57 protein-coding genes, 2 pseudogenes and 1 other annotated feature (1 of these 60 cut by a window edge) are annotated in these 57,671 nt (G+C 38.2%); of the genes and pseudogenes, 39 read left to right on the top strand and 20 right to left on the bottom strand.

All coding sequences use genetic code 11. The features are described from left to right. The 8 genes from NSQ44_RS15220 to NSQ44_RS19075 form a co-directional block, all read left to right on the top strand. Positions 1-403: the 3' end of a DUF1835 domain-containing protein gene (locus NSQ44_RS15220; protein ID WP_066247358.1), read on the top strand. The gene continues 428 nt to the left of window position 1, outside the view; only the last 403 of its 831 coding nucleotides appear in the window; its start codon lies off the left edge, out of view; it ends in the stop codon at positions 401-403. A 14-nt stretch (positions 404-417) separates the two neighbouring features. Then, complete coding sequence (locus NSQ44_RS15215) at positions 418-744, top strand: YnfA family protein (protein ID WP_044895977.1); 327 nt, start codon at positions 418-420, stop codon at positions 742-744. Positions 745-1,278: 534 nt separating this feature from the next. Next, positions 1,279-2,415 carry a hypothetical protein gene (locus tag NSQ44_RS15210; RefSeq protein WP_340857483.1) on the top strand — a complete coding sequence of 379 codons (1,137 nt, stop codon included), beginning with the start codon at positions 1,279-1,281 and terminating at the stop codon, positions 2,413-2,415. 15 nt (positions 2,416-2,430) lie between these two features. Further along, on the top strand, positions 2,431-2,583 hold the full coding sequence (locus NSQ44_RS19080) for a M48 family metalloprotease (protein WP_445659509.1): 153 nt from the start codon (positions 2,431-2,433) through the stop codon (positions 2,581-2,583). A gap of 213 nt (positions 2,584-2,796) precedes the next feature. Beyond that, on the top strand, positions 2,797-4,110 hold the full coding sequence (locus NSQ44_RS15205) for a transposase family protein (protein ID WP_044897475.1): 1,314 nt from the start codon (positions 2,797-2,799) through the stop codon (positions 4,108-4,110). 235 nt (positions 4,111-4,345) lie between these two features. Next, the gene (locus tag NSQ44_RS15200; protein WP_340857480.1) at positions 4,346-4,630 is read left to right on the top strand and encodes a hypothetical protein; all 285 of its coding nucleotides are present in this window, start codon (positions 4,346-4,348) and stop codon (positions 4,628-4,630) included. Positions 4,631-5,090: 460 nt separating this feature from the next. Next, positions 5,091-6,446, top strand: a complete 1,356-nt coding sequence (locus NSQ44_RS15195) for an MFS transporter (protein ID WP_340857479.1) — start codon at positions 5,091-5,093, stop codon at positions 6,444-6,446. Positions 6,447-6,853: 407 nt separating this feature from the next. Beyond that, positions 6,854-6,928 (top strand): DinB family protein, encoded by a 75-nt coding sequence (locus tag NSQ44_RS19075; protein ID WP_232515711.1) that lies wholly within the window; start codon positions 6,854-6,856, stop codon positions 6,926-6,928. 41 nt (positions 6,929-6,969) lie between these two features. On the opposite strand, the gene NSQ44_RS15190 is transcribed toward NSQ44_RS19075, so the two are convergent. Beyond that, positions 6,970-7,554 carry a DUF1648 domain-containing protein gene (locus NSQ44_RS15190; RefSeq protein WP_340857478.1) on the bottom strand — a complete coding sequence of 195 codons (585 nt, stop codon included), beginning with the start codon at positions 7,552-7,554 and terminating at the stop codon, positions 6,970-6,972. After that, on the bottom strand, positions 7,547-8,173 hold the full coding sequence (locus NSQ44_RS15185; RefSeq protein WP_340857477.1) for a hypothetical protein: 627 nt from the start codon (positions 8,171-8,173) through the stop codon (positions 7,547-7,549). Before NSQ44_RS15185 ends, NSQ44_RS15190 begins: the two co-directional genes overlap by 8 nt. Before the next feature lie 254 nt (positions 8,174-8,427). Between NSQ44_RS15185 and NSQ44_RS15180 the strand changes: the two genes are divergently transcribed. Then, positions 8,428-9,180, top strand: coding sequence for a MerR family transcriptional regulator (locus NSQ44_RS15180; RefSeq protein ID WP_340857474.1), 753 nt, complete (start codon positions 8,428-8,430; stop codon positions 9,178-9,180). Between the two features lie 542 nt (positions 9,181-9,722). Here the strand turns inward: NSQ44_RS15180 and NSQ44_RS15175 are convergent. From NSQ44_RS15175 to NSQ44_RS15150, 6 genes are all read right to left on the bottom strand, one after another. Continuing rightward, positions 9,723-10,229, bottom strand: coding sequence for a helix-turn-helix domain-containing protein (locus tag NSQ44_RS15175; RefSeq protein WP_340857472.1), 507 nt, complete (start codon positions 10,227-10,229; stop codon positions 9,723-9,725). A 66-nt stretch (positions 10,230-10,295) separates the two neighbouring features. Beyond that, positions 10,296-10,586 (bottom strand): helix-turn-helix domain-containing protein, encoded by a 291-nt coding sequence (locus NSQ44_RS15170; protein WP_094244538.1) that lies wholly within the window; start codon positions 10,584-10,586, stop codon positions 10,296-10,298. A gap of 97 nt (positions 10,587-10,683) precedes the next feature. Further along, on the bottom strand, positions 10,684-11,319 hold the full coding sequence (locus NSQ44_RS15165; protein ID WP_063386284.1) for an FMN-dependent NADH-azoreductase: 636 nt from the start codon (positions 11,317-11,319) through the stop codon (positions 10,684-10,686). A 404-nt stretch (positions 11,320-11,723) separates the two neighbouring features. After that, complete coding sequence (locus tag NSQ44_RS15160; protein WP_063386282.1) at positions 11,724-11,927, bottom strand: hypothetical protein; 204 nt, start codon at positions 11,925-11,927, stop codon at positions 11,724-11,726. A 6-nt stretch (positions 11,928-11,933) separates the two neighbouring features. After that, positions 11,934-12,149, bottom strand: coding sequence for a hypothetical protein (locus NSQ44_RS15155; protein WP_063386281.1), 216 nt, complete (start codon positions 12,147-12,149; stop codon positions 11,934-11,936). A gap of 704 nt (positions 12,150-12,853) precedes the next feature. Continuing rightward, complete coding sequence (locus NSQ44_RS15150) at positions 12,854-14,056, bottom strand: trans-sulfuration enzyme family protein (protein WP_375338759.1); 1,203 nt, start codon at positions 14,054-14,056, stop codon at positions 12,854-12,856. 151 nt (positions 14,057-14,207) lie between these two features. Between NSQ44_RS15150 and NSQ44_RS15145 the strand changes: the two genes are divergently transcribed. The 6 genes and pseudogenes from NSQ44_RS15145 to NSQ44_RS15120 all read left to right on the top strand — a co-directional run bounded on the left by NSQ44_RS15145 (position 14,208) and on the right by NSQ44_RS15120 (position 20,043). After that, positions 14,208-14,531 (top strand): antibiotic biosynthesis monooxygenase family protein, encoded by a 324-nt coding sequence (locus tag NSQ44_RS15145; RefSeq protein ID WP_144598216.1) that lies wholly within the window; start codon positions 14,208-14,210, stop codon positions 14,529-14,531. Positions 14,532-14,746: 215 nt separating this feature from the next. Continuing rightward, complete coding sequence (locus NSQ44_RS15140) at positions 14,747-15,721, top strand: bile acid:sodium symporter family protein (protein WP_063386278.1); 975 nt, start codon at positions 14,747-14,749, stop codon at positions 15,719-15,721. Positions 15,722-16,060: 339 nt separating this feature from the next. Next, positions 16,061-17,014 (top strand): annotated as a pseudogene (gene serA / locus NSQ44_RS15135) (phosphoglycerate dehydrogenase); the annotation flags it as partial. Positions 17,015-17,117: 103 nt separating this feature from the next. Continuing rightward, positions 17,118-18,347 (top strand): 5-aminolevulinate synthase, encoded by a 1,230-nt coding sequence (gene hemA / locus NSQ44_RS15130; RefSeq protein ID WP_340857470.1) that lies wholly within the window; start codon positions 17,118-17,120, stop codon positions 18,345-18,347. A 98-nt stretch (positions 18,348-18,445) separates the two neighbouring features. Then, complete coding sequence (locus tag NSQ44_RS15125) at positions 18,446-18,943, top strand: GNAT family N-acetyltransferase (RefSeq protein ID WP_094244543.1); 498 nt, start codon at positions 18,446-18,448, stop codon at positions 18,941-18,943. A 20-nt stretch (positions 18,944-18,963) separates the two neighbouring features. Further along, a complete protein-coding gene (locus NSQ44_RS15120) occupies positions 18,964-20,043 on the top strand; it encodes a Gfo/Idh/MocA family protein (RefSeq protein WP_094244544.1) in 1,080 nt (359 codons plus the stop codon). Positions 20,044-20,342: 299 nt separating this feature from the next. On the opposite strand, the gene NSQ44_RS15115 is transcribed toward NSQ44_RS15120, so the two are convergent. Beyond that, positions 20,343-21,251, bottom strand: coding sequence for a LysR family transcriptional regulator (locus NSQ44_RS15115; RefSeq protein ID WP_144598212.1), 909 nt, complete (start codon positions 21,249-21,251; stop codon positions 20,343-20,345). A 142-nt stretch (positions 21,252-21,393) separates the two neighbouring features. Here NSQ44_RS15115 and NSQ44_RS15110 point away from each other — a divergent pair, with 142 nt between their 5' ends. From NSQ44_RS15110 to NSQ44_RS15095, 4 genes are all read left to right on the top strand, one after another. Then, the gene (locus tag NSQ44_RS15110; protein WP_063386276.1) at positions 21,394-22,566 is read left to right on the top strand and encodes an MFS transporter; all 1,173 of its coding nucleotides are present in this window, start codon (positions 21,394-21,396) and stop codon (positions 22,564-22,566) included. A gap of 105 nt (positions 22,567-22,671) precedes the next feature. Further along, positions 22,672-23,595, top strand: coding sequence for a glutaminase A (glsA, locus tag NSQ44_RS15105; RefSeq protein WP_340857468.1), 924 nt, complete (start codon positions 22,672-22,674; stop codon positions 23,593-23,595). A gap of 21 nt (positions 23,596-23,616) precedes the next feature. Continuing rightward, positions 23,617-24,021: a cytosolic protein gene (locus NSQ44_RS15100; RefSeq protein ID WP_339193287.1), complete on the top strand. Its 405-nt coding sequence runs from the start codon at positions 23,617-23,619 to the stop codon at positions 24,019-24,021. A 357-nt stretch (positions 24,022-24,378) separates the two neighbouring features. Further along, positions 24,379-25,620: a S1C family serine protease gene (locus tag NSQ44_RS15095; protein WP_340857467.1), complete on the top strand. Its 1,242-nt coding sequence runs from the start codon at positions 24,379-24,381 to the stop codon at positions 25,618-25,620. 188 nt (positions 25,621-25,808) lie between these two features. Here the strand turns inward: NSQ44_RS15095 and NSQ44_RS15090 are convergent, their stop codons facing one another. Together NSQ44_RS15090 and NSQ44_RS15085 are read right to left on the bottom strand one after the other, a co-directional pair. Continuing rightward, entirely contained in the window at positions 25,809-27,281 is a 1,473-nt protein-coding gene (locus tag NSQ44_RS15090) for an MFS transporter (RefSeq protein WP_232515608.1), read from the bottom strand. Positions 27,282-27,566: 285 nt separating this feature from the next. Continuing rightward, entirely contained in the window at positions 27,567-29,330 is a 1,764-nt protein-coding gene (locus NSQ44_RS15085) for a thiamine pyrophosphate-requiring protein (protein ID WP_063386272.1), read from the bottom strand. A gap of 146 nt (positions 29,331-29,476) precedes the next feature. On the opposite strand from NSQ44_RS15085, the gene NSQ44_RS15080 reads away from it, so the two are divergent. The 5 genes from NSQ44_RS15080 (at position 29,477) to NSQ44_RS15060 (ending at position 34,853) form a co-directional block, all read left to right on the top strand. Beyond that, the gene (locus tag NSQ44_RS15080) at positions 29,477-30,343 is read left to right on the top strand and encodes a LysR family transcriptional regulator (protein ID WP_340857466.1); all 867 of its coding nucleotides are present in this window, start codon (positions 29,477-29,479) and stop codon (positions 30,341-30,343) included. Positions 30,344-30,467: 124 nt separating this feature from the next. After that, positions 30,468-31,160, top strand: a complete 693-nt coding sequence (locus tag NSQ44_RS15075) for a TerC family protein (RefSeq protein ID WP_445659537.1) — start codon at positions 30,468-30,470, stop codon at positions 31,158-31,160. 498 nt (positions 31,161-31,658) lie between these two features. Then, positions 31,659-32,150 carry a DoxX family protein gene (locus tag NSQ44_RS15070; protein ID WP_066247308.1) on the top strand — a complete coding sequence of 164 codons (492 nt, stop codon included), beginning with the start codon at positions 31,659-31,661 and terminating at the stop codon, positions 32,148-32,150. Positions 32,151-32,208: 58 nt separating this feature from the next. Then, positions 32,209-32,424 (top strand) — a binding site (T-box leader). 57 nt (positions 32,425-32,481) lie between these two features. Beyond that, entirely contained in the window at positions 32,482-33,609 is a 1,128-nt protein-coding gene (gene proB / locus NSQ44_RS15065) for a glutamate 5-kinase (protein ID WP_340857464.1), read from the top strand. Next, positions 33,606-34,853 (top strand): glutamate-5-semialdehyde dehydrogenase, encoded by a 1,248-nt coding sequence (locus NSQ44_RS15060; protein ID WP_339230192.1) that lies wholly within the window; start codon positions 33,606-33,608, stop codon positions 34,851-34,853. The genes proB and NSQ44_RS15060 overlap by 4 nt, the downstream gene beginning before the upstream one ends. 60 nt (positions 34,854-34,913) lie before the next feature. Here the strand turns inward: NSQ44_RS15060 and NSQ44_RS15055 are convergent, their stop codons facing one another. Next, positions 34,914-35,465, bottom strand: coding sequence for a GNAT family N-acetyltransferase (locus tag NSQ44_RS15055; protein WP_063386267.1), 552 nt, complete (start codon positions 35,463-35,465; stop codon positions 34,914-34,916). A gap of 594 nt (positions 35,466-36,059) precedes the next feature. Between NSQ44_RS15055 and recX the strand changes: the two genes are divergently transcribed. Beyond that, positions 36,060-36,875 (top strand): recombination regulator RecX, encoded by an 816-nt coding sequence (gene recX / locus NSQ44_RS15050; RefSeq protein ID WP_340857463.1) that lies wholly within the window; start codon positions 36,060-36,062, stop codon positions 36,873-36,875. Between the two features lie 3 nt (positions 36,876-36,878). After that, entirely contained in the window at positions 36,879-37,211 is a 333-nt protein-coding gene (locus NSQ44_RS15045; protein WP_063386265.1) for a YfhH family protein, read from the top strand. Positions 37,212-38,239: 1,028 nt separating this feature from the next. On the opposite strand, the gene NSQ44_RS15040 is transcribed toward NSQ44_RS15045, so the two are convergent. From NSQ44_RS15040 to NSQ44_RS15030, 3 genes are all read right to left on the bottom strand, one after another. After that, positions 38,240-38,395, bottom strand: a complete 156-nt coding sequence (locus tag NSQ44_RS15040) for a YpzG family protein (RefSeq protein WP_340857461.1) — start codon at positions 38,393-38,395, stop codon at positions 38,240-38,242. Positions 38,396-38,423: 28 nt separating this feature from the next. Next, positions 38,424-38,582 carry a small, acid-soluble spore protein K gene (locus NSQ44_RS15035; RefSeq protein ID WP_063386264.1) on the bottom strand — a complete coding sequence of 53 codons (159 nt, stop codon included), beginning with the start codon at positions 38,580-38,582 and terminating at the stop codon, positions 38,424-38,426. Positions 38,583-38,684: 102 nt separating this feature from the next. Next, a complete protein-coding gene (locus NSQ44_RS15030; protein ID WP_340857459.1) occupies positions 38,685-39,665 on the bottom strand; it encodes a metal-dependent hydrolase in 981 nt (326 codons plus the stop codon). A gap of 179 nt (positions 39,666-39,844) precedes the next feature. On the opposite strand from NSQ44_RS15030, the gene mutY reads away from it, so the two are divergent. Further along, positions 39,845-40,951 carry an A/G-specific adenine glycosylase gene (gene mutY / locus NSQ44_RS15025; RefSeq protein WP_094244555.1) on the top strand — a complete coding sequence of 369 codons (1,107 nt, stop codon included), beginning with the start codon at positions 39,845-39,847 and terminating at the stop codon, positions 40,949-40,951. Positions 40,952-41,026: 75 nt separating this feature from the next. On the opposite strand, the gene NSQ44_RS15020 is transcribed toward mutY, so the two are convergent. Further along, entirely contained in the window at positions 41,027-41,194 is a 168-nt protein-coding gene (locus tag NSQ44_RS15020; RefSeq protein WP_339195822.1) for a cytosolic protein, read from the bottom strand. Between the two features lie 103 nt (positions 41,195-41,297). On the opposite strand from NSQ44_RS15020, the gene fabL reads away from it, so the two are divergent. Then, the gene (fabL, locus tag NSQ44_RS15015; RefSeq protein ID WP_340857457.1) at positions 41,298-42,047 is read left to right on the top strand and encodes an enoyl-[acyl-carrier-protein] reductase FabL; all 750 of its coding nucleotides are present in this window, start codon (positions 41,298-41,300) and stop codon (positions 42,045-42,047) included. Positions 42,048-42,131: 84 nt separating this feature from the next. Beyond that, positions 42,132-42,275 (top strand): annotated as a pseudogene (locus tag NSQ44_RS15010) (gamma-type small acid-soluble spore protein); the annotation flags it as partial. A 75-nt stretch (positions 42,276-42,350) separates the two neighbouring features. Here NSQ44_RS15010 and NSQ44_RS15005 read toward each other — a convergent pair. Then, positions 42,351-43,166 (bottom strand): undecaprenyl-diphosphate phosphatase, encoded by an 816-nt coding sequence (locus NSQ44_RS15005; RefSeq protein ID WP_144598206.1) that lies wholly within the window; start codon positions 43,164-43,166, stop codon positions 42,351-42,353. A gap of 219 nt (positions 43,167-43,385) precedes the next feature. On the opposite strand from NSQ44_RS15005, the gene NSQ44_RS15000 reads away from it, so the two are divergent. From NSQ44_RS15000 to NSQ44_RS14985, 4 genes are all read left to right on the top strand, one after another. After that, positions 43,386-43,658, top strand: coding sequence for a YgaB family protein (locus NSQ44_RS15000; RefSeq protein WP_232515610.1), 273 nt, complete (start codon positions 43,386-43,388; stop codon positions 43,656-43,658). A gap of 104 nt (positions 43,659-43,762) precedes the next feature. Continuing rightward, positions 43,763-44,290, top strand: a complete 528-nt coding sequence (gene ntdP, locus NSQ44_RS14995; protein WP_340857455.1) for a nucleoside tri-diphosphate phosphatase — start codon at positions 43,763-43,765, stop codon at positions 44,288-44,290. Positions 44,291-44,355: 65 nt separating this feature from the next. After that, a complete protein-coding gene (locus NSQ44_RS14990; protein ID WP_340857454.1) occupies positions 44,356-46,104 on the top strand; it encodes an ABC transporter ATP-binding protein in 1,749 nt (582 codons plus the stop codon). 178 nt (positions 46,105-46,282) lie between these two features. Next, complete coding sequence (locus tag NSQ44_RS14985; RefSeq protein WP_340857453.1) at positions 46,283-49,003, top strand: tetratricopeptide repeat protein; 2,721 nt, start codon at positions 46,283-46,285, stop codon at positions 49,001-49,003. Between the two features lie 685 nt (positions 49,004-49,688). On the opposite strand, the gene NSQ44_RS14980 is transcribed toward NSQ44_RS14985, so the two are convergent. Further along, positions 49,689-50,762 (bottom strand): FUSC family protein, encoded by a 1,074-nt coding sequence (locus NSQ44_RS14980; protein WP_063386256.1) that lies wholly within the window; start codon positions 50,760-50,762, stop codon positions 49,689-49,691. Positions 50,763-51,101: 339 nt separating this feature from the next. Beyond that, positions 51,102-52,403 (bottom strand): glutamate-1-semialdehyde 2,1-aminomutase, encoded by a 1,302-nt coding sequence (locus NSQ44_RS14975; protein WP_340857452.1) that lies wholly within the window; start codon positions 52,401-52,403, stop codon positions 51,102-51,104. Positions 52,404-52,558: 155 nt separating this feature from the next. On the opposite strand from NSQ44_RS14975, the gene NSQ44_RS14970 reads away from it, so the two are divergent. The 6 genes from NSQ44_RS14970 to perR all read left to right on the top strand — a co-directional run bounded on the left by NSQ44_RS14970 (position 52,559) and on the right by perR (position 56,936). After that, positions 52,559-53,593: an ABC transporter ATP-binding protein gene (locus NSQ44_RS14970; RefSeq protein ID WP_063386255.1), complete on the top strand. Its 1,035-nt coding sequence runs from the start codon at positions 52,559-52,561 to the stop codon at positions 53,591-53,593. Further along, entirely contained in the window at positions 53,586-54,377 is a 792-nt protein-coding gene (locus NSQ44_RS14965; protein WP_063386254.1) for an ABC transporter permease, read from the top strand. The genes NSQ44_RS14970 and NSQ44_RS14965 overlap by 8 nt, the downstream gene beginning before the upstream one ends. A 4-nt stretch (positions 54,378-54,381) precedes the next feature. Further along, positions 54,382-55,167 carry an ABC transporter permease gene (locus NSQ44_RS14960; protein WP_063386253.1) on the top strand — a complete coding sequence of 262 codons (786 nt, stop codon included), beginning with the start codon at positions 54,382-54,384 and terminating at the stop codon, positions 55,165-55,167. A 140-nt stretch (positions 55,168-55,307) separates the two neighbouring features. Next, positions 55,308-55,712 (top strand): ion channel, encoded by a 405-nt coding sequence (locus NSQ44_RS14955; RefSeq protein WP_063386252.1) that lies wholly within the window; start codon positions 55,308-55,310, stop codon positions 55,710-55,712. Between the two features lie 61 nt (positions 55,713-55,773). After that, the gene (gene bcp / locus NSQ44_RS14950; protein ID WP_063386251.1) at positions 55,774-56,244 is read left to right on the top strand and encodes a thioredoxin-dependent thiol peroxidase; all 471 of its coding nucleotides are present in this window, start codon (positions 55,774-55,776) and stop codon (positions 56,242-56,244) included. A gap of 248 nt (positions 56,245-56,492) precedes the next feature. Beyond that, the gene (gene perR, locus NSQ44_RS14945; protein WP_186439264.1) at positions 56,493-56,936 is read left to right on the top strand and encodes a peroxide-responsive transcriptional repressor PerR; all 444 of its coding nucleotides are present in this window, start codon (positions 56,493-56,495) and stop codon (positions 56,934-56,936) included. Between the two features lie 24 nt (positions 56,937-56,960). Here the strand turns inward: perR and NSQ44_RS14940 are convergent, their stop codons facing one another. Next, the gene (locus NSQ44_RS14940) at positions 56,961-57,323 is read right to left on the bottom strand and encodes a YgzB family protein (protein ID WP_311066455.1); all 363 of its coding nucleotides are present in this window, start codon (positions 57,321-57,323) and stop codon (positions 56,961-56,963) included. Positions 57,324-57,671 lie beyond the last annotated feature (348 nt).

Genomic DNA, 57,671 nt, shown 5'->3' with positions numbered 1-57,671 from the left:
TACAGGTGAAATTCCTCCTGAAAAGCTTCGATTCATATATGAACAAAGTAAAAATGAACCGCCTCTTTCCCAGCATGAAAGAGAGAATTTTGAAAAGGAATGGCTCGCTCTTGCAAATACTCGCGAAGTATTGCGAATTTGGCAAAACGGAACGATACACAGCGTTTCGGAAGATTATTATGATCTTTTCATAATAAACAGAGCGAAAAAGCTGCATAATGAAATGAAGACGAAGGATTTTATAAAATCAGTTAGATTAATCGGTGAAGTACTGGGGCATCTAGACCAATATGTAGGAGATGAATTCTTGGAATATCGGCTAAGAAAGCTGATTGAAAAGAGAGCTTTTGAAATGGAAGGCAGTCTGGAAGCTATGGCCTTCTATAGTGTTAAATTGCGATAGGAAAGTGGTGAAATATGATTTACGCCATTATTTTATTTATTCTTGCTGGTTTAGCTGAAATTGGCGGAGGGTACTTAGTCTGGCTATGGATACGTGAAGGAAAACACTACTTGTACGGAGTTATTGGTAGTATGATCTTGGTTCTATATGGGCTGATCCCTACTTTGCAAAACTTTCCTACATTCGGTAGAGTATATGCCGCTTATGGCGGCGTGTTTATTATTCTTTCTGTTTTGTGGGGATGGTGGGTTGATAAAAAAACTCCTGATATTTACGATTGGATCGGAGCAGGCATTTGTTTAATTGGAGTTTCAATCATGCTTTGGGGTCCAAGACATTAGACTGTCCATTCTGATAGGGATTTTTAATAGAATAGCTGCAATTAAATAATGTGCGAGTGAGTAAGCTTTCTCGGAACATATCGAGCATGAGCAAGACAAATTCCGTATAGGGAGTATGGCATCCTAATTAATTGACAGTTTTAGCGTTATGCTGAATGACTTTTTTCCGGTGATGCCGATAATGTGCGATTTTTTAATAAAGGCTTCAGCTTGCCGTTACACTTCAGAGATATTACAGGCTCTGAATAATGGCAACAAGCGTGGCGGAAGGTGCAATCAAAATGATTTTTTTGTTTTATTTGAATAACAGATCGCTCCCATTCCCGACCAATCCAACGAGTCTTTAAAAAATGGACGAAAATCTCCTTAATGTCAAGCTATTGCAATTTTTTTAGTATATAAAAAGATTGCTGGCGTTCTTAGGAAGCCCCTGCTGTTGAATTGGTGAAGCGAGGAATTCAATTTTTTAGAAACTTTTATAGAAAAAAAACGTTAATACATATGTAAGGAATATAAAAAAAACGGGGTGTGCTCATGATCTGGGCGTTGGTATTGATTATGCTTGGAGGAGTGTTAGCTGGTTTTTTGCATGTTTGGTTGAAAAAGCGGATATCCTTTTTTCCGTTATTGGTGATAGAAATCGTACTGTTATCTGTTCTTGCAGTCTATTTATTTATAGCATATGAATTAGGTTTTACAATTAGAGCGATGTCTAGCTTTGGATACTCTTTTCTTATGTGTTTAATCACGTTTTCCCATGAATCGGGTTACGAAAAAATAAAAAATGAAGCAAACAGAGTGGAAATTGAAAAGATTGAACTCAATAAACATTCGAGTCGGGTTTGGGTTGATGCGGCATTTGCGATGACATTCATTGGTCTATCTGTCTTATATTTTGTTTTCAATTCATACGATTCTGTTTGGTCTCTCATTTTGTTATATACGAATGTTGTAATGATTTGTCAATTGTTAAAAAAAGCTGTTCTTTATCGAAACCTTGAAGTGTATTTCAGCAAAGAAACAAATTGTATTTACATATTATCGAACATCACAGCGAAACGATATCCGCTTTCAGAACTTTCGGAAGCAAAGCTCGAGTCAAATGTTGATGTACTTAAATTATTCCCATTATTTACGATGTTTTCAACAAATGAAGATTTCACGACAAGTATGGGAAAAACATTAAAGCTAGTATTTTCAGGCGAAACTGTCTATTTTAATGCTAAAAACACTTCTTGGCTTACGACCATTGAAAGCCGGGAAGAAAAGGAACTACCGTCGGAAATTGCACAAGTTGAAGTGCTTCCATTTTATCATAAAAAAAATATAAAAAGACTTCTCGGCAAAATGTACTTTGCCATTTCCGTCAAAGGAGTCGGCGCCTACACGACATTGACTGTTATCTTATCACTGCTAAAGGTTCCTATTTGGGCGATCACGATTGCGGTCATTGTTTTGTGGATATTTAATCTTTACATTTCTGATCGATTATTAAAAATTGCATTAGACGTGAAAGAGATAGATGATCCAAATGTTTTAGCTGTTGCAGACAAAGTGCTAAGTCGGGCTGGAATTTCTGATGTGAAAGTTTTTCAAACAGAGGCGAATGAATTAAACGGTTTTGCAACTGGGGCAAACATCGGTCGATCAATGATCGTATTAACGTCGTAAACGTTAAAGCTTCCGTTGGAAGCAATCGAAGCGGTTTTTGCTCATGAAGCTGTGCATGTAAAAAAACGGGATGTCATGATCGGTCAAATTATACGTATACTTGCGCTTTTAGTAATTGTTTTATTTATTTATTTATTGGTTATACCATTCTCTTATACTAAGAAATGAGTCTCTTCTTTTTTACATTGTTTTTGTTCTTATTTTATTCTTTCCTCTTATCCAGTCTCTTCTTTTGCAATGGATGGAAGTGCGGGCAGATCATTTAGGGGCCAGCTCTGAGGAGTAAAAATTCTTCGAGATAAATTGAGCTTCTAGCCCCCATATTTTGATAAATATGCGATAATTTATCTGGATTTATCAAGATTTAAGGGGGATTTGTGAATGTTAACAAGGAAAGAAAAAAGAGAAAGAGAAAAAAACCAAAACTTTTTCTTCGACTTCGTTAAGATTCAAAATCATTTCTTTAAAGACTTGGTAGATCAACTAAAAAAAGTAAAAGATAAAAGGCATCAAAGCTACATTACCTATGGTCCAGAAACAATCCTTTACACCATTCTTCTTAAAAGTGTATTTGGAATCAAATCAATGAGAAGTATGACCGAATTGTTTAATAAGGATGAATGTATCGAAAATATTCGAGTAGTTTTGGGTTTGAAAGAGCTCAACGAGCTCCCGCATTATGATACAATTAATGACTTTTTAGCAAAGTTGGAGCCAAAAGAGCTTGAAACCATAAGGATTTATCTAATCAAAAAACTTTTTGAAAAAAGATGCTTAGAATCCCTCCGGATTCTAAATAAATATTGGCCAATTGTTTTCGATGGGACAGGTATCCATACATTTAAGGAAAAACACTGTGAACATTGTTTGAGAAGGGAATACAAGGATAAGGAAACCGGAGAAACAAAAGTGGCATATATGCACCATGTTCTAGAAGCCAAGCTTGTGGTAGGAGATATGGTTCTTAGCATCGCTACAGAATTTATAGAAAATGAGTCAGAAAATGTTCCAAAGCAGGATTGTGAGTTAAAAGCTTTTATGAGGCTAGTCGATAAATTAAAGAAAACATTTAAACGTCTTCCTATTTGTCTTATCGCAGATAGCCTTTATGCTTGTGAACCAGTATTTGAAATTTGTGATAAACACAATTGGAAATATATTTTCCGGTTCAAAGAAGATCGGATTAAAACGGTTTCTCAAGAATTCAGAGCAATCCAATCTTTAGAAACGAATGGTAAAAGCTCAGAATATTTCTGGGTCAATGATATTGCTTATAACGATCGTTTGGTAAATCTTGTGGAAAAAGTAAAAGTAACTGAGAATGAGAAAAAACAGGAGTTTCTGTTTATTACAAACTTTCGAATAACTGAAAGGAATGCAGAAATACTTGTTCAGGCAGGTCGAAGACGCTGGAAAATAGAAAATGAGGGTTTTAATAACCAGAAAAATGGTTGGTATGAAATTGAACATGTGAATTGTCATAATTACAATGCACTGAAAAATCATTACTTACTTGTTCAAATAGCTGATATCCTTGTTCAACTATATAAATATGGGTCAAAACTTTTGAAGCAGCTGAAAAAGTCAGCAAAAGAAATATCCTCGAAGCTGTTAGAAGCGATCCGAACCCGCATTATAACAGTCGAGGATTTGAAAAAATGTAAAAAAATACAGGTTAGGTTTACATATACCTAACAATTCTATTATAGCAGAAGGGTGTGATGAATAGGGAGTAAAAAAGCAAGTTATCCACAACTTTATAGAAAAATCGCATTAATAGGACTAGTTTTTAAAAATTTTAGAAGGAAAGTAACTGGAAAATTTTACCAACTGTGGATAATTTGAAAATCCCTATTTTGACGAAAAACTTTGAAATATACTCTTCATAGCTGATTTAGGGGCTATATGGCTTGACAACGGAAATGATCAAATGGCAGACGGTTTAACTGCTTTAGCTGTAAAACAAGATGAGTTGACATACAAAGCAGAACGCTACAATTTAAGTAATGAAGAACAAAATTCATCGATTGAGCGGGATTCATGGTTTTTCAGATTTCTAGAATTTCAATTTATGATCCACCCGCCAATGTATTGGCGTATTCAATCTTTAAAGGAAACTGGAACGGAATGGAACATGAAAAAAATACGAAAGTGGTGGAAAGAGCGTTTTTACGAATCGCTTCCTGACAAAAAGAATAAAATGGAAAGCATGTGAATCATTTTTATCGTTTGAAATGCTTATTAAAAATTAAACGATAGAAACATAACCCCCATACGAGAAAATGTGACGAATTTTCATATTGAGTCGGCATTTTGAGTGCCGGCTTTTTGTATTTTATGGGTATCCGTTGATCATAATCTTTTTGTCTTTACCTTTTCCCAATGCCGGGAAAATCGTAATGGAAGACGAAAACCAATTTGGTCCGCTAGCAGTCAGAGTGAAAAATAGAAGAGTATTTGTCAATCTTCTTTTCTGCAGATTTGACCACATAATTTAGGAAAATGAATGTGTTTTTTTCTACAATAAGTAGATAACAATTATGATAATGAGATGCTACAATCAAATTAAAGATAATTCAAAATATTAAGTAAAAGAGAGGTGTTTCAGATAAATTGCAAACGCTTACTTGAAGTGTAAAATGCAAAAAATTTTTGATGAGGAGGTCTATCATAATATGAAACGGATTAACCCAATGAACGTAATTGACAACAGCCGCATTCATTCATTCCATATTTGGCTGATTTTCTGGTTATTTATCGTTATTATGTTTGACGGATTTGATGTTGTCATTTACGGTGCTACTGTCCCGCTACTTATTAAGGAATGGGGAATTTCGGATGTCACTGCCGGGGCTATTGGCAGCTATACAGTTGTCGGAACAGCAATCGGTGCTGTTTTGTTTGGATTGCTATCGGATAAAATGGGGCGGAAAAATATTATTTTGTTGACTACGTTCTTGTTTAGCTTTTTCACGCTGCTCGCAGGTTTTGCAGCAAATCCTGTCTTATTTACGATCTTTCGTGTCATTGCAGGTGTTGGTCTGGGCGGAGTTATGCCTAATGTCGTTGCAATAGCAACTGAATATTCACCGCGACGGGTTCGCACAGCAATTGTTTCATTCATTTTTTGCGGTTATTCTGCAGGAGCTATTCTAGCAGCGCTTACAAGCAGGCAGCTCCTTCCTACAGTTGGATGGGAGTCAGTATATTGGGTAGGCGGAATTCCTTTATTGTTCATTCCTTTCTTGTTGAAAAGTATTCCAGAATCCATCGACTTTCTTTTGGAAAAAGGAAAGGAAGAAGAAGCTAAAAAAATTCTTGCCAAAATTGAGCCGGGAATTAGCAGCGATGGGGAATTTGAAAAAAAGGAAAAAGTGAAAGAAGCGGGATCGCCCATTGTCAGTTTGTTTGAGGAAAAACGTGCATTCAGCACCGTTATGTTCTGGATTTCCTGCTTTAGCGCATTTGTATTGATTTATTCCATGAATACATGGCTGCCGCGCCTTATGATGGAAGTTGGCTATGATTTAAGCTCAAGCCTTGCATTTACTGCTGTCATGCAAATTGGAGCGATTGTCGGAACAGTTGTTTTCGGTCCTATAGTTGACAGGCTAGGCTTTAAAAAAGTGCTTGTTCCATTGTTTTTCTGTGGAGCCATTGCACTATCTTTAATCGGTTTTGTCAACAGTACATTCATCGCTTTTGCCCTGATTTCTGTTATTGGTGCAGCATCCGTCGGGGTTCAAAATATGGCGAACGCATTCGTTTCTCAATATTATCCTACTAATATGCGTTCAACAGCTATAGGAAGTACAATGGCATTTGGCCGTTTAGGCGGAATAGTTGCCCCTACATTTGTCGGGATTTTACTTTCATTAAATTTACAGCCGCAATATAATTTTGCAGCTATTGCCAGTGCAGCAGTGCTTGGCGGTTTAGCAGTATTGTTCATTCAAGAGCAGCATTCAGTCTATTATAAAGAGAAAAAACAATCTGAGTTAATAAATGAAGATGTAGCCGTCGAAAAATAATTCTTGTAAAATCCCGAGGAGATGGTCTCTTCGGGATTCTTATATAAAGGGATACCTATGATTCGTACGAATCGGTTTGTTCAGTACTTTTTGGCTCATCGAAATGTGACATAGAACGGATGTAAAATGAAACAAGAGCATTATAACTATAAGCCTGCGCCGACATCGATGCCTGTGAAAGATCTTGTGTTTCATATGTTACCGATTTGCAAAAACAGTGAAATCCGGATGCATTTGGCGAAAAATTGAAAGAGATGGAAAAAGACTTAAAAAAACTGGCAGAAATATATACCGAAAGTACAAAAAGCCTGTTAGAATCCGAGATGAATGAGGATCTATAGCGCCAAGTCGATCTTTCCAAAATTTTTGATTCGAAAATGTCTGGATTGCAATGATTGCAAACTGCGATGGATCATGAAATCCACCATAAAGGGCAGCTTTTCGTCTATGTACGGGAAATATGGATCTTCCACGTTCTGTGATGCGCAGCTGATGAAAGGAACCAGATGATTATCGAACAGAGTCATCTCGTTTCTTTCAGGACTTTGTTTGTGCGGAAAGCAAAATAAATCGATGTCCCTAGTATGACAATTAAGAAAATATAAAGCGGATAGACTCCAAGACCATCTGCTTTTCCGAGTGCAACTTGAGCAGTTCGCCAGACCCCGAATAAAAAGAAATAAACTATTTCTGCTTGCAATAAACGGATGTAAATCCTTCCTTGATTATAAAGCAGCTTTTTTTGTTCTTTTGTAGCATTGTACTGATAATAAAATGCGTCGGGAATGCGGGACAATAATGTTGTCAAGATAAATATTCCTAGTCCTGTAAAAGGCAGAACAAGAATGAAGCCTTTTCCGCCGAATCCATCCGGTTCGCCTTTGAAATTGAAATGCCGTGGTATAGTATTCGGCAAATGACCCCAAATGAAAGTGACGTAAATGAACATTGCTGAAAGCCCAATAATTGAAAGTGTCAAAAGAACATTTTCAATTTTCTTTTTTTTCTCCACAGAGAAAACCTCCGTTTTTCCATTATCGATGTTTTCATACGTATTCACCGTTTGTTTTGTTTCATTTAATCGCAACTGCAGGATTCTATTATTCATTTACATCCCAAGTAACTGTAAAGCTTCCTTTCAGCTTGTCGCCTGTGACGATGATATGGTAGATGCTTTTTTCTGCCGCTTTGATTTGATATGTGCTTTCGTCAACTTCTTTCATGGCGACAACGTCGCCGCCTTTGTTCAATACATGAAAACCATGTCCGCCTCCGTTATTGTTTTGAATTTTAACGGAAAACGTAATCGTTTGACCTTTTTCCGCATAAATCGGAATGGCGTGTTCTCCGTGGAAATAGTCGAAAAGTGCGATATAGCTTGAATTCCTTTTCCATTCGCGCCAATCTTTTTTTACAGTAAAATCCGTGTTTAAAATAATACACAAAATAAACGGAGCACAGATTGCAAAAATATATTTAAAAAATGCGTTTTTTCGCGCCATGTATGTTCCAAAATAAAAAACTAATGAACAAAGAGCTCCAACTGTTCCGCCGACAATCACCATCATCCATCCGAAAGGCAAAAAAATGAGATATCCTGCCAAAACGTAAAAGGCAATTTTAATGGTTCCAGTGATTTTAGGAATTTTCACAGCCAGCAAGTCAATTAAAATAGAACAAATTATTCCGTATCCGTAAAAAATGCCCCAAAGAAAAGGGTTATTCAAATCTTTTGAAACTCCATACAAGTCAAAATCAGCTGCAATGAAAAAAACAGTAAAAAAAATAAACAGCGAGAATCCGGCGCCGGTTAATTTGGGTTTAACATAAGAAACAGCATTGAGGATATTTTTTAGTAAAAACACTAAGTGATCACAGCCTTATTTTATTTTCTCAATATTATGTTTATTATAACATTAATTTTTCTCTGTACATTGACGTTGCGTAAAGGTTTATGATGATCTTGTTAGGAGGTGAAAGGATGGAATATACGGTAAAACAATTAGCAGAATTGACCGGAGTTACAACAAGGACATTGCGATATTACAATGAAATTGGGCTTCTTATGCCAGCGAAAATCAATTCATCCGGATATCGCATATATGGGGAAAAAGAGGTTGATAAATTGCAGCAAATTCTTTTTTATCGAGAGCTTGGAATTGATTTAGATACAATTAAAAAAATCATCAATTCACCATCCTTCGACAGCATGAAAGCTTTAAAGGAACACCGCGAAAAGCTTCTTGCAAAACGCAGGCAGCTAGATTCATTAATCGCAAATGTGGAGAAAACAATAGCGGCAAAGGAAGGAAGGATCACGATGAGCGATAAAGAGAAATTTGAAGCTTTTAAACAAAAATTAATTGAAGAAAATGAAAGAAAATATGGGCATGAAGTTAGAGAAAAATATGGAGGCGAAGTCGTCGATCGATCTAATCAAAAACTGAAAAACATGACAAAAGAGCAGTTCGAACAGCTGAAACAGCTTGAGGAAGAGGTCTTGAATACACTGAATAAAGCATTTGTAACTGGAGCGAGCGAGCTGGCACAGAAGGCAGCTGATTTGCATCGTCAATGGCTCTGCTATTTTTGGGATCATTATACGAAGGAAGCTCATAGAGGAGTAACAGAGATGTATGTAGCAGATGAAAGATTTAAAGCGTATTATGATAAAAAACATCTTGGAGCAGCGGAATTTTTAAGAGATGCAGTTCGAATTTATACCATGAATTGAAAAGAATTTTTTACAATTCGGTCTTTGGAATGCTTTCTTTGATGAACCATATTTTAATTTTGTGACATCAGCTACCCATTTTTCATTTGGCTTTTCCGCTGTGAATTCACGATTCAATATATTTTCTGCAACATGTTGAGGAGTAGATCGCTTATAAGATTTCTGCTTTTTTCGAATAACAGATTGTATAGCGGCAACTTTCATCAGTCTTTATGATTGAAGTTCTGACCAAGCTTTCGATTTATATTCAACGTCATTCGACGGTAACCATGGATGCCGTCAACTTGTTTTTTGCAAAATAAAAGTGAAATCCTTATGCAGTGATTTGCAATGGGGCTTTACATGGAGGAGGAGCCATGATAACCTTTTTTGGTTTTGCCAAAACTGTTGAAGCTGGCGCTTGGCTAAAGAATCATGGGTATAGAGGATCCATGTCAAGCCCTTGATGGATAGATCACATATCTGTATATTTATTCAAAATTTTGATAAAGATATACTGCAACACTCTGTATTTTTTCTTGCAGAAAACAGTCAACTTTCTCCTAGGGCACTTTCATTTCTTTTACGATTGCTTCATTCTGAAGTTCTCGGGAGGAAGGCGAACGTTTTAACCGCTTATAGTAAGCAGCTCGTGAAATACCGGCGATTTCACATAATAAGATTATGCTTAGGTTTTCTTTCTCATGAAGTCCCCAGATTGCGATATACTTGTCTTCAAAACGGATTTGGTTTACTTTCGCCTCCTTTCGATGTCCTCTAACTTTCTTAAAAAGATTCTCCGCACGTAAGCGTTCATTTTCTCTTTCTAACTTTTTCATCTCCAGTTTCATTTTCTCTTCTGGAGATAACTCTGCTTCTTCTTTTTTTCTTCCTCGTTTGTCTTTCAGCGCTTCTTCTTTACCATTTTCATACTTCTTCACCCATTGATATACTTGTTGATAAGAAACTTCATAAGTCTCTGCTGTTTTTTTATAATCTTTTCCGTTCCCTAACCAATCAAGCACAATTTGTATCCGTTCATTCCAAGTCGTTTTTCTTCTTTTAGTCATAGAGCTTGTCTTTCCTTTCGACGTATTCTTTAAATCTCTATGGCCATTATACTTTTTCATCCATCGTTAAAGTTCCGATCTACTTGAAATACCATATGTCCTGACAATCTCGTACTGTGAGAACTCACCAGATAAATAATCTTTTACAGCTGCTTCCTTAAATTCTCTGGTATAACCTTTCCAAGAATTTGAACGTTCTAAACCCTCTATTCCAAATTCCTCAAATTTATTTATCCATTGCTTTAAAGAATATTTAGTAATTTGATACCTTTTACAAAGCTCTTGAATAGTACATTCTCGGTTTTCATATGCAAGTAAAACTTCAAGTTTGAACTTTGTAGTATATTGCTTATACATAGAAAAACTCCCCCTAAGGTAAAACAGATTTTTTATATTTTAATCTGTCTACCTTAAGGGGAGCATATCATGAAAGATCAGCCTCTTTATTTTTTACTTAAAACGTATGCGCTAAATCTTTTGCTCTCGCAATTGCGTTTTGTTTAATTTCCTCTGCCTTTTCAGGTTGAGCAGCGTGTCCTTCTACAAACAAGCCTTCAAATGAAGGAACACCGAAAAATTGCATCACAACAGCCAAATAGCGGTGACCCATTTCCATTTGAGCTGCTGGACCTTCTGAATAAATGCCTCCACGCGCTTGAATATGCAGGGCTTTTTTATCAGTCAATAACCCAACAGATCCTTGTTCAGTGTATTTAAACGTTTTGCCTGCAACTGCAACTGCATCAATATATGCTTTCAAGACAGGCGGAAATGAAAAATTCCATAAAGGTGTAACAAAAACGTATTTATCCGCTTCAATAAATTGTTCACAAAGCTCTGAAAGACGTCCAACTTTCGCTTTTTCCTCGGAAGTAAGCTCATCTAAGCTTTTTCCGGATCTCAGTTTCCCCCAGCCATTTAATACATCAGCATCGATTTGGGGAATATATTCTTTATATAAATCAAGGTGAATTACTTCATGGTCAGGATTCGCTTCTTTATAGGTTTCGATAAAAGCCTTTCCTGCTGCCAAACTGTAAGATTGGGTGTCATCAAGTGGATGTGCTGTAATGTACAATACTTTTGTCAACGTAAACCTTCCTCTCTTGGTGCAATTTTAGTTTTAGTGAAAAAATAAAATTTATAAATTTTTATTTTGAAAATATTTATTTCGAGATAATTTTATAGGGATTTGTTTTAGATTTCAATGGATTTGTTTGCAAAAAAATCTATCCAATTTTAGTAAAATAATTTGTTTTCAACTGTCTAATTTGTTTTTCACGTCTTATCGGTCAATAAACATGGCTGATCTACGAATGAGCCTTGATCAGTTATTTTTGATTTTGAACGCTTTCGTCGTGAAAACCGTTTTTCATCCATTTGTTTGGAATATAATTTATTATTCCCTGTAATGTGAAGCTTAGCTATTGCCATTTTCTCCTTAAATGATAAGACAGCATTTTCTTTACGGAAAGGCGGAGTAAATGCCCGTTTCTAAATTCTTTTCCAATAATCCCATCGTCCTTCATTTATTTCTTTTTCGATTGTTTTAATATATTTCTTTAGTTCAACGGGCATCTCGTCATTTTCCAGCTCATCCATTGTAAAAGTAATCATTTGCGCACCGCTGAAATCCATGACCTGTACAACTCTTTGCCGACCTTTAAAATATGTTAGCATAATGTGATATCTACCCATTTCGTTTCACCCTATTTTTCGTTTTTTTATGGGACCAATTGAAAGAATGTTGGATCGTTTAAACGTTCGGAAAGTTTTTCGAAAGTGGCAGTAAGCGCGAATGTATTTATCGTTAAAGTCTTTTACCGTAATCAATCTTTCAGTTATTACCCCTTGATCGGTCATGTAGATCATCTTTAAAGCAAAACCGTACTTTTTGGCATTCAGCAGCAAACCGTTCATGATTTTCACCCCACAAAAAGAACATTTGTTCTATTTTTATTATATACGAATATATGTTCTGATATGAAGAAGAAAATTTTGGAGTGATTCATTTTTGGGGGTATCTTTCTTTAGAATGGAATGGCAAAGATTGAAATCACATGGAGAAGGGAATGCTGTTTTTTCGAGAAGCGTGCAAGTGGGGAAGTTAAAATCATTTTAAATAAAAAATAGCTGTCAAGCGGGCCTCTATATCGATGATTTAATGACAACACATGCTGTCTTGGAGTGCGTATGTAAAACAAATCAGCTTAACTTTAAGAAGCGAGGCGGAGTGCTGTGTTGACATAACTCATCTGCTCCAAGGATGGGGAGAAACTAATCTTATTTACTATATAATGCGGCAAAATTTACATCCCATTAAATAGAACTGATGAAGTATCATAAGCTGCCAAAGCTTGTTCAGGTAGTGTGTTCAATAGTGATATTTAGAAATGATAGATATCGAGTGTTTCAAATTGCAAGATGTATGTTTAATAAAATCAAGATTTTTCTGCAAGCACTAGCTCCTAAAATGAAATGCATTTTTAATTGAGGCTGTACAGAAAGTCAAATCTCCATTGAAAACAAAAAATCATAAACTTTCAAAAAGATGAAAGGGGGCGTCAATAAGCAGATAAAACGGCTTATTAGACAGCCCCCGCCATTGTCCGCACATTCCTTCATTAAATTTTTTGCAGAGCTTGTCTGACATCTTCTTTTAAATCTTCGATATGTTCTATGCCGACAGAGAAGCGCACGAAGTTTGCCGGGATTCCTGCGAGCTGCATTTGCTCTTCGTTCATTGTTCCTTCCCACATCGCTGCTGTATGTACAACGAGAGACTCGACTCCGCCAAGGCTTACAGCGTTAGGAGGAAGCTTTAATGCGGAAACAAAGCGCTGTGTTTCAGCATAACCGCCCTTAATGGAAAAGGCAATAACGGCACCAAAGCCTTTCATTTGCCGCTTAGCAAGCTCGTGCTGCGGATGGCTTGGCAGCCCCGGATAATATACCCGTTCAACTTGAGGCTGATTCTCAAGAAATTCGGCTAACGCCAAAGCGTTCGCGTTAATCCGTTCGATCCGCATAGGAAGCGTGCGCAAGCCTCTCAGCAACAGCCAACCATCCATTGGCGAAAGCACTGAACCGATGGAAATATGCGTATTCCAAATACGTTCAGCTAATTCCTCGTTTGTGCAAATTACGCCAGCTGTCAAATCATGATGGCCGCCCATGTATTTTGTTGCACTATGGACAACAACATCAACCCCAAAGTCATGTGGACGCTGATTGATAGGGGAAGCAAACGTATTATCTGCGACAACGATAATTCCATGCTGGCGGGCAAGATCACACACTGCAGCTAAATCTGTCAATACCAATGTAGGATTGGCAGGCGTCTCAACCATAATAAGTTTTGTATTCGGACGAATTGCCTTTTCAAACGCAGAAGTGTCCGATTGGTCAACGAACGTCACGTCAACACCAAATTTCGGCAGCAACTCATCCATAATTTTCGTTGTGCTCATATAATGATTTTTTTGGGCAATCACATGATCGCCTGCTGCTACAAGCGATAAAATAGTTGTCGCTATCGCTCCCATACCAGAGCCGGTTACTAAGGCTGTTTCAGTTCCTTCAAGATCTGCTACAATTTTTTGAACCCGTTCATGCACTGGGTTTCCGTAACGTGTGTAATATCGCGGATGACGAGGTGTTCCAGCAATTTCAGAAAATTCGCTTGCACTATGTGCCTGGAATGTTGCGGAATAGTAAATAGCAGGATTGACTCCTTTTTCGTCCGTTATAGAATCGTCGCCATGGATGACAATTGTTTCATCTCTGAGTGCTTGAGGATTCCGTTGTTCTTGTTCATTTCTTTTCATTATTTATTTCTCCCTTAAATCAAAGTAATTTTATAGATATTATATATCTATTATTAAAAAAAATAAAACTAGTTTGAGAATTCATTTTTGTTCATTATATGATAAAACAGTATGAAACTTTTCGTTTTGATAAGAAAGGGGGGCTTGAAAAATGAATTATACAAAACGTTTAAACGAGTATTACGCCGTGATTTTTACATCGGAAAGAACAGAAGGGGACAATGGTTATGAGGCAATGGCAAAGGAAATGGATCAATTGGTGTCCAAACAGCCAGGTTTTTTAGGTGCAGAGAGTGCAAGAAATGAGAATGGGTACGGAATTACAGTTTCATATTGGGAATCATTGGATGATATCAAACGCTGGAAAGAAAATGCTTTGCATAAAGCGGCGCAGGATAAAGGCAGGAAGGAATGGTATAAACGTTATACAATCAGAATTTGCAAAGTAGAAGAGGAAAGGGTTTTCCATATTTGATAGATACTATAGCCCAGAAGAATGGCCGCTTCCCTAAAAAACCAAGGGAAAAGCATGAGACTAGGTTCATAGTAACTTCGCAAAATGTTTTGACATAGCGCTGGATTGGTGAGAAAAAATTGCATATTATATAATGAAGTAAAGATTGTTCACTATTTGTGAACATTAGGATTGCGCAACTTTTCATTTTAGCTTAACACTGGAGAGAGAGAAAAATGTTAAAAAACATAAACAGCATAATGGAAAAGATGCTTCCTTTTTTAACCCCGTCAAGTGTTGTGATCGGGATTGTATTTTCAACTATATTTGACGATTTTTCTCAGCTTGTTCCGTGGATTTTTGCTTTTATTACGTTTGCGGGCAGTTTAAATCTTAGTTTTCATGCGTTTAAGCAGGCTCTTTTGCATCCGCTGCCGATTTTCGTCGTTCTTTTGCTGCTTCATCTTTTCATCCCGCTTTGGGCGTTTGCTGTCGGCCATCTTGCTTTTCAAGAAGACAGCTTCACAATCATTGGTTTAGTTTTGGCCGTGATCATTCCAACTGGTGTTACAAGCTTTATTTGGGTATCAATCCATAAAGGAAATTTGGCTTTAGCTCTTGCTGTTATATTAATAGATACGTTTATTTCTCCTTTTGTCGTTCCTGCCAGTTTATTAGTATTGGTGGGGAGAACGGTAGAAATCGACGTATGGAATATGATGTCTGGCTTATTTTTCATGATTATCCTGCCTTCCATTTTAGGAATGCTTGTAAATGAGTGGACGAAAAAAGAATTGAAACAGCGTATTGCAGCCGTTTTAAGTCCGTTTTCGAAAATAGCCTTATCGCTTGTAGTGATCATCAACAGTGCGATAGTGGCTCCTTATTTGGCGAACCCGAATAAAAAATTAATTTTGATTGGGTTTTTCGTTTTTTTGATTGCTACAAGCGGCTACTTTTTTTCATGGATGGCCGGGCGTCTATTAAAATTTCAACAGGATGATATCATCACTTTAACGTTTACGGGCGGAATGAGGAATATTAGCGCCGGTGCAGTGCTTGCGATCACTTATTTTCCGCCGCAAGTGGCGGTACCGGTTGTCTTAGGCATGCTTTTTCAGCAGGTTTTAGCTTCTTTTTATGGACGCATGCTTGAAAAAGTTTATCACCATGCGCTTACTGAAAAAAAGTATGCGGCAAATGCAAAATGAACGCTTTTATGCAAAAAAGCATTAATAAAACGTTATGTGAGCATCCCCTTCAATTAAGGCATTTCTGCCTATATTGAAGGGGTTTTTTAAGGGCAATTTCAGGCATTGATGTGTTAATTATTTTATTCGCCAATTGGACGCAGAACCGGTAAGGAGCATCAATAATGACGTTACATGAATCAGCATTTTTTAATAGTGTTTTTGTAATATTTACAACTTTAACTATAAATTAACAAAAAATTAACTTTTTTTTACAAGGAAAATAAAAGCAAATATAGAATTGCTTGGTAAGCGCGCGCTAATAGATCCTAAAAATAAATTACAGGAGGTATTTAAACAATGTTTCGGCTACTAGTCTCTGACAAAGTGAACAATGAAGGACTGAAACCGTTGATAGAATCAGAAGCGGTTGAAGTTGTCCAAAAAAGTGTATCGGAAGCAGAAGATGAACTAAATCTTTTTGATGCTCTTTTGGTGAGGAGCAGCACAAAAGTAACGAAAGAGCTTTTAGGAAAGATGACCTCTTTAAAAATTATCGGAAGAGTCGGAGTCGGTGTAGATAACATTGATATTGATGAGGCAACAAAGCAAGGAGTAATTGTCATTAATGCTCCCAATGGAAATACCATTTCGGTAGCCGAGCATACACTTGCGATGATTTCTTCTTTGATGAGGCACATTCCGCAAGCGAATATTTCAGTTAAAGCAAAAGAGTGGAATCGGTCAGCATTTGTTGGATCTGAACTTTACGGGAAGATCTTAGGCATTATCGGTTTTGGGCGCATTGGTATTGAAGTTGCCAAGCGGGCTAAAGCCTTTGGAATGAAAGTGCATGTATTTGATCCAATCCTAACTCCAGAGAGAGCAAATAATTTCGGTGTCGAAATGCTTTCTTTTGATGAAGTTCTTTCAAGTGCGGACATAATTACAGTTCATGCACCCCTGAACGAAAAAACGAGAGGATTGTTAAATAAAGATACATTGGCAAAAACAAGAAAAGGGGTAAGGATTATCAATTGTGCAAGAGGCGGAATTATTGAAGAAGAAGCTCTTTTAGAAGCTCTAGAAAATGGCCATGTCGCAGGTGCAGCGCTTGATGTTTTTGAAGTCGAACCGCCTATTCATTCAAAATTGGCTGATCATCCGTCAGTAATTGCGACGCCGCATATAGGAGCCTCGACAAAAGAAGCGCAGTTTAAGGTCGCTGCACAAATTGCCGAGGAAGTTTTGCGATTTATAAAAGGCATGCCTGTTAGGTTTTCTGTCAATTTTCCGCCCGTTGCACAGGAGGAGAATATTAACAAACAATTGATTTTACATTAAGAGTGCGGCTGAAAAACAAAAATTACAATTCCTTCTTGAATGGAATTTATATTTATTGGAGGATGATAGAGTTATGTATACAGAAATTCTCAGCGACAAGCTAAATTCGTTGAAGGAAAGAGGGCAATACCGTGAATTTATTACGATTAACCGCATATGCGGCCAGTATCCTTTGGCGAAGTTGAATGGCAAGGAAGATGAGCAGCCTGTTGTTGTTTGGTGCAGCAATGATTATCTGGGAATGTCCCAGCATCCTTTAGTAATTGAAGCGATGCAAGAAGCAATCCGGTTAAATGGAGCCGGTTCAGGCGGATCGCGGAACATAGGCGGCACACACTACCAATACACTTTGCTTGAATCATCATTGGCTGACTGGCACGGTAAAGAGGCAGCACTCGTTTTTCCGACCGGATACAGTTCAAATGATGCAACATTACAATGCTTATTGCGTCTGTTCCCTAATTGCATAGTGTTTTCCGACGAGCTTAATCATGCCTCCATTATCAATGGGATACGAAGTGCAAAAGCTGACCGCGCCATATTTAGGCATAATGATGTCGAACATTTGGAGGAATTACTAGCTTCCCACCCGCATAATCGAGCCAAAATCATCGTATTCGAGTCAATATATTCGATGGACGGCGATATCGCACCGATTAAGGAAATTGTGAATCTTGCTAAAAAATATAACGCACTAACATTTCTCGATGAAGTTCATGCTATCGGTATGTACGGTCCTCGAGGAGCAGGAATAGCTGCAGAGCTTGGAGTTGCCAATCTCATTGACATTATACAAGGAACAATGGCGAAGGCGATAGGAGTGATAGGCGGGTATATTACTGCATCGGAATTGCTGATTGATGCTGTCCGCTCCTTTGCATCCGGCTTTATTTTTACTACCTCCCTGCCGCCGGCAATTGTTGCTGCATGCTATACAAGCATCGGGTATTTGAAATCTTCTGATAAAGAGAGAAATGAACTGCATAGAAAGACTAATCAGCTAAGAAAGATGCTCGTTCAGGCAGGTATACCGGTAATGCCATCGAGTGTAACACACATTCTTCCTGTAATGATTAGGGATGCAAAAAAATGTAAGGCAGCTGCTCAAAGAATGCTTGAAAAACATAAAATCTATCTGCAGCCTATTAACCCGCCGACAGTTCCTGTTGGTACAGAACGGTTTCGAGTCAATGTTACACCGAACCACACTGAAGAGCAGATGTTGCAGCTAACCGATGCATTAAATGAAGTTTTTTGCCACTTTAATATTCCATTTGCACAATCGGCCGATGTGTTCGCATAATTGGTTAGAGATAACCTATTACAATTCTGAGATAAGAGTAGTCCATAGTTTTTTGCCACCCTTAACGTATACAACAGAATAGGAGAGGATATTTATTCATGGATCATAATTTAAAAATTGTTGCTAGAAAGGCAACCATCAATGATGTTGACATGCTGATTGATTTAAGGAAGCTGTTGCTCAATGAAGGGGCAGGCCACTATGTTTCGAAATCACCCGAAGAACAAATGGCATGGCAGAAAAGCTATCGGAAATGGCTTATTCACAATATACCTGCAAATGAAAAAATGGTAATTGCTGTAGCCCACTATGATGGCGAAACCGAAATATCGGCCTGTGCTATAGGAATCATTGATGAACGTGCGCCGATGAAAGGATGTTTAAACGGACTTGTTGGGTGGGTGCAATCGGTTGTTGTTCACCCTGAACGGCGCCGTAGAGGGTTTGCAGAATGTTTAATGAACTATATTTTGGACTGGTTTCAGGCCAATAATGTTGAAAAAGTTATCTTACAAACAACACCGATTGCAAAAAATTTATATAAAAAGCTCGGATTTATTGATTCAGGCGAAGAGCTTTTAATAAAAGAAATTTAAATGTTAAAGGGAGGCAACTGATGAACGTCTTAATTTGTGGTTTGGGATATGCAGGGACAAGATTTCTTAAAGCTTTTTCCAATATGAATAAAGATATTGTTGGAGCTAGAAAAATCAATTTTGCATATGTTAATAGAAATCCTAAACGCAGGGATATTCAATACTTTAAAGAGGTGGATGCTGCTATTGAACAATTTGAGCCTCACATTATTGTAATTAGTGTAAATGATGAGTTCCACATGGATATAATTAAAAAGTTGGAAGGATACAAAGGCTTTGTTATTTGCGAGAAGCCCTTGGCGAATACGAACGATGATTTAGAGCTGCTGGAAGCGAAACTTAAAAGTGTATCTGGATTCTGTCTTAACCTTATAGAACGTTACTCTGATGCAACCATCGTCTTGAAAAAGTTTGTTGAAGAGCATAATTTGCAGCTTATTCGGGCCAATTTTTACTGGGGAAAGAACAGAATGAATGATTATAGGCCAACTGTAGGTGTGATCAGCGAAATAATCCATCCGCTAGATCTTATCCAATGGATTTGTGCATCCAATACTGATCTGGAGTTAAAGTCTATTCAAGGCACTCGATCAGACTTCTCCGTATCAGGTTCTGACGTACTTGACAGTGCAGCCGTAACTGCATGTTTAGGAAAAGCGGCAATAACCGGGTATAGCAGCTTCGTAAATATTGTCCGAAAGAGAGAAGTCGATCTTGTATTCGCTTCTCCACAAAACCGTCTAATCTTTGCCAATATGGTGTTTGATACACCTGTATGGGATGTTGACCATCTTCGTATATGGGAAAGAACTCCTTTCGGAGAACAGGTCATAATGGACATGAAAACGAATATTGATGACTCGAAGCCTGAACTAAAAACAATACGCAAATTGGTAAGATTGGTTAATGATGTTGGCGGGTATGTAGTAAACGGAGCAGCTCCTTCACAACCGTTTGCTAGCCTTCAAACAGCTTTGAAGCTCCAAAAATTATTAAATACAATAGAACGTGATGCTCAGACAATTGGACCGATAAATTATGTTGTTGGTTCACAACGGGAAATTTACAACGATGAAAATGATTGGGAGCGTCTAGGCTAAATGAATGCAAAATTTCAATTGATAATAATTGTAAATTTATCGGTTTTTTGAACCAATTTTTTAACGGCAAAATGATGTTAAAGACAAAAAAAGAGGAGACAGATACAAGAGTTCTTTCCCCAATCATCAAATCGGCTGCTAAAATGCATTGAAATTTACTTTGGCAGAGAGGGAAATGATTATTTTCATTGTACTCCTGCTTCTTTTTTTATTGCGGTTATTTCAATTATTCTCCTTGTTTAATTAAGGATTTGATAGAGAATTTTAATTGCCAGTATCATTTCATGAGATTATTTCTATTAAACTTGGTGAAAAAACGGAATGACAGATTTTCTCATTAAGTTAAGAAATGCATGAACAGTTGGAGACAAATTTCCACTTTTCCACGCAAAGGCAGTTGAAGTAGTAATTGGGTTGTTGTAAATGTCGCGATAGACAACTTTATTTTTTAATACATGCTGGATAGAGGATGGTACAATCGCTACGCCCATTCCTGATGAAACAAGGGATAGGACTGTAGGCAATTCTTGTGTTTCTTGAACTACTTTAGGATGGAATCCCGCTTGATAGCAACTGTTTATCACAGTATCATAGTGGCTTTGATTTGCCTTCCTTCCCGTCAAAATAAATGAATCGCCCGCCAATTCTTCAAGATGAATCGGGGAAGTGCCGGAAGCTAGCCGATGATCCTCTGGCAGAGCAATCATCATTCGTTCTTGCCGAATAACCTCGAAATGAATTCCGTCATTTTTTATGTTGGCGGGTTGGCAAAGGATTCCTATATCAATTGCGCCCTCATGCAAAGCTTTTAATTGCTCTCTAGTTGTCAATTGTTGCAAATCTATATGAATATTAGGATATGCTTTACGATAGTGCTCTATAATTGTTGGAAGAATATCATAGGCTGATGAGGAAATGAATCCTATCGCTATTTCTCCGACCTCTCCACGGTTCACCCTTTTTACTGATTCGACAGCTTCCTCCAGATCTTTGAAAATTTGATTAACTTTTTCCAAAAACAATTGGCCTTCTTTCGTCAGTTCTACTTTTCTTTTCGTTCGATGGAAAAGAGGCACGCCTATTTCTTCTTCTAATTGTCGGATTTGAAGGCTTAAAGGCGGCTGTGCCATATTTAAACGGGCTGCAGCTTTCCCAAAATGCAAATCTTCAGCAACTGTTAAGAAATATTTCAAGTGGCGCAGTTCCAATTAATCTCCTCCTTTATTAATATTTATAAGATATTAGTAGTTTTATAAATATATATTAGACATATTACATTCCGTCTTGTAAAGTGAAAAATAGATAAATCTTCCGTAAAGATAATTCCGTAAAAATGGAGGCTAAGTTATTATGCAAAAAGTTTTTCTCTTGACGATCGGTATGTTCGCTCTTGGGTTTGATGCTTATGTGATAGCTGGTTTGCTTCCGGATATCGGTGCAACTTTTCATATAACCCCTTCACAAACAGGGCAAGCCGTGAGCGTCTTTACGCTTTGTTATGCACTGGCCGCTCCGGTATTTGCAACACTGCTTGCTGGAAAACCGATGCGCAATATTTTATTGTTGGCGCTCGCAGTATTCTCGATAGGCAACGGGATAAGTGCACTAGCTTCAAATTTTTCCATGTTGCTGATTGCACGGGCAATTGCAGGCATCGGCGCCGGACTTTACTCTCCGCTAGCATCAGCAGCTGCAGCATCACTAGTGCCCGAACAGAAACGCGGCAGAGCACTTGGTATGACTCTTGGCGGCATGAGCACTGGAACAGTCATGGGAGTCCCTCTTGGACTGGTGATTGCGGAACATCTGAAGTGGAATGGAACTCTTTGGGTGATCACTGCACTAGGCTTAATTGCCATGATGGGAATTGCCATCTGGTTTCCACATTTTGCAGCTTCAGCTCCACCTTCACTCCGCCAGCGCGTCGCAATGATGACAAATAGACGGGTTGCAGCAATTGTTGGCATCACTTTTATGACCAGTGTTGCCAGCTTGGGTCTTTACACATATATTGCTGTTATTTTGAATAACTTGGCGGACATTTCCAACAACACGCCATATCTTTGGGCATGGGGAATTGGCGGCGTAGTTGGCAGTTTTTCCATCGGCGCTTTGATTGACCGGACAGGCAAACCGGGTTTGCTCATGGCAGGAATTTTGGCCATAATGGCTTTGTCCATGTTCAGTGTGCCATTCGCCCTTTCATTTCCGATCCTGTCATTTCTGCCTTTTATTCTATGGGGGGCGATGGGCTGGGCATCGCAAGCCCCGCAGCAGCATGAATTGCTTCGCATACAGCCTAATCAAGGTGCAGCGGCCGTTGCTTTGAACAGTTCCGCAAATTATTTGGGCAGTGCAATAGGTTCTCTTCTTGGAGGGATAGTGATGCTGGCTGGATTGGCTCCTTCCCAACTTCCGTTTGCCGCCGGCGGCCTTGCATTAGTAACATTACTGGGACAATGGGGGATTTTATCAAGCAAAAGAAAGCATGGAAGTGAGAGAAAACAATCTATGCAACAATGACTATCTCCAGATTGAATAAACATATCATACTCATTTGTCAAATATCAAAGGGGTTGTTTATAAAATTTTATACAACGTGCCATACTAAATAATGGTGATGGTTGAATGTACGAAAAAGAAGAATTGATCCGCTTTGTCCAAGAAGCGAAAAAGTATGGGCATCAGGGGAAAGTTGCCAGTTACATACCGGCTCTTGGCAAAGCGAATCCAAATGATTTATCTATTGCAATATATATGCCTGATGGGAGAATCATTGACGCTGGGGATGTAACGGTAAAAGTGACGCTTCAAAGCATTTCAAAAATTATCGCTTTAGCTCTTGTCATTATGGATCACGGTGAAAAGGAGGTATTCAAAAAAGTTGGGATGGAGCCGACGGGCGATCCGTTTCATTCCATTGCCAAGCTTGAGGAAACACAGCCTACAAAGCCGCTGAATCCGATGATCAATGCCGGTGCACTTGCCGTAACGCATATGATTTCGGGAAGAACGGTGAAAGAACGGCTGCAGAGACTCATTCGTTTTGTCCGTAAGCTAACAGGAAATCCAACCATTTCTTATTCGCAAGAAGTCGCTCAATCCGAATTTGAAACCGCGTTTTTAAACCGCTCCTTATGTTATTTTCTTCGACAGCATAATATTATAAACGAAGATGTCGAAGATTTGATGGAGCTTTACACGAAGCAATGCGCCATTGAAATGACATGCATCGATTTGGCGCGCATCGGCCTCGTTTTTGCGATGGATGGGCGCGATCCGTTTACAGAAGAGGAAATCATGCCGCTTGATGTAGCGCGTATTTGCAAAACGTTTATGGTCACCTGCGGCATGTATAATGCTTCGGGAGAATTTGCGATTAAAATCGGGATTCCGGCAAAAAGCGGCGTCTCAGGAGGCATACTCGCATCTGTTCCAAAAAGATGCGGCATCGGCATATTCGGTCCAGCATTGGATGACAGAGGCAATAGTCTGACCGGCATCAAACTGCTTGAATTTTTATCTAAAACATATTCATTAAGTATTTTCTAATATTTGAGGAGGAGACATACGATGCGTGAATTCACTGTTAAATTTCACCTTGAAGATGATATGGAAGAAATGAAAGTGCAAAAGCTGAGCCCGGATGATTTTGAAAGGGTGACAGAAGGAGGGACAAGACATTTGTTTGATCTCGATACAAACATTGGTTTTTTCGTCTTTTTTGACGCTGAGGACAGCGATGGCAATATGTCTTATCTTTCCCTTCGCTACGAGGAGGACGAGGAAGATCCGAGCGAATGCTACCGGTTTGAACTAAAAGACTTTTATGAATTTATAGCTCTTTATCTAAATGACTTAGAATTCGGTGATGAAGTGATGGCGGAGCAGGAGGAAGAGGAAATATACAGCCCCATTCAGCATCTTGCTCATCTTCTTTTCCATGTTGCTGAAGAAGGGAAAACAGTTGAAGTTTGAATACGTTGAATGAAATCCAGGGCATGCATACGAATTCAAATGCCAATTTTTCAGAAAGGCTTATTTTCAATCAACAACATCTATGTGTTTCAGAATTGCATTTTTTGTAATAAATGAAAGTACCGCGGGCGATCCAGATTGATGTTCACCGTTTCGTTAGGGCTTGGCAGGAGAAACGATTTTTGAAAAGTGCTTTTGAACTATGGATTTGGCGAAAAGGTAAGAGGCGCATAATATCGAGCGGCGTCCGATCTTTTTTATATTTCAATGTTTTTTTACCTTTTGTTCATCGTTTCGTCATATTTTTTGCCTAGTATGTGAATAAGACAAACGATGAAGAAGAGGAGGGCTTTTGCTATGGGATATTATGATGAAATAGATCAAAACAATCGTGTGGAAAGAAAAAAGAACAGTTTGTTGAAGCCGGTTCTTTCTTCTTTAATCAGCGGTGTTTTGGGCGGAGCTGTTGTATACGGTGCGTTGACCTACTTGCCATTCCAAGATCATAACAAAGCTTCAAATGAAACAGAGCATATAGCGGTCAGTCAAAATACAAACGATCAGGAAGCATCTGTTAATGTTGCGAAGATTTCCAATCAAGGCGATATTGCAGAAATTGCTGAAAAACTTTCACCAGCGATTGTCGGCATTTCTAATTTGCAGCAGCAAAGGACAGATTGGTTTGGATCGCGCCAAGATTCTTCCAGCGAAGAAGTGGAAAGCGGAAGCGGAACAGGAATTATCTTTAAAAAGTCCGGAAATGATGTTTTTATTGTTACAAATAACCATGTTATCGAAGGGGCTTCTTCATTGGAGGTAACGCTTTCCAATGGCGATAAGGAAAAAGCAGAAGTAGTCGGTGCTGACTCATTGACAGACTTGGCCGTCATAAAAATTAATAACAATAGTGTTAACACAATAGCTGAGTTTGGTGATTCCGATAATATACGAGTCGGCGATCAGGTCATTGCAATCGGGAATCCGCTTGGCAGCGATCTTTCTAGAACTGTAACAGAAGGGATTATCAGCGGAGTCAATCGCACAGTGACGATTACAACTTCTGAAGGAGACTGGGCGCTTGATGTCATTCAAACTGATGCAGCGATCAATCCAGGAAACAGCGGAGGCCCTTTAATTAACATGGATGGGAAAGTCATCGGCGTCAGCAGTATGAAAATCAGCCAGGAAGGTGTGGAAGGGCTCGGATTTGCTATTCCAAGCAATGATGTTGTGAAGGCGATCAATCAATTAATGGAAAAAGGAAAAATTGACCGTCCGTTTCTTGGAGTTGCATTATTAAATGTAAGCGAGCTTCCTGAGTATTTCCTTAGAGACACACTCAATTTGCCATCTGACGTTAAAGAAGGTGCGGTAGTTGGAAGAGTTCAGGCAAATTCTCCCGCCGATCAGGCCGGATTGCAGGAAAAGGATGTGATCGTCGCATTGGATGGGCAAAGTATTCACAACACGAGTGAGTTAAGAAAATATTTGTACAGTGAAAAGAAATCAGGAGACTCAGTCAAAGTCAAATTATATCGGGACGGAAAAGAAAAGACCGTCACAGTTACCCTTTCAAGTCAAGACTTATCGCAAACCTGATCGGGAATAGTATTAAAAAGAAAGGGCCCGCAAAAAGTCAGTTCAATTAACTTTTTGCAAAGCTCTTTTTTCAATGGGAATCTTTTTCAACAATGTGAAAATGATCTATCTCTGATAAATGAATGATACTCGCCAATTAACAACAGCATCATTTGCTTAGAAAATTTTCATCGCTATACATAACTTGTTTACATATTTGCTTCGCTAGACGAGATATTTTTTGGTTGAGCAGATTGTACAGCTTTGCTTGAGATTGCTAAAACAAATAAACAACTAATACTAATTAAAACTCCGTCCAATATTAGCGGAGCTCCCCAGCTGCCTGTGCTGTCTCTTAAATATCCTGATACGACTGGCGACAATACGGCGCCAATTTCTGCTATCAGATTCAGCATGCCAAATGCCCCGCCTTGTTTGCCTTCCGGCGCCAATTCTGCATTTAATGCATGTGAAACCGGCTGCAATGCAAAAAAGAATAATCCTGATATAAATAAAATGATTGATGTAATAATCGGGCTGCTATTTTCCGTTTGAATATACCAAGCAAAAACAAATATTGAAACAGCTAAAAGAAAAGTTAAAAGCGCTAATACATTTCTGCGGCCGTTCGGTCTATCAGCTAACAGGTCAGAAATTTTTCCGCCAAGCGGGAACCCGATAACCCCTGCTACTGCGTTAAATGAAGCTACTGCTGCTGCGGCAACTAGTGCTCCGCCGCCAAATTCTTGGACAATTGCCGTAGACCAGAATCCATACAACCATAAATGCCATAAAATCGGCAGGAAAGATAGATAAAGGAAAAACAGGTTTTTATTCATAATCAAAGGGTGCACTTCTGATTTTTTTGTTACATAAAGATATATGATCAATATGGGGGCTAAACTAGCCAAAATAAAAGCTATGACAATCGATGAGAGCCCTAATTTTGTTGATGTGAAGTATATCGCCATGATGATAACCAAAAACACAAGTGAATAAATACTTAAGTGATATAACGATTTTCCGTAAAATTCCTTCACACCAGGTGAATTTGGATCTGCTGATTGTATCAATTTTTTATCAGGCTTCATAAATTTAAACATAAGAACAGCAACGATTAAAGTAATGAATCCCATGAATAGAAAAGGAACTCTCCAAGCCTCATTTCCCATTAGAGGAACAAAAGCTTCCAGAAGAAGAGGTGTACCGATTGTTGCCAACGTTAAGCCGATAGACAGGCCAGTAATAACAACTCCCATTCCTAAGCCCATTTTTTCCGGAGGAGTGTTGAAAGCAATATAGGATCTGTCATTTGAATAAAGGATTCCTTCCCCTAATCCAAGTAATACACGGAATAAAACAAACATGACGAGTCCGCCTGATAAGCCTGTGAAAAAAGTGGCGACGGCTGCCCACAAAATACTTAATATAATAATAGGGCGGTATCCAAATTTATCTCCCAAGTTTCCTCCAGGAAATTGGTTTAACATAAATCCGGCAAAAAACAAACTGCCTATTAAGCCCCCAAATTCATGAGGATTCGGGACATCTGAAAAAAATGATATTTTATGTTCTATCATCCAAGTAACAATTGGGCCTGTCGCAGTTCTGTCGATATAAGAAACAACCCATCCTAGGAACAGCATTCCCCATATTGTATGGTACCTTTCCCATTTTTTCATTATCATTTTCACTCCTATCTAGATTTAATATTTAACATAACCTTTAGATAGCGCTTACATAAAGGGGCAAAAAGAAATAGAAAATGCTGCTGGTTGAATATAAGATCAATTGGCTGCTGGTTTTCTATATTTCGGACGATGTGCGATGAAAGGAATATAAAACTTTTTTAGCCTACATTCTTGATGATTCCATCTTGTTTTTGAACTTTCTCCGCAGCTTTAAAGTTTTGTACTTTCAACTATTCCAAATGAATTCAAATTTTAAATGCTTTTTGCTCCCGCTTTTTAAACTGTGGAATGGTTTTTTTCCTCTCTCATTTGGTTTTCTTGACTAATAGCGGGCAAATATACATCTAAAACAGCGGAACGGCCAGACTTGACAGTTTTTATTGCTTCATTCAGAGCCTCTTTCAGCTCATGAGGGTTTTCTACTTTTCTTGCATAGGCGCCACCTGCAGCTTCTGCAATTTTTGAAAGATCAGCATGAGGAGTGAAATCTACGAAAAATTGATTCGTTTCATTTGCGATACCATTCGGATGAACAGCTAAGGTTGACAGTTTCGGAGATTTCCAACCGCGATTATTATAAATTACGGTTAAAAATGGCGCGTCATATTTTTGCGATATCCAATGAACGCTCGAAGGGACGCTAAACAGATAAGATCCATCTCCAGTAAGGCTGATCACTGTTTTAGACGGGTCTGCCAGTTTTGCTCCTATCGCTGCTCCGCCGTTCCATCCAAGTCCACCTCCGCCGCTGCCAAAAATAGAACCTGGTTTGGTCATTTGCAAATGGGTATATAATGTTTGGAAATTTGAAATGCCTTCATTGACAATAATCGTGTTTTCATCGCACACTTCCCGTATGCAGGCAGTTAAATACTCAGGCGTGATAATGTCGTCAAAAAATTGTTCAGCTTTTTTCCATTCTTCACGCTGAGCTTTATGATATTTTTCTATTTGTTTTCTCCTTTCATTTACTTGCAAGCTGTCAATGTCAGCGTTTTTAATCACTTCGTTCAACTGGCGCAAGGCCGTTTCGGCATCAGCTGCGAAAAAACGTTTTGATGGGATATACCATAATGTCATCCCTTCCTTCAGCGGATCTTCATCAATATAGTAAATCGTACAATTTGGCGATGGTTTATTATTCACTGGAATCCAAGGAACATCACTGTCAATGACCATTATAAAATCTGCTTTTTCGATTAAATCGTTTTGTGTTGAAGTATTCCACTGATATCCGCAATGAAGCGGGTGATCAGATGGAAAGTTCATATAGTTTGGCACTGACTCTAAAACAGGTATCGCAAGTTTTTCACAAAATTGAACGAGTTCTTTCACCGCTTGTTTGTTTTTGCCAATATATGACGTGACAATGAGCGGATTATTTGCTGCCAGTAAATCTTTCACTAAAGGATCTATTTCTTGCGGTGCCAGTGCACGCGCTGCAATTGGTCTCCATTGCTCAGGATGAATTTCTACTTTTTCTACTTCCTCCTCCAAAACTTCTCTAGCGCTCGTCAAATATACGGGTCCTTTCGGGCTGCTTTGAGCAATTTGCAGTGCACGATGGACAATTTGTTTTACATTTTTCCCGGTACGAATCTCATGAGTATACTTCATGTAACCCCTTACAATTCCGGGCTGATCGGGAACATCCTGAATCCAGTGAATAAATTCGTTCCTGCTTCCCCGAAGCTCCCCTTCTTGAGTATATGGAGAAGTTCCGGCAAAAATGAGGACAGGCACCCGACCTTTCCAAGCATTGTGAATGGCAGCGCCAAGGTTTTGCGTGCCGCATTCAACATGCACTAAAACAGCTTGAGGTTTCCCGCTTACTTGAGCATATCCATGTGCAGCGCTTAAGGCAACCATTTCATGTGGACAAGTAATGATTTTCGGAAAATCAATTCCCTCTTTTTCAGCTTCGGCAAGGGCTTCAATAATGGCAGGGTGATCGCTTCCTAGATTTGAAAAAATAAAGGAAACATCAGCTTCTTGTAACGCTTCTAAAAGTGCCTTGCTTGTCGTATATCGACTGGTCAAACAACACACACCCTTTCAACATAATTTAGATAATTAATACTAGTCAGATAATTCTGTAATCAGAATTGTACTTGAAAAGGAAAGATAGTACAATACTATAATAACTATCATAATAATAGAAAATATCTATAGAAAGGAGCTATAAAATGGAGTTCCGTCTTTTGCAATATTTTGCAATATTGAGTCAAGAGCTGCATTTTACGAAAGCTGCAGAAAAGCTGGGGATTACGCAACCAACATTAAGCCAGCAAATTCGCCTTCTTGAAAACAGTCTTGATACAGTTCTTTTTCGAAGAATGGGGAAAAAAATTGAATTAACGGAAAGCGGAGAGATTTTACTTGAACATGTGAAAAAAATTTTTTCTGAAATTGATCAAGCAAAAATTAAAATACATGAATTAAAAGGATTGAATCGCGGCCATTTAAAAATCGGATGTGTTGGCAATCATCTTCTTTATTCTTCCTTGCTTACGTTTCACTCACAGTTTCCAAATATAAAACTCTCTGTTTACGATCTAAAAACGGAAGAAACGTTAGAAAAAATAGTCAAGTCTGAGCTCGATATAGGGATTGTCTATTTACCAGTTCATCATCCGCAAGTAGAGGTTATTAAATGGTTTTCATTAGAGTTTTTTGCCATTGTATCCCTTGATCATCCTTTAGCTGAAAAAAATTTAATATATTTGGAAGAGCTTCAATCGTACCCGATCTTTTTATTGCCCGAGCAATATGTTATTAGACAGACGATCGATTCATTTTGTAATAAAGAAGGCATGAAGTTAAACCCAATTGTGGAATTATCGGATACGTATTCGTTGTTAAAGATGACGCTTTTACATAACGGAATTACGATCCTGCCAAAGCTTTATGTTGAAAACAGCCCGGAGTTTTCTGTCAAGCTTTTGAAAATTGCAGACGAACTTCCGAGTAAAGAGGTTGCAATTATTTATCGGAAAGGTCTTCTTTCTTCCACTGCCATTCGAACATTTATCCAGCAGCTGACAAGGAGATGACTCATTTTAATTTTTAAATAGGTAAAATATTGGATTTGCTTTCAAAGGAAGGTAGGGATAGAATCTATACGTATACATTTTTTAATAGAGGAGCGAATAACAATTGGATTTATTTTCAGTTGGTATATCTATTTCATCTGACGCCATCATTGCCTTATTAAAAATTATTGCAATCGATATTATTTTATCCGGCGATAACGCAGTTGTAATTGCAATGGCAACGAGAAATCTGCCGAAAGAACAGCAAAACAAAGCTATATTCTGGGGGACTGGAGGTGCGGTCGCATTACGGATTTTGTTTGCATCCGTTATTGTTATCCTGTTGAAAATCCCATTTGTCAATATTGTCGGCGGATTTTTGCTGCTTTGGATTGCTTATAAAGTTTTGGTAGATGACGGAGAAGCTGCGCATGTCCAATCTCAAAGCAGTCTGCTTAAAGCTATTCAAACGATCATTCTTGCAGATGCCGTCATGAGTTTGGATAATGTGGTTGCAGTAGCAGGTGCGGCACACGGCCATATCGGCATGATTGCGGTTGGAGTTTTGATCAGTATTCCAATTATGATTTTTGGATCAAAAGCGATCGTAAAATTAATGAACAAATTTCAATGGATTGTATATGTTGGATCTGGAATTTTAGCTTGGACCGCCGGTGAGATGATCTTTAAGGATAAACATATTGAACAATGGTTTCACATCCAAAACTTGTGGATCGAATATTTACTTATCGGAATTATGACATTGATTGTGTTAGCGATCGGTTATGAGAAAAATAAGCGTGCAGAGAAAGAAAATAAATTGCAGCATAGTGCTTAGCAGGCGGCTGTTGAAACGGCGCCTGTTTTTTTATGAAAAGAAATTCCACGTTTTAATAGATTTAGTTATGTCTAAAATTTTTGTGATCGGCAAATATGCACACTTCTGTAAAATGACGGTTTCTTTTGCAACAGCTCTAATTTGCCTGTAAATTCGAGGGATCGTTCTTTGTGTATAAGCATTCATCGTCCAGAGAAGGTGAGTGCTTTTTTATTTTATCCACAGATATTTCAGATAATTCACAACTTATACACATTATCCATACTGTTTTTGTGGATATTATGTAACTGTTGGAGCTTAAGAAGCTGGATTTTTTCCATAAAATTCTACTATGAATGTGGATAACTATAGTAATTGTACAATGTGTGAAATATTTCACAAATATATTGAAGTTAAATTCAGAAAATTATATATTGAAATTGAAGAAGTTAGTGAAATATTTCACAAACTTCTTCGAAAAATAAAAGTGAAAAAACAAAACAAAGGAGATGGTTGAAGATGGAATGGCTGAAAGGTCCAAAAATGGCGGTTGTCTGGGCGGCTCTTAGAATTTGGCTCGGTTATCAATGGTTTGTCGCGGGAGTCGAAAAGCTGGGTGGATTTGATGCGACAGGATTTTTAAAAGGGGCGATTGCTAAAGCAACCGGAGAACATCCGGCCGTTCAAGGATGGTATGCAGCGTTCCTTGAAAACTTTGCTCTTCCGAATGTAGAACTTTTTAATTTTATTATTCCAATTGGAGAAGTGTTAGTTGGTATCGGACTGATTTTGGGATTGTTTACAACTCCTGCATTAATTGCTGGTGCGTTTATGAACTTGAATTTTATGTTAGCAGGAACAACAAGCACGAATCCGATTATGTACACTGAAGCAATCATTTTAATGGCAGTAGGAGCAGCTGCATATTATTGGGGAGCTGACCGGTTTATCCTGCCGTATTTGAGAGATAAATTTACAAACAAAAAATTCAATCAACAAGCAAATGTTTAAATGCAGCAATCATCTTGACTTTTAAAAATTTTTGAAACATAATTTTAAAAAAAGTATATTTTCGGCGTTGAAAGGGGCCAGTAAATAGACTTTAGGCGAAAAAGAGAGTGAAACCCTATGGCTGAAAGGTTTCATCGCTGATAAGCTATTGAACCTACCCCTGGAGCTGTCAGGCTCATAACCTGACCGTATCCTTCGTTACAGGCTAAAGGGAGCACTAAACTAGTGCTAAAAAAGGTGGTACCGCGGATATAGACTCATATTCGTCCTTTTTCGAAAGGATGATATGAGTCTTTTTTATGACTGTCAAGCAATGAAGAGGTGTTTTTTAGTGAGGAAAAAGCGAGTGGTCGTAAAAATAGGAAGCAGTTCTTTAACAGATGACAACGGGGGACTCAGCAAAGAAAAGCTGTACGAGCATGTTGAAGCGATTGCTAAATTGAAGGAAGCAGGGTATGAAGTAATTTTAATTTCGTCAGGAGCGGTATCAGCAGGGTATGGAGATCTTGGATATCCTTCCAGGCCTGTGACAATTAGAGGAAAACAGGCGGCTGCGGCAGTGGGCCAAGGGCTGCTTATCCAGGCTTATACAGAAGCATTTAAAAAATACGGCATTGTATGTGCCCAGCTTTTGATGACAAGGAGCAATTTTCAGCATAAAGAGCAATATCAAAACGCATACGCCACCTTATCGGAGCTTCTAAAGCGGCAAGTGCTCCCGATCATCAATGAAAATGATTCGGTTTCGATTGAGGAATTGACGTTTGGAGACAACGATATGCTGTCAGCTCTTGTGAGCGGATTATTGCATGCCGATTTTCTTATTATTTTGACGGATATTAACGGTTTATATGAAGAAGATCCTACCAAAAATCCGAATGCGAAACGATTTGATTTTTTGCCGGAAGTAACAGATGAATTAATTGAACAAACAGAGGCAACATCCGGTTCGAAAGTTGGAACAGGCGGCATGAAATCAAAGCTCATGGCGGCAAAAACGGCACTTGCCCTCGGTGTATCCGTATTTATCGGGAAAGGTCAAGGAAAAGAGAAATTAATCGAAATTTTAAATGGGAACGGTGACGGAACATATATTGGCAAAAACGATTTAAGTGCTGTTCGTAATTCAAAAGCATGGATTGCTCTTCATTCGATCATATCTGGTGATGTGGAAGTCGATGATGGAGCAGTAGCGGCTATTTTGAAGGAAGGGAAATCGCTCCTTCCTGCTGGCGTTAAGCGTGTCAGCGGCAACTTTCAATCCGGAGACGTGGTGCAAATTTTAAACAAGGAACAAAAGCTGATCGGAAAAGGCATAGTCAATTATTCATCTGAAGAATTAAAAGAAATTATGGGTATGCCGAGTCAAAAAGCGATGGAAATGACAAAGCGCATACATCCTGAAGTGGTTCACCGTGATCAATTTGTAGCGATAACGAGTAAGGAGATGATGATATGAGTGAAGTGTTGACAAAAGGGAAGCTGGCAAAAGAAGCTGCTGCCAAACTGGTTGCAAAGACTACTGAAGAAAAAAACAACGCATTATCAATCATCGCTGAACAATTGCAAAAAGAAACGCCTTATATTTTAAAAGAAAATGAAAAAGACATTGAAAACGGGAAAGCGAATGGTTTATCCGACGCTCTAATTGACCGTCTTCTTTTAAACGAAGAACGAATTAACGGAATGATTGAATCGTTAAGACAATTGATTTATTTGCAAGATCCAGTTGGGGAAGTGCTGGAAAGCTGGACTCGTCCGAACGGTTTACAAATCGAAAAAGTTCGGGTGCCGCTCGGAGTTGTTGGGATGATTTACGAAGCCAGACCAAATGTGACAATTGATGCCTCAAGCCTTTGCTTAAAAACAGGGAACGCTGTTCTTCTTCGCGGCAGCTCATCCGCATTGCATTCAAATATGGCGATCGTAAAGGTGATACGAGAGGCGTTAGAAAAAGCGAATTTTCCTGCCGACAGTGTACAGCTTCTGGAAGATACCAGCAGGGAAACGGCAGCGGAAATGTTCAAATTAAATGATTATTTAGATGTGCTAATTCCTCGCGGAGGGAAAAATCTGATTAAAACAGTTGTTGAAAATTCATCTGTCCCTGTGTTAGAAACGGGCGCAGGCAATTGTCATGTGTTTATTGATGAATCAGCAGACAAAAAGATGGCGATTGATATAACTGTAAACGCAAAAACACAAAGACCTTCCGTCTGCAATGCAGCCGAAACTCTTCTCATCCATGAAAATTGGAATAAGGAGTATATTCGCGAGCTCATTGAAAAGCTCGAGGAGAAAAATGTGGAGTTGCGAGTCGATCAAGCATTGTACAATGAATTCCCGCATTTGAAATTAGCGACAGAAGAAGATTGGGAAACGGAATATTTAGATTATACAATGGCAGTGAAACTTGTTTCGAATGTAGATGAAGCAATCGATCATATTAATCGTTACGGAACAAACCATTCTGAGGCAATTATCACAGAAAATGCCGCAAATGTAGAAAAGTTTTTCAAATTAGTTGATTCCGCAGCTCTTTACCACAACGCATCGACGCGCTTTACAGACGGATTTGAATTTGGGTTTGGCGCAGAAATCGGGATCAGCACGCAAAAGCTCCATGCCAGAGGACCGATGGGACTCCCTGCACTGACTTCTACAAAATATATTATTAAAGGAAGCGGACAGATTAGAGAATAAGAAATGATAAAAAAATGGAAGCAGACATCTTGATTCGTTCGGATGTCTTCTTCCAATTTTTTATGCTTCCTTCAATCTGCTTTCTTCGTCTGTCATGAAACCGTTTCGTTTTGTATACAGTGTGTACATATCCTTTGAAATTTCAAAGATGTTGTATAAGTTTTTGTTTTCAATATGGGGAAGCTGACGAGATTCATCGGCAAGGGAGACATATGGAAGCTTCTGCGCGGCTTTCATGGAACGTTCATTGTCTTTCCGTATTTTCATAAAGATCGTTTGAATTCCAAATTCATAAAAGATCTCTTGAAAAAAAGCGTCCTTAGCAAGCTGATTATATCCTTTACCATGGTACGGCTTGCCGAGCCAAGTTCCGAGAAATCCAGTTTGATCAAAAATATCATACAAGCTGATTGTTCCAATAGGAGAGCCCCATTCATCCAAAATGGTGCGGGAAATTAATTCCCCTCGTTCCTCTGCTTCAATCAACTGTTTTGTTATAAACATGTATTCTTCAATCGACGTTGCTTTATGACGAACATAAGGGAAGACCTCTGGATGAACCATAAGTTCGAACAACTCTTGACAATCCGCTAGATCACGTTTTTTTAACATGCTCACCCTCCTCTATCAACGAGGGCGGTTACCACGAAATCTAACGGATCCCACCCTCGAAATTTTTATTTATCAAGTAAAAATTTCGGGGTGGGAATCGAACCCACTAGAACCGGTCAAAAGACCGGTGGCGCACCATTTGCCTTCCCTTAAAAACAAGTAAATTTAATTGTCAGCATTTCTTCTAGTATCATACTTGATTTCTATGGAAAAGAAAACAAAAATTTTGTAAAAAGATTATTAAGAAAATTTTACTTTTTTCTTACTACTTTAAGAGTTTCTATAAGCAGTGAATAGGGCAAAATTACAATATTTTCTTTGACAATATTTTTTTCCTTTGCTTTGATGCAATAACAGAGAGGACCGCATTTCCTGACTGAAGCAGATTTGCCTGATGCCAGCAAAATATTTAGAAATCATAATAAGAACGGTTGAATTTTGCTTCATAGTTTTATAGCATCAACGGCTAGAAAAGTCAGCAAGATGTTCCTTACAAGCTGAAAAATCTATTGTTACAGTATTCATACACTTTCATACTTAAAACTTCCATTTATTTATTTTTTCTATGGTACTATAAAAATGAGGTGTCTGTATATGTTTATTGTAAAAATAGAAGTTCAACCTAAAAAGAAAAATCGTTTTAATATTTACGTCGATAGAGGAAACGGTGAAATATTTGCTTTTAGCGTCGGGGAAGATGTTTTAATTAAGCACGGGCTAAGAAAAGGGATGGAGCTTGATGAGCTGGATATAGATGCGATTTTGCACGAGGATCAAATAAAAGCAGCATTCAACAAAGCTTTAACTTTTCTTGGCTATCGAATGAGATCGGAAAAAGAGGTCCGTGACTATCTTGTAAGTCAAGGTATAGATGAGAGGGTTATTGAACGTGTAATGGTTGAGCTTCAATTAAAAAATTATGTAAATGACAAGGAGTTTGCGGAAGCCTTTGTAAGAACGCAAATGAAAACTACTTTGAAAGGGCCCGGCATAATAAAAGCAGAACTGGGACAAAAAGGGATTGAGAGCGATTTGATAGAAGAAGCTCTTCATCTTTTCACGAAAGAAAGACAAATAGAAGCAGCGTATAAATTAGCTGAAAAGCAATTGGGAAAAAAAGCGAACATATCTATGTCACAGCTAAAGCAAAAAATAGAGCAGGCAATGTTTAGGAAAGGTTTTTCATCCGAAGTGATTCAAGCTGTTTTGGAGATGCTGCCTTTACATGAACGTCATGACCAAGAATGGGAAGCATTATTAATACAAGGCGAAAAAGGGAAAAAAAAGTATTCCCATCTAGATATGTACACATATCGTCAAAAGCTTGCGCAATTTTTATATCGAAAAGGTTTTTCGCAAGAACTTATTCAACAATATTTGCAAAAACACTTAGAGAAAAGCGAGGAATAGGAAATGGAAAAACGGTACAGTGAAATGACGGAATACGAGCTAAAAAATGAAATTGCCCGATTAAAAGAAAAAGCGCGCAAAGCGGAACAGCACGGAATGATCAACGAATATGCTGTCCTGGAAAGGAAAATTGCTATGGCAAAAGCATATATGTTGAATCCTGACGATTTTCCGCCAGGTGAGACGTATGAAATCGATGGAGCGCCTGGTGAATATTTCAAAGTTGAATATTTAAAAGGCGTTTTCGCTTGGGGGTATCGATTATCATCTCCTTTAAAGGAGGAAGCACTGCCGATATCGATGTTGATTAAAAAAAGTAATATAAATGAGAAATAAGTTGAGAACGAAAAATGAAGGAAGTTGGGGAAAAGAGTGGCCGCTGATTTCTTTCAATCGTTTTTTTTCTTCCTGTTCGTGGCTATGCTTCCTCGCGCCTAACTTTGCATTATGGTTATCAAACTGAATACTCTCTCAATTGACCTTGAAAGGATACGGATTTCGTTTTTAGCTTGAAATCTTTTGCTAACAAATAGTATCAAAAAATAAGGAGAATAATGGAAATTTGTTTACTCAAGCAATGTTGAAGCTAAATATTTTCTTTATTAAATTTAATCGAGGAAATCATAGTTGAGTTTTGAATCTAGGCGATTATTTTTAAAAATTAAAAAAGGTCTGTATAAACAAGATCATGCCAAATAATGGCATGATCTCGTATTATGTACGCCCGGCATGTACATGAACTATAGGGTGTAAGTCCCGAACCCCGAAGACAGAAGTAGAGGTTAGCTCAACGAAAGGGTGTCCGTGGTGACGCGGAATCTGAAGGAAGCGAGCGGCAAACTTTAAGGTCTCTCGGAACACGAACTTCATATGAGGCTAGGTATCACTGGGTGAGTTTGCAAGACAAAACAAAGCCCTTTCTGCCGAAGGTGATACAGAGTAAATGAAGCAGATGGATGGAAGGAAAGATTACACTCTTACCCGGGGAGGTCTGGCTGGCACGCCAAGTAACCTTGGTAACCTATCTAGTGATAGATAGCTGAACAGTCAGAAGTCAGCAGAGGTCATAGTATTAGTTGGTCTAGAACAACTAAGAAGGACCGAACAATTAAGAGAGAATAGCCCTTGGCATTCAGTGAGTCATGATGAACACAGAAAACGTAGTACCTCACTTGAGGGAGGAAGCGGTGAATCCCGTGGGAGATCTCTTGGAGGGTGGAGTGACCACTGGCATAAAGAGAACAGCTATTCACGGAAGTTATAAAGACTTGCGTCAATTATCTTAATTGAACCGCCGTATACGGAACCGTACGTACGGTGGTGTGAGAGGACGGGAGTTAATCGCTCCCTCCTACTCGATTTATTTATGAACGTTTTCGCATTTCGTTTTCCAAAATGATTAAGCTTTGGGTTTGCTGGGTTTCCCCGTTTACTTGACGGAATGAATGTTTCGGTTTTCCCCAAGCTCCTAAAAATTCGTACTTCTGCTTTTTTGATAAGGATGATCGGTTTGTGTCCATTTGTAAACACCTCTCGAAAGGTCAATGGTTATGAAAAATTTTTATCCCGTTCTCCTGAAGCTTTCATCCTCTCTTGAGGGTGTGTGTTAATGGTTCCGTTCGCACGACGTGACGCGAATTCCGCTTTAGCACGTGGCTCACCGTCAAATTTTTCATGCTTCGGAAATCCTTTTGCTTTATTGCGCATCGCAGATCCTCCAAGGAGAAAAAAATTTGCGCTATTGGACGCGCATAAATAGTATTTGCTTATTAGAAGCCAATATAAAAGAAAATTAAGGAAATGTCATAATCAATCAATTAGCGGTTTAAGTTTTTTCTTCATTCTTTTTTTACTGAAAATCCAACCTGTGTACGAACGAACAATGTTGAGGTCTTTATCGAGCTGTGCAACTGCTACAAAGGGATAATGACCTTTGCTGAAATAACGCAAGTCAATCAAACGGATTTCGGTATAATCAAGCTGCTCTTTTATTTGCCAATGGAAAACAGGGGAAAAATGCAAAAATGCTGAAATATTCCGGTCTTTTTTTGCGGCTTCCATTGCAGGGTGATTCGGCAGCTCTTTGCGCTCAAACTGGTCGACGATTTGAATTTCGGTAAAATTTGAATATGCAACGTAATAATGTTCTTTTGTCACAATGACGAGCTGCCACTTGCAGAATTTCATTGTTGGGTTAAATATGACGTTTTCAACATTTTTCCATCTGTTTAAGATTTTTTTCTTAATCGATCTTTGCATTAGAAGTCTAACGACATAATATAAAGCGATTATGCAATAAATAATTAAAAAGGTATAGCCCCCATGGGCGCCGGAAAGCCAAATGCCAATGCCGACAATATGAGCGATGAAGATAAACGAATCAAACGTATTAATTGTGCCCAGCGCAATCCACTTTTCAGAAAAAGGTCTGAGAGCTTGAGTGCCGTAGCCGTTGAAAATGTCGACAACAACATGAAGAACAACAGCTAATAACGTCCAAATCCATACATGGATGAGGTTGCTGCTTGGCATTAGAAAATGAATTGCTCCAGTGATCAACAGCGACCATAATAAAACTGCGGGAATTGAATGAGTTATTCCACGATGATTTTTTAAATAAGCTGCATTATTTTTAAATTTAAGAACCGTATCAAGATCTGGTGCTTGTGAACCGATAATTGTGCCAACAAGAACTGCCTTGCTTGTCAGAAAGGAACCGCCGACAGCCGGATCCAAAGTTGCTAAACCTCCCAATGCGATTCCCATGATGAAATGTGTACCTGTATCCAAAGCCATCCTCCTTAGCTGAAAAAACAATCGTTATGATGATATTTGAATTTTTTCCATTGAACGCAAAAAACATAAATTCATTTTTTCTTTCATGCCAAAAAAAAATAATGTACGATAAATTCATAAGTTCTTTTTAGTGTAACATATTTTGAAGTGCATAATGGAGGAAATATTGAAAAATGGGTCAATCACTGCAAAAAATTGAGAATTTCGATATTAAAACATTTCAGGAGGACCTGATCGGCTGGTATATACGGGAAAAAAGAGATTTGCCTTGGAGAAAGGACCAAGATCCATACAAAGTATGGGTATCTGAAATAATGCTTCAGCAAACACGGGTGGAAACGGTTATACCGTACTTTAACAATTTTATTAAAAAATTCCCGAATGTTGAGGCGCTGGCAAATGCGGATGAAGAAGAGGTTTTAAAGGCATGGGAAGGCCTAGGCTATTATTCGCGCGCCCGAAATTTGCACAGTGCAGTGAAAGAGGTGGCAGCAAAATACGGAGGAAAACTTCCGGATGACCCGAAGCAGCTTGGAAAATTAAAAGGAATTGGGCCTTATACGAAAGGAGCAATATTAAGCATTGCTTATAACAAGCCTGAGCCTGCTGTTGACGGCAATGTGATGAGAGTGCTGTCAAGAATTTTACTGATTGAAGAAGATATAGCAAAGCCAAAAACAAGAAGAATATTTGAAGAAGCGGCTGCAAATCTTATTTCAAAAGAACGTCCTTCCGATTTTAATCAAGCATTAATGGAATTGGGAGCAATGGTTTGTACGCCGACTTCTCCGTCCTGTTTGCTTTGTCCTGTACAGGAGCATTGTCTTGCCTTTTCAGAAGGATTACAGGAAAAGCTGCCAGTAAAAACACGAAGCAAATCAACAAAGCAAGTTTCGATTGCTTGCGCGGTTTTAGTGCAAAACAACGATTTATATATTCATAAAAGACCTGACACAGGACTGCTTGCGAATTTGTGGGAATTTCCAAATTGCGAAGTTCGCACAAACAGAATTCCTAAAAGGATATATCTAGAAAATTTTTTGCGGGAAGAATACGGTGTTGAAGCGGAATTAAGCGAGCTAAAAGGAACGATTCAGCATGTTTTTTCTCATTTGACATGGAATATTAATGTTTATTTCGGCAAAGTTTGTAGCGATGAATCAATGAAAGAGCTTGAAAAAGTTTTCATCAAGGATATTGATCGATATGCTTTTCCTGTACCTCATCAAAAAATATTTGCTCTTTATAAGGAAAAAGCTGGAATACAAGTGAAGCCGTAATTCCATTGGGAAGTGAATGAAAATGCAATCGGCATGTACCGATTGCATCCATTATGCCTCTAAAAATTGGTTTAATCAGTCTTTGTTAATACCGCCGCGCGCTTCAATTTCTTCTATAATTTCACGGTGAATAGTATGACCTTCTATATTCAGGTAAGGCATAATTTGTTGAAAGGCGCGGTGATAATACTGAAGCTCTTCACTGCTCCAAGCTTGCTTCGAGATCATGGAGAGCTCTGTCATATCACGTATAGGCAATTTACAAAAACTCCTTTTTATATGTTTTTCTATATCTATTCTTTGTTACGATAGAAATAACTATTCAATACATAAGGAGATGTAAAATATGAATGAAAAAGTAGCGCTTGTCACAGGATCTTCAAGAGGAATCGGCAAAGCTATTGCCTTGAGGCTTGCTGAAAAAGGGTATCACATCGTCATTAATTATGCTCGCAGCAAATCGAAAGCGATCGAAACCGCGGAAGAAATTGAACGTCTTGGTGTGAAAACGCTTGTGGTGAAGGCAAACGTCGGAAAACCAGAAAAAATAAGGGAAATGTTTGCCGAAATTGACAAAACGTTTGGACGGCTTGATATTTTAGTAAACAATGCAGCATCTGGAGTTTTACGCCCTCTAATGGAAATTGAAGAATCCCATTGGGATTGGACGATGGATATTAATGCAAAAGCACTTCTTTTTTGTGCGCAGGAAGCAGCAAAATTGATGGAAAAACACGGCGGCGGACACATCGTGAGCATCAGCTCTTTAGGGTCTATTCGCTATTTAAAAAATTACACGACAGTAGGGGTTTCTAAAGCAGCTCTTGAAGCTTTAACTAGATATTTAGCAGTTGAATTAGCACCGAAAAATATTGTAGTAAATGCGGTTTCCGGCGCAGCTGTCGATACGGATGCATTGACACATTTTCCGAACAGGGAGGAAATTTTAAACGAAGCAAAAGAAAAGACTCCGGCTGGAAGAATGATTGAAAAAGAGGATATCGTAAATGCAGTTGAATTTTTGCTCTCTGAAAAAGCTTTCATGATAAGAGGACAAACTTTGATCGTAGATGGAGGCATTTCCTTATTGCTGTAACTGCAAATTTTTTTGGATAAGTTTTTTCCCTCCTGGACATGATATATGACGTGGAGGTGAAAAATGATGGCAAAACAACAGCAAAACAAAACAAATGCTCAACAAGTGAGAAAGCAAAACCAACAATCAGCTCAAGGATTTGGAACAGAATTTGCTGCTGAAACAGATGCACAACAAGTAAGACAACAAAATCAACAATCTGAACAAAATAAACAACAAAATTCTTAACTATTAATTTTGAATGTTTCTTTTAAAAGAGCCAGGCAAAAAGCGGAGAACGTTTCAGCTCTCCGCTTTCTTTCATTAAAGGAAAAAAACATAGATGATGATCGCCAAAATGATCCGATAAATAGCAAATGGTGTAAGTTTAATGCGGTTGATCAGCTGCAAAAAGAATCTTATGGCCAAAAGCGCGAAAATAAACGCACTGATGAATCCGGCGATAAAAAACGGCAGGACGTCGATCGTGAAATGCTCCCAATTTTTAATAAGAGAAAGACCGCTCGCCCCCGCCATTATCGGCACAGCCATAATAAACGTAAAATCGGAAGCTGCACGATGGCTTAAACCGGCTAAAACCCCGCCGGAAATCGTTGAACCGGAACGCGAAAAACCAGGCCAAAGGGAAATGCATTGGATGAGGCCGATGGTTAGCGCTTGTTTGTATGTAATTTGATCAACCGTTTCTGCTTTCGGTTTTCTTGGACCAAATAGGTCTGCTGCAATCATTAATAATGCCCCTAACACAAGGCCGACTAATACGCTATGAGCGGAAAACAAGTACGTATCAATATAGTCTTCAAATAAAAAACCTAAGACGGCAGCAGGAAGAAGTCCTGTGATGACAAGGCCAAGCGTTAATCTTTGACCGTTTTGATGCTGCATTTTCTTAATCTGTAATAAATCGAAAAAGCGATCTTTAAATACGATCACCGCTGCTAGTATTGATCCAAGCTGAATGACGACTTTAAAAGAGTTGGCGACAGGCTCTGAATATATTTCTTTAGATTTTAGAAGAATGTCATCAACAAGAATCATATGTCCAGTAGAAGAAACAGGGGCAAATTCCGTTAACCCTTCAACAATGCCTAAAATGACTGCTGTGATGATTTCCCACACGATATAGTAACTTCCTTTCTCTCTAAAATAAAAAAATCAAAGTTTGTAATGATTCAATCTTGTCAGATTGTACATAATGAATGAATGGAGAGTCAATAATAATTTTGACCTAAGCGTTCATACGACAAAACTTCTTAATTGTCTACATAACTTGTCAAAGGAATCAAGTGAAATAGTTAGAATATGTATCCATAAACATTTTATTAGGGAGGGATTCATTTGAATACATATAACCGCTTTGATCTGCTAGTTGGCGAACAGCTTGAAACGATGGATAAGCTTGTATCGCTTCAATCTAAAATAGAGCATTATCAACAAATGGAATTGGAATTTTTGAGACAAAATGATGATAAGAAATTGCGTTCTGTGCAAAAAGAAATTGAAAAAATGAAAAATGAGTTGATAGACATTCAAAAAACGTTTGAAAAGCAAACGGAAGAAGTTATTAAAATGTACCAAATCGAAATGTATGACTCGAGTCAGCCATTTTAGCGGCATGGCTCTTTTATTTTCTTTTTGAATATCAAACGTTATAATAAAGAAAAATGATTTTTTCGGATTTGAAGTGGACTGTTCATTAGAAAGTAGGGAACAAAATGGCGTTGCCAAAGGAAGGAGATATCATTCAAATACACAGTTATAAACATAATGGATGTATTCATCGTGTTTGGGAGGAAACGACCGTTTTAAAAGGATCGCAAAACTGTATTATTGGCGGCAACGATCGAACAACGGTTACCGAAGCTGACGGAAGAACTTGGATTACAAAGGAGCCGGCGATTTGTTATTTTCATGCACGTCATTGGTTTAATGTAATTGGAATGATTCGTGGTGACGGCATTTATTATTATTGCAACATCAGTTCTCCTTTTGTTTGGGATAATGAGGCATTAAAGTATATTGATTATGATTTGGATATTAAAGTGTTCCCGGATATGACCTATACACTGTTAGATGAAGATGAATATGAACGGCATAAGAAATCAATGAAATATCCGCAAGTCATTGACCGTATCTTAAAGAATAATGTGAACAAATTAATTTATTGGATACGCGGTAGAAAAGGTCCGTTTTCCCCTGAATTTATCGATCAGTGGTATGAAAGATATTTAACATATTTATGATGGAAAAGTCTGTTGGAATATCAACAGACTTTTCGCTTTGCATTGATCTGAAAGGAGAGAAATGGTTGGGTTCGATTAAACGCTATTTTCAATTTGTAAAACCATATAAAAAACAAATTTTTTTAACGATTTTCATCGGGATTATAAAGTTTGGCATTCCTTTGTTAATTCCGCTCGTATTGAAATATATCGTCGACAATATTTTAAACGGATCATTATCAAATGACGTAAAGATAGAGATGCTTCTTTTTTTAATGGGCATCATGTTGTTTATATTCCTCGTCATACGGCCGCCGATCGAGTATTATCGGCAATATTTTGCGCAATGGACGGGAAGCAAAATTTTATATGATATTCGCAATCAATTGTTTACTCATCTTCAGCGGCTGAGCTTAAGATATTATTCAAACAATCGTGCGGGAGAAATTATTTCGCGGGTGATTAATGATGTTGAACAAACAAAGACGTTTGTTATTACGGGCCTTATGAATCTATGGCTTGACCTTTTTACTATTATATTTGCCATTGGGATCATGTTTACGATGGATGTCACGTTGACCATTGTATCGATTATGTTGCTTCCTATATACGGATTGTCAGTTAAATATTTTTACGGCAGGCTTCGTCATTTGACAAGAGTTAGGTCGCAGGCGCTGGCAGAGGTGCAGGGGCATTTGCATGAGAGGGTCAACGGAATGGCTGTCATTCAAAGCTTTGCGAATGAAGATCATGAACAAAAAGAATTTGATCGTGAAAATCGCAATTTTCTTGAAAGGGCGATTGATCATACAAAATGGAACGCAAAAACGTTTGCTGTTGTGAATACCGTTACTGACCTAGCGCCTCTTTTCGTCATTTTTTACGGGGCTTATGAAGTGATACAAGGGAATTTAACGATCGGGACGATGGTTGCCTTTACAGCCTATATTGATCGGTTGTACAATCCTCTTCGCCGTTTGATCAATTCATCAACTACTTTAACACAGGCTTTCGCTTCAATGGACAGAGTATTTGAGTTTCTTGACGAACCTTACGATATTGTTGATAAACAGGATGCAATAACAGCAGACAAACTTTCGGGGGAAATTATTTTTGACAAAGTATCCTTTCGCTATCATGACAACGAAGAATTTGTACTAAAGGATATTCATTTAACGATTCAAAAAGGGGAGACGGTCGCTTTTGTCGGGATGAGCGGAGGGGGAAAATCCACCCTTGTGAGTCTTGTTCCGAGGTTTTGGGATGTAACGGAAGGAAAAATTTTGTTGGACGGCATTGACGTTAGAGATTATAAAGTGCAAAGCGTCAGGGAGCAGATCGGCATAGTTTTGCAGGATCCTTTTTTATTCAGTGAATCGATAAAAACGAATATTTTAATTGGTAAACCAAATGCAACGGATGAAGAGGTCATAAAAGCGGCCAAAGCAGCTAACGCTCACGAGTTTATTATGAGTTTGCCTGATGGCTATGATACGAAAGTGGGCGAAAGAGGCGTGAAGTTATCCGGCGGTCAAAAACAGCGAATTGCAATTGCCCGAGTATTTTTAAAAAATCCGCCGATTTTCATTTTGGATGAAGCTACGTCTGCTTTGGATTTAGAAAGTGAACAATTTATCCAAGAAGCCCTTGATAAACTGGCAAAAAACCGTACGACCTTAATTGTTGCCCATCGTCTGTCTACAATTACTCATGCAGATAAAATTGTACTAATTGAAAACGGGAAAATTGTTGAGACCGGAACTCATGAAGAACTAATGAAAAAGCGTGGACATTACTATAAACTATTTCAAATTCAGCAATTGGGTGAATGGTAAAAAATACCGCAGCAAAATGGGTAATTAGCCATTTGCTTTGAAATCCATAATATACTTTAATTTTAGCAAGACTTTTGCCAGTCAAGTTTTTCATAAATTTTTGATTCAATCCCTTTTGAAAAAACGATTTTGGTAGAATAAAAGAAAAGACTAAATTCGTATAAGAACGGAGGTTGTCATGGCGGCGGAAAAGCAGTTAATTGAAAAAAACTTTTATCAAACATTATTAAAAGAAAATGAAACGAAACATCCGATCCAACTGCTTGGGGAGCTTTTTCAAGAAGAACAAAAAAAGGTCGCATATGATCTGTCTTATGTACGCTATGCTCAAGGAGAAGTATATTTCCACCACAAAGATTATGAAGCGGCAATTTTTAAATGGGAAAATATAGAGAATGAGCTGGCGCCATGGGCGAGAAAAAATGTCGGAGATGCATATTTTGAATTAGGATTATTTTCATCTGCGGAAGAAATGTACCGTTCCATTGAAACGGATTCAAAAGTTCTTAAAGCAGAAGCATCGCTAAAGCTGTTTTCGCTTTACCGCCTTCAAGGAGAAAAAGAAAAGGCGTATGAGGCGATTCGTGATGCGGTATCGATCAACCCTGACCATGGTCAAGCATCCACCATCGCTATTCAATTTTATGAAGAACAGCAAGATTGGGACAAAGCTGTCCATCTTACGGTTGAAGAATTAATTCGGACTGAAAAAGCGGAATGGTTTCAGCGTTTGATCAATTATGTTGAACAAGGTTTTGTCAAAGAAAAAGAGCCGGATTATTTCTTTAAAGCATTAACGGTTTTATACAGAACCGACGTAGAGCAATTCGAGAAGTTTGCTGTTTCGCTGTGGCGATGCTATAAACACGATCAAAAATATTTTATTCCATGGTTAAAGACGATAAACAATCTAATTTTCAATGTGAAAGTGGACGAATTTCAGCATTGGGATGAAATATCGCGCTTTTATGAAGAATCCTATAATAAGCTTCTTGGTGGATCATATTTACTAAAAGAGCTTCAAGATATTATGCCGGACATTTTAGCCAATTGGCTGAAACTATCGACAGGAAAACAACTATCGACCGCTGCAGCAGCTGTCGTTGCATGGAGTGAAATTTACCGTTCAAGCTTAGATGAGAAAGTGATTGAAGAAGCGGAGAACGTTTTGGCATCAGGTAGTCATGATCGTGCTGATGGTCATGAAGCCAAAAAACGGCTATTTGCGAAGCTGGTCGATTGGGCGGAAATAAATCAAGTAAATCTTGGGCAGAAATATCATTGGATATTAAAAAAGATTTTTGAACAGAACGAACATTATTTGCTCATTGTTGGAGAAAGCGGTTTTGCCCGATCACTGCTTGGTCATTCTCTTCCAAGCATTCCTTCATCAAAAATTACTATTTACTGCCATGAAGACCGGACAGACATAAAGCAAATAAATAATGAAAGCATAACAGATGTATTCGCTGAAGAAGATGCGGCAGTTCGTGAAGATGGAACAATTGTTGCGGTATGTGCGCCTAATGATTTGTTAAACGATCATAAGCTAAGTTTAATAGAAGTACCTGACATAGAGCATATTGATCAAGAGGAGCTAAAGGAATATATACAACTGGCTGATGGGATGGTATATGTCCATCCAGAGCATCAACCTGCTTCAGTTGAGAAAATGGTAGAAAGCCTGGCATCGATTGCTTTAAAAAAGGAGCTTCCAATTTACTTTTTGCTTGAAGATAGCGGCATGCTTCATAATCATTTTAAAGAACAAATACTTGACTTTTTCCCGGAAGCTGAATTTTTCCCATTCCCTTCAAGAAATGAAGGAGAGAAGCGGAAACAGTCCTTCGCTGAATTTATTCATTCACGTTTTCCGTTTCATCAAGATAACAAAACGGAGAAGCTGTTGTTTTTCTTGAAAAAAGCTATTAAATATGCTTATAGCAAACGGATGGAATTAGAGCAGCATTTAGAAGAAAGCATCGAAAAAAATAAAGAAATCGTGTCTCGATTAAAAGGATTAATACACAGCCTTGGCGATATGGAAAATGAAAAAGCTAAGGAATTGAGGCAGTCACTCCGCTCCACTTTGGAAGAAATAAAAAAGGATCTTCATGATGAGTTAAGGACTCTTTTGCGATCTGCATCGAAATTCATAACGGAAAACAGCGATTTCAGCCATTTACACATAGAATTGAACAAAAAAATGAACGATCAGGTGAAGGCGCATTTTGCTGAAACGCTGCTTCCAAAAATGTCGCAAAAAATGGGAGAATGGGTTTCATTTGCTGAAAGCGAGCTAAAACAATGCCAAGTCTATTTAGATGAAATGTGTGAATCGTTTAATTCATTGTACGGTCATGACCGTGTGAAGCTTATGTCTGATTTCAAAGTAGTGGATGATTGGCGGCGGGATATTGATCGTCTGACAACAGTGGTGAACATCGAAGAAGAAAATATTATGAACCGCTTTAAGCCTGCGCAAGTTATATTAAAAGGAGCAGGAAAGCTGTTTTCGTCCATTGGGAAAAACAAGCTGTTTATCGCACAGCAATACAAAAAATACATTGAAACTGAAACATTCGATGATGCGATTCAATCGATGATCCGAAAATTTTTTGCTCAATTCGACTTATTTGAAAAAGGAATTGAACGAGATGTGAAAATGTTTTTCCGTGAACCTGTTCACAACCTTGAACAAATTGTGCAAGAAGGAGAGCAGCAAATTCGGACAGATCAACAACAATTGGACAGCTTGAAAACAAACCCAGAGATTTATTATGATCCGCTGACAGTTTTTGAATTAAACTTAAGACAATGTGAAATATTGAATGAATACCATTCCTTAAACAATAAAGCGGTCGAAACGAATATAAATAAGTTTTCTAGCGGAGATTAAAGCAATGCTTAGCACATTTTTAGATTAGGGGCTGTCCATAAAGTCAAATCCCCATTGAAAAACAAAAAAATCATAAACATCGATATATCAACGTTTCTAAAACATTAAAGTGGGCGTCAATAAGCCGAAAAAACGACTTATTAGACAGCTCCTATTATTAGTAGAAGTGAAACGCAGGTCGAGACTGTCTGAGAGCTTTGAGCTCAAAAAGCTGACCGTGATTCTAAAGGAGCCTCCTTGTGTGATAACATCCAACAAAGCTTTGAGTTGGAAAGCTGAGAAAATACAGCTGTTCCAAATGATATAAAACTTGCCTGCGCTTGTATGATATAAGACGATTTCAATTTAACAAGATGAAGCGGTTTGGAAACAGCATTTCGGCGGGGAGCAGTTGGATGATCATGAAGACAAATTAAAACGCAGCCTTTATCCGCAAAGCTGCGTCCATGAAATTCCAGTTATCATTTGCAGAGGATAAAAATGAAATAAGATTTATTTCCAAGGCAGAAAAGCTCGCGATACTTTTCTGAGAGCAGAGAGGTCATTCAGCTTCTCAAATAAATGAAATGATTGTCTTAAAAAAGATGAAAGACTACTGAATTCATGAATGAAATTCTGTAGTCTTTTACATTTTTTGCTTTTTTCATCGCCTTCTGAAGGCTGTAATATACGGAGATGAACTTGTTTACTCTTCATCCTCCACATGAATTTTATTTTCTTTTTTATGGAAATGTTGAAAGCTGTTAATCAATGTATCTAAATGCTCCAATTGATCGTGATAATCAACGATGGCGGAGACTAAAGATAGTATTTGGTAAAACGAATCGGAATCTTCCGCTTCTTTTTCAAATTTCAAAAACGCTTGAATGAATTCTTTTCGATTAAATTTGTCATAAGGAAGCAGGTCTTCAGCGTGATTATTTTTAATTTTTTTTGTTATTTTTAACAGCGCCTGCTCATGCAAAATTAATAAAAAGTCAAGCTCTGATATAAGCATTTCATGGAGCTTTCTAGGTATTTGCCGAAGTTCGTTTTCCAAGCAATGAATTTGGCGCAATGTGTAAAATGCCCTGTTCGTTGTGATAATCATCTGTCTATACAGGACAAGTTTTCTTGATTTTGGCAATACCTTCGCTTTAGAATAAGTTCGCTCTTCTTTGTAAAGCAAAAATAAATGATCAAGTTTTATCAGCTGATCTTTGATTTTGTCTATTTCCTCTTTAAGAGGGGCAAACTCAGATTTATTTCGAATATTGATCCGAATCCATTTCATAATCTCATGGGAAATTTCGGTGATTTTATGGTAAAGCTTTGTTTCGTATTTTGGCGGCATAAATATCAAATTAACAAAAAAAGCTGATAAAACCCCAAGTAAAATCGTTAAAAACCGTATGGTAGCAAACTGTACAAAATCGTCACCTGTTGTTTCAAGTATCGCAATAACCGTTACTAAAGCAATTGCGATTGTGTTTTCAATCTTTAATTTTAAACAAATAGCAATGGTAATCACTGCTGTAAGACCAATAATAAACGGGTTTGTTCCGAAAGAAATCCCGAATAAAACTGCGACAACAGCGCCGATTATATTTGCCTGAACTTGTTCAATGACGGTTAAATATGATCTATATATTGACGGCTGTATCGCAAAGATAGCTGCAATCCCTGCAAATGCTGGAGATGGAAAATGAAGCATCTCTGCCAGCATTAATGCCAGTGTAATTGCAATACCTGTTTTTAAGATACGGGCTCCAAGTTTCATGTTGAATAAAAATTTTTCCTTCCTTTCATCAAAAAGGTTGTAAGCTATTCAGACTATACATTGTTTAACACGAATATTCAAGGTTATTTTAAGAGAAAGGAAAAAGTTAACACTCTTGTAATATGATATGATCCTTTAATATAGACAGACCAAATAGTTACGTTGTGATCGAGCGAACTTTTGCACTTTTTTCGTACAACTGAAGAGGCGGCAGTTTTACATCACCTCCATCGTTTCCAAAAGAAATAAACAACCTGAGTCCATAAATATCGGGCTCAGGCTGCTTAAAGATTTACTTTTTCATTCTGCCTGCTTGTGCAGTAGGCGCTTTAGTAAGACTCATTTTTTGTCATGTGAAAGCTGTTTAAACGATTGTTCGACTGCCGAAATGGTTTTTTTAATGTCCTCTTCTGTATGAGCGATTGTAATAAACCAGGCCTCATATTTAGACGGCGCCAAATTAATGCCTTGATGAAGCATCAGTTTAAAAAATTTAGCAAACATTTCTCCGTCTGTTTTTTCGGCTTGCTCATAATTCGTCACCTTTTCGCGTGTAAAATATACTGTTAATGCACCTTTTAAACGGTTGATGGTGATCGGTATATTATATGATCTTCCAGCGTTTAAAATGCCTTCTTCAAGCATCATGCCGAGCTTATCAAGATAGTCATAAACTCCTTCTTCGCTCAGCACTTCCAAACAAGCAATTCCTGCTAAGATCGATGCAGGGTTTCCTGCCATCGTCCCTGCCTGATAAGCCGGTCCTAACGGCGCCACCTGCTCCATAATTTGTTGACGGCCGCCGTAAGCTCCGATCGGAAGGCCTCCGCCGATAATTTTTCCAAGTGCGGTTAAATCAGGCTCTACATGAAGCAGATTTTGGGCACCGCCGTACATAAATCGAAACGCTGTAATAACTTCGTCAAAAATAAGCAGCGCGCCTGCTTTGTGAGTAAGCTGTTTGACTGTTTCTAAAAATCCTTCCTTAGGTTCCACAATACCAAAGTTTCCGACAATTGGTTCAACTAAAACGGCTGCAACTTCATTTCCCCATCTATGAATAGCTTGTTCAAACGACTCCACATCATTAAAAGGTACAGTGATAACTTCTTGAGCAATGCTTTTTGGTACCCCTGCGGAATCAGGCGTTCCAAGGGTAGATGGACCTGATCCTGCTGCGACAAGCACCAAATCGGAATGTCCATGGTAGCACCCGGCAAATTTAATGATTTTATCCCTTCCTGTGTATGCACGGGCAACTCGAATTGTTGTCATTACTGCTTCTGTTCCAGAATTGACGAAGCGGACCTTTTCTAGAGAAGGGATAGCTTCTTTTAACATTTTTGCAAATTTGATTTCATGAGGCGTCGGTGTTCCATATAGGACGCCTGTCTCGGCAGCGTGCTTGATTGCTTTTGTAATATGAGGGTGTGCATGGCCGGTGATGATCGGGCCATATGCTGCTAAGTAATCGATATATTTGTTGCCATCAACATCCCAAAAATAGGCGCCCTGCGCCCGCTCCATTACAACAGGTGCTCCTCCGCCGACAGCTTTATAAGAACGGGACGGGCTATTTACCCCTCCTACAATATGTTCGAGCGCTTCTTTATGCAGCTGTTCTGATTTTGTAAAATTCATTGTTTCACCTTCTTTTTTACTTAACTGTACAGCCAAAAATATTCAAGCATCCTCGTTTATTCTAGCACTTTTCATAAAAAAGGTGCATGCAAATTGTTAATTTCAAATAATTCGAGTAAACTAATGTTTGTGATTGATCGATGGAGGTTACAGCTATGAATGTCATTGAAGTAGAGAATTTGCGCAAAGAATTTAAGAGCTATTCAAGCCGCTCTGGATTAAAGGGGGCTTTTCGCGATTTATTCACTAGAAACTATAAAATCAACAGAGCTGTTAATGATATTTCCTTTACAGTGAAACAGGGAGAAATGGTGGGTTATATAGGTGAAAACGGCGCAGGAAAATCGACAACGATCAAAATGCTAACAGGGATTTTAACACCGACATCAGGGAAGGTCCTGGTGAACAATATGAATCCTCATAAGGAACGGGAAAAGTTTGTCCGGACAATCGGTGTTGTATTCGGACAGCGTTCACAGCTTTGGTGGGATATTGCTGTTCAAGAGTCATTCAGGCTTTTAAAAAAGGTATATAAAGTGTCCGATCAAGATTATAACGAACATATGGATCATGTCATTAAAACGCTGGATATCGGCCCTTTGTTAGATAAGCCGGTGCGAAAGCTGTCATTAGGGCAGCGGATGAGATGCGAGCTTGCCGCAGCATTAATTCATAATCCTCCTCTTTTATTTTTGGATGAGCCGACGATCGGCTTGGACGTTTTAGTCAAGCTGAAAATTCGTGAATTTTTGAAAGAGATAAATGCAAAATACAAAACAACGATTTTGCTGACGACACATGATATTGCGGATATAGAAGCATTGTGTGAACGCGTCATAATGCTTGATGAAGGAAAGATTATATATGACGGCTCTTTGGACCATTTGCGCGGGAATTGGGGAAAAGGGAAGCAAATTGAATTTCAATTTGCCTCTTCTGTTGATGAATCCCTTTTATTGCAATTAACGAGTGGTTTTCACGTGCAATGGATGAAGGGAGATAAAAGCAATGTTTGGATCGCGCAAATTGCGAATCATGAGGAAATGCCGGAAATCATTAGCCGCGTCATGAAGGCTCAAACTATCGTGGATCTAAGCATTAAAGAAATATCAACGGAGGAGATTATACGCAACATTTATGAAAAAGGTGATGCGAACAGTAACTTAGAAAAGGTGATCATGAATGTCTAAATATTTGGAAATGATCCGCATCCGTTTTTTAATGATGCTCGCTTACAGGACAAACTATTATTCTGGAATTCTCATATACAGCATTAATATCGGTGCTTACTACTTTTTATGGACAGCCATTTATGGGGGAAAAGAAAGCATTCAAGGTTTAGATGCAGCGCAAATGGTGACATACGTGGCAATTTCATGGATGGCAAGAGCATTTTATTTTAACAACATCGACAGGGAAATCGCAATGGAAATTAGAGAAGGAAAAGTGGCAGTGGAGCTGATTCGTCCCTACAATTATCTTGGCATGAAAACGATGCAGGCGTTTGGAGAAGGCGTTTTTCGCCTTTTCTTTTTTTCCATGCCTGGAATGGTGATTGTAAGCTTTATTTTTCCGCTCGAATTGCCGCTTGATTGGCAGGCGTGGTCTTTTTTTGCCATTTCCATATTTTTTAGTTTTGTTATTAATACAGAAATTAATTTATTGACAGGAATCTCAGCTTTTTTCTTATTTAACAACGACGGACTAATGAGAGCAAAACGCGTCATCATTGACTTGTTTTCCGGACTGCTGCTCCCCATTAGCTTCTACCCAGTTTGGGCTCAAGAAATAATGGAATATTTGCCTTTTCAAGCAATCAGTTATATTCCAAGCATGATCTTTACAAAAGGATTCCAAGAAGCTGAAATTACAGACGCTATTCTTTTTCAATTGTTTTGGTCCATTTTATTGATCATTCCAATTTGTGCTATGTGGGCGGTTGCGAAAAGAAAAATGATTATTCAAGGGGGGTGAAAAGATGTTTTATGTGTCAATGTTTTTTCAATATATCGCTCAATATTTAAAAACAAGGATGGAATACAGAGCGGATATGATTGTAGAGATATTGTCTGATCTATTGTTTCAGGCAGTAAATTTAGTTTTCATTCTCGTCGTATTTGGACATACAGAATCGCTTGGCGGCTGGCAAAGAGATGAAATTATTTTCATTTATGGCTTTTTCTTAGTTCCTTATGCTTTATTCAGCACCTTTTTTAACATTTGGGATTTTAATGAACGATATATTGTAAACGGTGAAATGGATCGCATTTTAACGAGACCGATCCACAGTTTGTTTCAGGTGATATTGGAGAGAATGGAGCTTGAATCGCTTTTTGGCGTTATTACAGGGCTTGTTGTCATGGGGTATGCAGCAGCCCGGCTGAATCTTACTTTTCATTGGTATGACATTTTTATTTTTATTCTATTTGTATTTGGCGGCACCCTTGTCTGCGGCAGTATTTTTGTTGCGCTTGCATCGATTGGGTTTTGGTCGGATGCAAAAACATCGATTATGCCAATGATGTATAACATTGGAAACTACGGCCGCTATCCAGTAAATATTTACAACGATGTGATACGTTTTATTTTAACGTGGATTTTGCCGTTTGCCTTTGTGGGAGTTTATCCGGCTTCCTATTTTTTACGAAAAACGGATTGGTATATTTACGCTTTTTTAACTCCTGTGATAGGCCTTCTGTTTTTTATTTTGTCGGTTATTATTTGGAATATTGGAGTGAAGCGATATCGAGGGGCAGGAAGCTGATCATAGTTTCCTTTCGTTAAGCGATAAAATTCAAAGAGGCTGTTGACATCAGTTTGGTTGACGAACAAGTTTCCTTTAGCTAGTGATAAAATTCAATAAGGCTGAATAACATGTACAAACAATAATTTTCGGGGGAAATTATGGCGATTGTCGTAGGAACAGGGATAATGTTCTGTTTGGTTATGAGCATTCGAACGATGTTTTCTGCTGTGAAAAGAGGTACGTTCCTTACGTTTGAAACTGTATATTTAATTGCTTTAGTATATGCCTCTTTTTTGTTAGGATTTGGTGTGATTTATTTAATTTTAACTCAATACGGCTTTCCGATTTTAGCTGAATCTGGGCGGCCTCTTTATGGGACGTATTTAGAAAATTTAACCACCTGCTTATACTTTAGTGCAGTTACGCTGTTTTCTGTAGGCTATGGGGATATCACTCCTTTCGGCATTGGAAGGTGGATTGCAATTGTACAGGCGATGATTGGCTACATATTGCCTACGGTTGTTGTTGCCAAAACAATGATTGATATTGAGAAGAAACAATAGTTGTAACATGAAGCGAAATTCGGTACGCTGAAGATAAAATGAACAACTGGAGGGATTAGATATGGCAGCTGAAGTGGGAAAGCCTGCACCAGATTTTGAGCTGACTGCTGACACTGGAGAAAAAGTAAAACTTTCTGATTTTAAAGGAAAATATGTAGTGCTGTATTTTTACCCGAAAGATATGACTCCGGGATGCACAACGGAAGCGTGCGATTTTCGCGATAAATATGAAAGCTTTCAAGAGCTTGATGCCGTCATTTTAGGAGTAAGCCCTGATCCGCAGGAACGACATCAAAAATTTAAAGAGAAGCACGGGCTCCCTTTTTTGCTTCTCGTTGATGAAGATCATAAAGTTGCGGAACAATACGGAGTATGGAAATTAAAGAAAAACTTTGGAAAAGAATACATGGGAATCGAACGATCTACTTTTATTATAGACAAACAAGGAATATTAGTGAAAGAATGGCGAAAAGTAAAAGTGAAAGGACATGTTGAAGAAGCTCTCACATTTATTCAAAATAGAGAAGAATGACAGCAAATGATTTGCTCTGTTCACCCTATGTTGTCAAGGCGGGCATTTGTGCCCGCTTTTTCCCGTGCAAAAGCGAAAATCTTTTTCTTAATAATTGGTGCATTTTTTCAATGAATAGATAAAATGTTCTAATAAATTAAACGCTCCCATTGACAAAAGTCTTATAATCAATGTACACTAATTATAAATATTATAAAGTAAGAATGATACAAAATAAGAATGTTTTTCAAGAAATGAGGTGCATGGCGATGTCAGACAATACGTTAAAGGAAGCTCTTGAAATTTTAAAACAAACGGGAGTCCGCATCACTCCGCAGCGTCATGCGATTTTGGAGTATTTAGTTAATTCAATGAATCATCCAACTGCTGATGATATATATAAAGCGTTAGAAGGTAAGTTTCCAAACATGAGTGTTGCAACTGTTTATAACAACCTTCGGGTATTTCGTGAAGTTGGACTGGTAAAAGAATTAACGTATGGCGATGCATCTAGTCGATTCGATTTTGTGACAACGGAGCATTATCATGTCATTTGCGAGGAATGCGGAAAAATCGTTGATTTCCATTATCCAGGTTTAGACGAGGTGGAGGATCTTGCAGAGCATGTAACGAACTTTAAAGTTAGCCACCACCGAATGGAAATATACGGGAAATGCCCTGCATGTCAGCAAAAAGAAAAAAATATGCACTGAGAAAGCTGGTAGGAAAACAAACTATCAGCTTTCTCTTTTCCTTGTTTTGCGATTGTACTTTTCGTCGAATTCTTTGCCTTCAAGCTCTTTATCAAGAGTCAAAGGCTCTCTGCAATACATGCACATATCCACACGACCGAGCATTTTTGTCACTTTCCCGCATGAAGGACATACAACTTGAACAGCTCTCGTCGATAGCATCCCGATCCAGAAATAGACGACAGTACTTCCGATGATGGATAATAAACCAAGCAGCATGAAAATGGTCATGACCCATACATGTTCTCTGAAAAAGATGCCTATGTACATAATGATAAAACCAACAAATACTAAACTTAAGGCAAAAGTGCGGATTTTATTTATTTTGCTTGTATATTTTTTAGCCATTGTACAAACCTCCTGAACACTACTATAGCATATTTTCACTTTTTTTTCGTCACAGAACGGCCAATTGCTAACAGTATTTCGTTTTTTATTTACAGAAGCTTTCGTTTAATGTGTTTTATTCAGACAGCGGATGAATAAATGATTTGCAGCGAATCTATATATACTTAAAGAAAGGACTCGCCATCCAGATACATTAGCTGTATTATTTAATAGAAAAAGAATGCTGCTTCTCTGCAATCCGATTATTTGGACTTTGCTTTGCTTCTGTTGTTTATACAAACCTCCGATAAACCTTTGACTATAAAATATTATGGATTACTTAATGAAAAGGCAGCACTCAATATAGCA

It is taken from the genome of Aeribacillus sp. FSL M8-0254 (assembly GCF_038008845.1).
Classification (GTDB): Bacteria; Bacillota; Bacilli; order Bacillales; family Aeribacillaceae; genus Aeribacillus; species Aeribacillus composti.
The sequence above is the reverse complement of the archived record's forward strand: the minus strand, read 5'-3'. Positions and strand labels throughout refer to the sequence as shown.

Bases quoted from the DNA above. Each gene is read 5' to 3' on its own strand.
- NSQ44_RS15215 (WP_044895977.1), top strand. From the start codon at position 418: ATGATTTACGCCATTATTTTATTTATTCTTGCTGGTTTAGCTGAAATT.
- NSQ44_RS15210 (WP_340857483.1), top strand. From the start codon at position 1,279: ATGATCTGGGCGTTGGTATTGATTATGCTTGGAGGAGTGTTAGCTGGT.
- NSQ44_RS15205 (WP_044897475.1), top strand. From the start codon at position 2,797: ATGTTAACAAGGAAAGAAAAAAGAGAAAGAGAAAAAAACCAAAACTTT.
- NSQ44_RS15200 (WP_340857480.1), top strand. From the start codon at position 4,346: ATGGCAGACGGTTTAACTGCTTTAGCTGTAAAACAAGATGAGTTGACA.
- NSQ44_RS15195 (WP_340857479.1), top strand. From the start codon at position 5,091: ATGAAACGGATTAACCCAATGAACGTAATTGACAACAGCCGCATTCAT.
- NSQ44_RS15190 (WP_340857478.1), bottom strand. From the start codon at position 7,554: ATGAATAATAGAATCCTGCAGTTGCGATTAAATGAAACAAAACAAACG.
- NSQ44_RS15180 (WP_340857474.1), top strand. From the start codon at position 8,428: ATGGAATATACGGTAAAACAATTAGCAGAATTGACCGGAGTTACAACA.
- NSQ44_RS15175 (WP_340857472.1), bottom strand. From the start codon at position 10,229: ATGACTAAAAGAAGAAAAACGACTTGGAATGAACGGATACAAATTGTG.
- NSQ44_RS15170 (WP_094244538.1), bottom strand. From the start codon at position 10,586: ATGTATAAGCAATATACTACAAAGTTCAAACTTGAAGTTTTACTTGCA.
- NSQ44_RS15160 (WP_063386282.1), bottom strand. From the start codon at position 11,927: ATGGGTAGATATCACATTATGCTAACATATTTTAAAGGTCGGCAAAGA.
- NSQ44_RS15155 (WP_063386281.1), bottom strand. From the start codon at position 12,149: ATGAACGGTTTGCTGCTGAATGCCAAAAAGTACGGTTTTGCTTTAAAG.
- NSQ44_RS15150 (WP_375338759.1), bottom strand. From the start codon at position 14,056: ATGAAAAGAAATGAACAAGAACAACGGAATCCTCAAGCACTCAGAGAT.
- NSQ44_RS15145 (WP_144598216.1), top strand. From the start codon at position 14,208: ATGAATTATACAAAACGTTTAAACGAGTATTACGCCGTGATTTTTACA.
- NSQ44_RS15140 (WP_063386278.1), top strand. From the start codon at position 14,747: ATGTTAAAAAACATAAACAGCATAATGGAAAAGATGCTTCCTTTTTTA.
- hemA (WP_340857470.1), top strand. From the start codon at position 17,118: ATGTATACAGAAATTCTCAGCGACAAGCTAAATTCGTTGAAGGAAAGA.
- NSQ44_RS15125 (WP_094244543.1), top strand. From the start codon at position 18,446: ATGGATCATAATTTAAAAATTGTTGCTAGAAAGGCAACCATCAATGAT.
- NSQ44_RS15120 (WP_094244544.1), top strand. From the start codon at position 18,964: ATGAACGTCTTAATTTGTGGTTTGGGATATGCAGGGACAAGATTTCTT.
- NSQ44_RS15110 (WP_063386276.1), top strand. From the start codon at position 21,394: ATGCAAAAAGTTTTTCTCTTGACGATCGGTATGTTCGCTCTTGGGTTT.
- glsA (WP_340857468.1), top strand. From the start codon at position 22,672: ATGTACGAAAAAGAAGAATTGATCCGCTTTGTCCAAGAAGCGAAAAAG.
- NSQ44_RS15100 (WP_339193287.1), top strand. From the start codon at position 23,617: ATGCGTGAATTCACTGTTAAATTTCACCTTGAAGATGATATGGAAGAA.
- NSQ44_RS15095 (WP_340857467.1), top strand. From the start codon at position 24,379: ATGGGATATTATGATGAAATAGATCAAAACAATCGTGTGGAAAGAAAA.
- NSQ44_RS15090 (WP_232515608.1), bottom strand. From the start codon at position 27,281: ATGAAAAAATGGGAAAGGTACCATACAATATGGGGAATGCTGTTCCTA.
- NSQ44_RS15080 (WP_340857466.1), top strand. From the start codon at position 29,477: ATGGAGTTCCGTCTTTTGCAATATTTTGCAATATTGAGTCAAGAGCTG.
- NSQ44_RS15070 (WP_066247308.1), top strand. From the start codon at position 31,659: ATGGAATGGCTGAAAGGTCCAAAAATGGCGGTTGTCTGGGCGGCTCTT.
- NSQ44_RS15060 (WP_339230192.1), top strand. From the start codon at position 33,606: ATGAGTGAAGTGTTGACAAAAGGGAAGCTGGCAAAAGAAGCTGCTGCC.
- NSQ44_RS15055 (WP_063386267.1), bottom strand. From the start codon at position 35,465: ATGTTAAAAAAACGTGATCTAGCGGATTGTCAAGAGTTGTTCGAACTT.
- recX (WP_340857463.1), top strand. From the start codon at position 36,060: ATGTTTATTGTAAAAATAGAAGTTCAACCTAAAAAGAAAAATCGTTTT.
- NSQ44_RS15045 (WP_063386265.1), top strand. From the start codon at position 36,879: ATGGAAAAACGGTACAGTGAAATGACGGAATACGAGCTAAAAAATGAA.
- NSQ44_RS15040 (WP_340857461.1), bottom strand. From the start codon at position 38,395: ATGGACACAAACCGATCATCCTTATCAAAAAAGCAGAAGTACGAATTT.
- NSQ44_RS15035 (WP_063386264.1), bottom strand. From the start codon at position 38,582: ATGCGCAATAAAGCAAAAGGATTTCCGAAGCATGAAAAATTTGACGGT.
- mutY (WP_094244555.1), top strand. From the start codon at position 39,845: ATGGGTCAATCACTGCAAAAAATTGAGAATTTCGATATTAAAACATTT.
- NSQ44_RS15020 (WP_339195822.1), bottom strand. From the start codon at position 41,194: ATGACAGAGCTCTCCATGATCTCGAAGCAAGCTTGGAGCAGTGAAGAG.
- fabL (WP_340857457.1), top strand. From the start codon at position 41,298: ATGAATGAAAAAGTAGCGCTTGTCACAGGATCTTCAAGAGGAATCGGC.
- ntdP (WP_340857455.1), top strand. From the start codon at position 43,763: ATGGCGTTGCCAAAGGAAGGAGATATCATTCAAATACACAGTTATAAA.
- NSQ44_RS14985 (WP_340857453.1), top strand. From the start codon at position 46,283: ATGGCGGCGGAAAAGCAGTTAATTGAAAAAAACTTTTATCAAACATTA.
- NSQ44_RS14980 (WP_063386256.1), bottom strand. From the start codon at position 50,762: ATGAAACTTGGAGCCCGTATCTTAAAAACAGGTATTGCAATTACACTG.
- NSQ44_RS14975 (WP_340857452.1), bottom strand. From the start codon at position 52,403: ATGAATTTTACAAAATCAGAACAGCTGCATAAAGAAGCGCTCGAACAT.
- NSQ44_RS14970 (WP_063386255.1), top strand. From the start codon at position 52,559: ATGAATGTCATTGAAGTAGAGAATTTGCGCAAAGAATTTAAGAGCTAT.
- NSQ44_RS14965 (WP_063386254.1), top strand. From the start codon at position 53,586: ATGTCTAAATATTTGGAAATGATCCGCATCCGTTTTTTAATGATGCTC.
- NSQ44_RS14960 (WP_063386253.1), top strand. From the start codon at position 54,382: ATGTTTTATGTGTCAATGTTTTTTCAATATATCGCTCAATATTTAAAA.
- NSQ44_RS14955 (WP_063386252.1), top strand. From the start codon at position 55,308: ATGGCGATTGTCGTAGGAACAGGGATAATGTTCTGTTTGGTTATGAGC.
- bcp (WP_063386251.1), top strand. From the start codon at position 55,774: ATGGCAGCTGAAGTGGGAAAGCCTGCACCAGATTTTGAGCTGACTGCT.
- perR (WP_186439264.1), top strand. From the start codon at position 56,493: ATGTCAGACAATACGTTAAAGGAAGCTCTTGAAATTTTAAAACAAACG.
- NSQ44_RS14940 (WP_311066455.1), bottom strand. From the start codon at position 57,323: ATGGCTAAAAAATATACAAGCAAAATAAATAAAATCCGCACTTTTGCC.